The sequence below is a fragment of the Saccharopolyspora sp. NPDC002376 genome, assembly GCF_053593195.1.
This window is the reverse complement of the sequence record NZ_JBSFBZ010000016.1, coordinates 56,864-109,436: the sequence shown is the minus strand read 5'-3', so window position 1 is coordinate 109,436 and position 52,573 is coordinate 56,864. Positions and strand designations below refer to the sequence as shown.

Below are 52,573 nucleotides of genomic sequence, written 5' to 3'. Positions count from 1 at the left end.
CGTCGCGCACGCGATCGGCCCCGACGACGCCGACGGCGCCACCCGATCCATCATCGGCACCGTGAACCGCTTGTGCGGCTGGGTGCATTCCGAGCTGCGGAGGCTCGACGCCGACCACCATGCGCCGCCCCGGGAATTGACGATCACCAGGGGCACCGGGTGGCTGCGCGGATACATCGACTGGTGCACCCGGCAGGTTTGGGCCGATGACCTCGCCGATGACGTCCGCGAGCTGCACGCCCAGGTGCAACGGCTCGCCGGAAACTCGACCCGGCCGCTCGCCCCGTGCTGGGACTGCGGCGGCCCGCTGTGGCCGGTCGGCGATACCGACACGCTCGCAGTGCGCTGCGGAGACTGCGGCAACTCCTACGATGGGCTCGACCTGTTGAACATCGGGCAGCGGCTCGCGTTCGAGATGATGGGGGCAGCGTGACCACGGACCAGCAGCGCGCGCAATACCGCGCCGAGCAGAACCTCATCACCAAGGCCGCCGAGGAGCTCCGCCAGCAATCCCGCCAGCAGCAGGCCGAAAGCCAGGTCGGCCGAGCCCCCGTCGTACCCGCCGATCGGTACGTGTTCGTTGGGCTGCTCGACGAGCTCGCGCTCGCCGCCGGCCGCGGTCAACTCCCCGACGGAGTCCGCCGGGCCAGCCTGGAGCTCTGCGAGGTCATGCTCGCCGACGCCGCCACGTTCGCCGATCGCATGGCCGCCAGCATGGAAGCGGCGAAGGAAACCGAAGCCCGGTTCTGGCAGCGCATGACCGAGCTCGGCATCCCCGAGGCGCAGGCATGGCAGGCCGTTCGCGCTGTACTCACCGAGATCCAGGACGGCGCGGGCCACACCGACCCGTGGACGGTCGCAGCCGACCGCCTCGCCGCCAAGCATCCTGACAACCGCTAGGAACGGACGTCATGACCGACCACGGGGAAACCGAATGAGCCGGTACGCGCCGATCGTCCATTACACCGACCGCAGCGCCCTGGTCGACCGTGCCACCCTTGCGCGGCTACTCGGCCGCTCCGTGCACACCATCCGCGCCGCCTGCACAGTGGCTGACCGCAGCAAGGACGGTCGGCCGCTGTACGACGCAAAGGCGTGCGCCGAACAGCTCGCGAGGGTCGCCACGCGGAACCGTCAACCCAAGTTGACCATCGTCGGCTGAGCGTGCTTAAATCACCCTGCAGCGGGGAGAAGTGTGTCCAGATCCGCCAGTTTGGCCGATGATCCGGTTATCTCGGCGACGCTTCCTCACTGGTTCCCCGGCTGGAGCCCCTGATCGGCGGGGAGATGCGCGGTTCGAATCCCGCACAGATGACCACAATGGACAGAGCGGGCGCACGACGTTTCACCACGTCAAAACAGCCTAACTAGTCAAGCCGCCTATCGCGGTAAACATGGAACCGAGTACAGTACCTCGGTGAGGCGGGGTCGGGGATAACTTAACTCTGAACGATTCCGCCAGCCGCGACGGCCAAGCCGAGGCGCTGGTAACGCCTTGGGCCGACTTGGCCGCCGCGTGGGAGGGGCTGTCAGGCCAGCGGCAACATGCCCTGGCCTGCCAGCATCAACCCGTGCGCCAGCGTCGCGATCGTCACGATCAGCAAACGCATCGTGCGGTGCCATTCGGCACAGCAGCAGGGTTGTTGCTTCACACGTCCCACCCCCTTTCTTTCCGATCGGGAGCAGTGCGAGCAGGCTACCGGAAGACGATCAGGCCGCGACGAGCGGCACCCGTTTGACCTGCTGTTACATGACATCGGGAAAACCATTCCGAGTTTCCAGGATCGGACTCGGACGTTGAAGATGTCGGGGAGGTGACCACGTGGCCGCCTCCCCTATCACAGACGCGGACCGAGAGCGCGTGCGCGAACTGCACACGCAGGGCAAGACCCGCAACCACATCGCATCCGAGATCGGTCGATCGCCCTCGACCGTGTCCAAGATCGCCCGCGAGCTCGGGCTGTCCTTCGACCGCTCACACCCAAGAAGTGCCGATGGCCCCGGTCGAAACCGGGGCCATTGTCGTAGCTCGCTACTTCGCCAATGCGGTTAGCGCTTCTTCGAGCTTCGCTCGCTGATCTTCCGGCGTGCGCGCCGCGGCGTACTGCAACACCACTGCACCACGTCGGAACGCATCCTCGCCGAACTGGTCCGCGATCTTGGTAGCCGCAGCCTCATCCGGGAACGACATGACGGTGACCGCATCCGTCGTGACCATCTGGGCGCAGCCGAGCCGCTCGCAGTTCCCGCTCGTGTTGTCCCGTGGGTTCGGCACCGCCAGGCCGTCACGCTGGAACGCCTCGACCACCTGTTGCGCCGTCGGCGCCTCGCTCGCCGAGCCGCCACCGCACGCCGACACACCTGCCAGGCACGCGCCCACCAGAGCAGCGGACCACCACCGCATCATCGATTCCTCTCGGTCATTCGGGGTAGCAGAGCGCTACCCCCTCGACCCGTACATCGTCGACCGGACCCGATCGGGCATCCGGCAAACGGGTGAACCCATGCCAACAGCACCACCCACCAGATGCAGCGCGGCCGGATGCACCGAGCTCACCACCACCGGCCGATGCGACGAGCACAAGCGCAAGCCGTGGCAGCGGCGCAGCCGACACCAGCCCCGCGGCCGACTCGCTCGCCGCGATATCGCGTTCAAGGCCGAGCACTTGCGCCGCGAACCGAACTGCCGCAGTTGCGGCCGGCCAGCCGAACAGGTCGACCACATCCGACCCCTGAGTCAGGGCGGCGCGATGTTCGACCACGCCAACGCGCAATCGCTGTGCGCCACGTGCCACGACCATAAGACCCGAGCGGAGAATGCCGCACGGCAACGCAGGAATGACTAGGCTCTTCCCATGAGCGAGCGGGCGTACTTCGAGGGCGGCCCCTACGACGGCCAGTGCCGAGACTTGGCGGAGTTGCCGCCCAGGCTGCGCATCGCGGCCGAAGGCGGCCAGATCCACCAGTACGAACGAGCACGACTCACCGATCCCACCGCCGCGTTCCAGCAAGGCATCACCGCCGCGTACCACTTCCACGCCACCGAGCCCGGGCCCTACCAGGGGTAGGGGAGTTCAGATCACGGCGTCTGCCAGGCAGGCAGGGCGCCGCCGGAGGCTTCCTTTTCGCGTCTCAGAATCCGCAACCGGGGGGGGTAACGGCGAAGCCTGCTTTTCGATATGCGGGTGGCCGGGCGACACGGGAGGCGAACGATGGTCACTGTACGGTGGCGACTCGACGAGGACTTGCGCAAAGTTGAAGCGCTGTTCGTCGAGGCGGGATGGGACGCCAGGAGCGCGCGTTCCAAATACCCATGTCTCGTTGCCGAAGGAGTCGACGGCGGTATCGACGGTTTCGTACAGGGATTGCTTGACGGATATCCACCGGACGGCCGGATCTTCAACGAGTACTTCGGACCGTTCGAGCAGGTCGACCCGCCACACTGCAAGATCGATTGGATCTGCGTATCCAAGCGGGCTCGCCGAACGGGCGTTGGTCGCAGTCTGCTGCATCGGTTCGCAATGGAGGCGTCCGAGCGTGGATGTTCGCACGTCGCATTGAGAGCGGATGAATCCTCGGATGCTGGTGGGCGCTTGGCGTTCTTCGAGAAGTTCGGGTTTTACCCCTTGGACCCACAACAGCCGGAGCATCTCCAAGGCGTCGATTTGGCGACCCTGATCAAGCTCACCGCGTAGCCGGTAACCGGCGGGAGCAGGAGGTGATCCGATGCCCAGGGTCGCCCAGCCCGCAGCGTTGAAGCTGCTGCACGGTCGCGGGAACGGCACGGACTCAGGCGGCCGGAAGGTCGCTACGGGCCCCGGTTTCCGCCGGATCGCTCCCGAGGCCCCCGAGTGGTTGTCGGCCGAGGCCGCCGCGGAGTGGGGGCGGGTGGTGCCGGGGTTGCAGCGGCTCGACATCCTCAAGGAAGAGGATCGGGCGGTGCTGGCTGCGTACTGCGAGACGTGGGCGCGGTTCGTGGAGGCGACCCGGGACGTGCAGATCAACGGGTTGACGATCGTGAACCGGTCGACTCGCAAGGACGGCACCGAATCCGAATGGACCACCACGAACCCGGCGGTGGGGATCGCGAAAGCGGCTGGGACGGAACTGCGTGCGTTCGCGGCGCACTTCGGGCTGACACCGTCGACCGAGGCCGCCCTGTCCAAGGGGGGTTCGGGTGGCGACGAAGAGGACGACAACCCGTTCTGACCCGCAGCTGCCCGACGACGCCGAGCTGGAACGCCTGAAGCTCTCGCCCGAGGTCGCGTGGTACCTGGCCGAACGCGGCATCCCGTTGCCTGACTGCCCGCCGCTGGTCAAGACCCCCGAGCCTCGCGATGTGCCGGGCGCAGTGTTCGACCCCGAGCGCGTCGACCGCGTGCTGCACTCGTTCTCGTTGTTGCGGCACACGCAAGGCCAGTGGGCGGGACGCTCGCTGCGGCCGGATCCGTGGCAGATCGCCTACGTCCTGGCGCCGGTGTTCGGGTGGGTGCGCCACGATGACGCGGCCGGCGGGTACGTGCGGATCATCAACAACCTGTATGTCGACGTGCCGCGTAAGAACGGCAAGTCGACGCTCTCGGGTGGGATCGCGATCTACCTGGCGTGCGCGGACGGGGAGCCCGGCGCCCAGGTGGTGACCGCGGCGAGCTCGGAACGGCAGGCTGGTTTCGTGTTCGGCCCGATCAAGACCCTGGCCGAGAAGTCCCCGGCGCTCAAGGGCCGAGTGCGGGCGCACCAGAAGCGGGTCGTGCACCCGAAGTCCGGCAGCTACATCGAGGTCGTCAGCAGCGCGGCGGACGCCCAGCACGGCGCGAACCTGCACTGCGGGATCGTCGACGAGCTGCACGTGCACAAGACGCCGGACTTGGTCGAGACGATCGAGACCGGGACCGGATCGCGCACGCAACCGTTGATCGTCATCATCACCACCGCGGACTCAGGACGCCGCGGCACGATCTACGACCGCAAGCGCCGCCGGATCGAGCAGCTGGCCGCCAGGGTGCTCACCGACCCGACCACCTACGGCGTGGTGTGGGCCGCCGAGCCCACCGACGACCCGTTCACCGAATCCACGTGGCGCAAGGCCAACCCCGGATTCGGGGTGAGCCCGACGCGCGCGTACCTGGCTCGCGCCGCGGCTGAGGCGCAGCAATCCTCCGCCGACCTGGCGAAATTCCTGCGCCTACACTGCGGTCTCCGCACGAAGCAGGAAACCCGGTTCCTCACGCTCGACAGCTGGGACCGCAACGCCTCGATCGTCGACGAGACCCGGTTGGCCGGCCGCGAAGCGTATGGCGGGCTCGACCTCGCCTCGACGAGCGACCTGTGCGCGCTGGTGTGGCTGTTCCCCGATGACGTCCGGGGCGGCTACGACGCGCTGCTGCGGCTGTGGACGCCCGAGGCGAACATGTCTGCCCTCGACAAGCGCACCGCCGGTGAGGCGAGCGTGTGGGCCCGGCAAGGGCTGTTGATGGTGACGCCGGGCAACGTGGCCGACTACGACTGGATCAAGTTGCAGATCGAGCGCGACATGGACGCCTTCGACGTCCGGTCGATCGGGTTCGACCCGTGGAACGCCACCCAGCTCACCAACGACTTGACCGAGCAGGGCGCGCCGCTGGTGAAGGTCCGGCAGGGATTCGTGACCTTGTCGCCGCCGCTGAAGGACCTACAGCGGTTGTTGTTGGCTGGCACCGAGGAACGCCCGTTGCTGCGGCATGGCGGAAATCCGGCGTGGCGGTGGCAGGTCGACAACCTCGCCGTGACGACCGATCCGGCCGGGAACGTGAAGCCGGACAAGGCCAACAGCGGCGACAAGATCGACGGCGTGGCCGCTCTGGTCAACGCCCTGTCCGAGGCCATGACCCGCAAGCCGGTGGCGCGCTCCGCCTACGAGGACGACGACGCCGAGCTGATCATCATCTGAACAGGAGGCCGTGATGCGCGAGTACCGACGGCACCTCGGCCGCCGCGTGCTGCTGCACCTGGACGGCGCGACCCTCGATGGTGTCCTGGTGCGCGCCGACCGCGACACCGTGGCACTGCGCGAAGCCCGCATGCTGTCCGCGTTGGAGCCGTCCGATATGGACGGCGAGCTCATCGTGGAACGCGTCGCGCTGGTGTGGATGCAGGTGGTGTGACGTGGCCGTGTTCTCCTCCGGCGGCGTACTCGCCGGAACTGTGTTCCCGTCGCTGTCCACGCCGTGGCAGGTCGACGGCACTGTGATCGTCCCCGATCCCGGTACCCCCTTGGTGGAGGCTGCCAGTGACGCCCCCGGTGTGTGGCGTACGCAGCCGTCGGTGCGGAAGGTCGTTGACTTCATCGCGCGCAACGTGGCGAGCGTGCCGTTGCACGTGTTCGAGCGGCGCGATGACAACGACCGGCCCCGCGTCACTGACCACCCGTTGGCCCGGCTGTTGGCCGAGCCCGCACCCGGCGTCACACCGTTCCGGTTCTGGCACGGCATCGTCGTTGACTTCCTGCTGCATGACCGGTGGTGCGCCCAGCTGCTCCCGAACGCCGACACTCTCTCGGGGTACGAGCTGCGGCGCATCCCCGCGTCACGCATGCGGTTGCTCGACGACGGGTGGGGCCGCGTGGCCGCGGTGCACATCGTCGACCCCGACGGCCAGGCCACCGAGCACGATCCCGCCGGGTTCGTGTTCGACCACGGCTGGGGCGGCGCCAATGGGGTGCCGCCGATCGAGACGCTGTCGGCGATTCTCGCCGAGTCCGCCGAGGCCGTGGCCTACCGGCGCGGAGTCTGGCGCAACGGCGCGCGGGTGCCGATGGTGATCGAGCGCCCGGTCGATGCCCCGGCGTGGTCGGAGTCGAGCCGGAACCGGTTCGTGGAGATGTGGCGCCGGTTCACCCGCGGCGGCGGCCAGGAGGGCGGAACGCCGCTGCTGGAAGACGGCATGACCGTCAAGGAAATCAACGCGTTCACCCCGAAGGACACCCAGGACATCGAGGGCCGGCGCCTCACCGACGCCGAAGTGGCATCCGCCTACCACATCGCGCCCGAGCTGGTGGGCGCCCGCGAGGGCACCTACTCGAACATCGAGGCATACCGCCAGATGCTCTACCGAGACAACCTCGGGCCCTGGTTGACGCAGATCGAGCAGACGTGCAACGCGCTGCTCGCCTCGCAGCTCGACCGCGCCGGCGGGCTCTATGTCGAGGCCAACGTGGAAGCGAAGTTGCGCGGGTCGTTCGAGGAACAGGCCCGCATCTTGCAGGCGTCGACCGGTGCCCCGTGGTTGACCCGCAACGAAGCCCGAGCACGGGCGAACCTGCCCGCGATCGAAGGCGGCGACGAGCTGATCACGCCGCTGAACGTCACCGAGGGCGGATTGGCGTCCCCACAGGACACCGCGCCGGATCCGGAAGGGGCGTGACGTGCTCGACCCTGGCATCGCAGAACGGTTTTGGGAAAAGGTTGCTCAAGTCGGCGATTGCTGGCAATGGACGGCTGCGCGTACAGGTGGATACGGCGTGTTCAACATCGGTGCAGGTGTCACACGCCGTGCCCATCGCTTGGCCTACGAAGAAATGATCGGCGAGATACCAGAGGGTTTGGACCTCGACCACCTGTGCCGAAACAGAGCGTGCGTCAACCCAAACCACCTGGAACCTGTCACTAGGCGAGTGAATCTCTTGCGTGGCAAGACAATCGTCGCCCGAGAGGCGACCAAGACTCACTGCGTCGCTGGCCATGAATTCAACAATGCCAACACCTACGTGACGTCGACTGGTTGGCGGAAATGCAGGCCCTGCGATCGCCGACGCCAACGCGACTTTCGCGCCCGGAAAGGAGCGGCCACGTGAACGTGAAGTCTGCCATGTGCAAGGTCAAGGCGGCTGGTGAAGCGGATGGCCTGGAACCTGGCCAGTACCGGGCCCTGGTTTCCGTGTTCGGCAACACCGACTCGGTCGGCGACGTCGTCATGCCCGGCGCATTCACCGACACACTCGCGGAATGGGAGGCCAAGGGCGACCCGATCCCCGTGGTGTGGTCGCACGACTGGTCCGATCCGTTCTCGCACATCGGCCACGTGGTCAAAGCGGAGGAAACCGCCGACGGTTTGGTGATCACTGGGCAGCTCGACTTGGACAACCCCAAGGCCGAGCAGGTTTACCGGCTACTGAAGGGCCGTCGAGTTACGCAGCACTCGTTCGCCTACGACATCGTCGACGGCGCCCCCGCCGAACGGGACGGGGAGCACGTCTACGAGCTGCGCAAGCTGCGCGTGCACGAAGTCGGGCCGTGCCTGATCGGCGCGAACCAGGAAACCCAGTTGCTCGCGGCCAAGGCCCGCCACCTCGTCGACGGCGCGAAGGCCGGGCGGGTGCTCTCGGCGAAGAACTACGAGTCGTTGCGCGCCGCGTACGAGCAGATCGGCGAAGTCCTCACCGCTGCCGACCAGGTGCCCGACGAGGGCACCGAGAAGACCGCCGCACCGACCGGTGTGGACATCCCCGAGCAGGACGCCGGCCAGTCCGAGCCCGCCGCCGCCAGCGACCCGACCAGGTCGCCCGCGAAGTCGGCCAGCCCGAGGCCCGCCCAGGTGGCCGCTTGGTCGCAACTCCATTCGCTACTGACGGGAGACCGTAATGCCGACGCTGCGTGAGCAGTACCAGGCGACCCTGTCGCGGGCGGCCGAGCTGGCCAAGACCGCGACCGACGAGGGCCGCGACTTCACCGACGACGAGATCACCGAGATCACCGACCTGAAGACCAAGGCCGACGAACTCGGCGCCAAGGTCAAGGCCGCCGACGACGCACAGGCCGCCGCCGCTGAGCTGGCGGGCAAGTCCGCTGCCCCGGTCGCATTCACCTCGACCCGCGACCGTGCCGAGGACGCCGACGCCGAGACGTTCGGCGATGCGTTCGTGAAGTCCGCTGCCTACCAGGCTTTCCGCAAGGAACACCCCGCCGGCGTGGGCCAGGGGACTCCGGTCAACATCGGGCGGGTCAAGGTCGGATCTCTGCCGGAGTGGTTCGCTCGCCGCAAGGCAACCTTGGACACCTCGGTCGGCCGCATTCAGCCGGTGCGGATGCCGACCGTGGACATGGTCGACCGGGACCGGCTGACGCTGCTCGACTTGGTCTCGCGGGGTCGCACCGATGGCAACTTCGAGTACGTGCAGATCACCGGCGTCACCCGCAACGCGGCGATCGTCGCGGAGGGCGGCCTCAAGCCGACCAGCGACATGAGCACCGATATCGCTGACGCCAAGGTCTACACCTACGCCGACGGCTACGACGTCACCAACCAGCTGCTCGCCGACGCTCCGGCGTTCGCCAGCTACATGAACAACGAGCTGTCCTACTCGCTGGACAACGTCGTGGAAGAGAAGCTGCTCAACGGCACCGGCACCAACGGTGAGCCGCGGGGCCTGCTGAACACCACCGGCGTGCAGCAGCAGGCCTACACCGCCGGCGCCGACCCGATCGCCACGGCCAAGGCTCTCATCCCGGCAATCCGCAAGGCGATCACCAAGGTCACCCGCCTACCCGGCGGACAGGTAACCGCGGTACTGATGTCCCCGGAGGACGACGAGGCGTTCGACCTGCTCCAGGACGCCAACGAGCGGTACTACTCCGGTGGCCCGTTCAGCACCGGCCCGGCAACGATCTGGGGACGCCCCCGGGCGACCTCCGAGCGCATCGCGCCCGGAACGATCATCCTTGGTGACTTCCGGCAGATCGCGCTGCTGGACCGCGAGGGCTTGAGCGTGTTGGCGTTCAACCAGCACAAGGACTACGCGCAGCGGAACATGACCTACGTCCGGGCGGAACTCCGTGCGGCGCAGGTCATTTGGAAGCCCAACCGCTTGGTCGTGGTCAAGGCCGGCACCGGCGCCTGATGGACGCTGAGCACCGCATGGTGACCGTGAACGGCATCCGCTACCGGATCGACGACGCCCAGCGTCTCGGCCTGGTGGCGGATGTCGCGCCCGCCGACACGGACACCGCGGAGACCCAGGTGGACACCAGCGGAACCAAGTCCGAGAAGCCCGTGCGCCACAAGGCGCGCCGACCGGCTAGGGGTGCGCATGGCGGAAACGACGACGCCACTGGCTGACCCCGCCGCCCTCGCCCGCCTCACCGGGCTGCCCGTCGATGACCTCGACCTGCTCGACGCCCTACGGCGGGCGTCGGATCGGTTCCGCGGCGCCGTCGGGCACCCGGTGACGCTCGTCGAGCGCGACGCGATCGTGTTGGACGGGGACGGCACTCGGTCGCTCCTGCTGCCGGCCGTGCCCGTCGTCGCCGTGCACCAGGTCGACGTCGACGGGCAGCCGGTCGCCGAGTTTCAGTGGTCCCGCAACGGGATTCTTCGCTCGGCCACCGGCTGGCCGGACCAGCTCGGCGTGGTGCACATTGTCTACGACCACGGCTACCCGGCCGATGCGATCCCCGGCGACATCGCCGATGTCGTGTTGGAGCAGGCGCAGATGATGCTGGACCAGGCGCCCGGGGTGGCGTCGATGTCCACCGGCGGGGTGTCGGTGTCGTTCTCCCGCACCGGGATTACTGAGGCGTGGTCGACCGCTGTGGAGCGCTACCGGATCGGGCGGGGTGATGCGGCGTGATCTACGACGACACCATCACCATCCTGCGCGCACCGGTCACGACCGACCGGTACGGCAATGAGGTCCGCGACTGGGCCAACGCCACCCGAACCCGCGTCGAGGGCGTGTCGGTGCAGCCGCGGTCGGCAACCGAGTCCGGGTCGGACGAGGCACGGGAGATGGTCACCACCGGATGGCGCATTTACACCCGAGCCGGCGTCGACGTCGACGTGGAACCGACCGACCGGATCGAGTGGGCCGGGCGAACCCTGGAAGTCATCGGCGAAATCGCGCGGTGGCCGCACCCGATCCGGCGCGGCGCCGTGCACCACGTCGAGATCGACGTGCAGCGCTGGAGTGGGTAGTGGCCAGAGCACAGATCCACATCACCGACAAGGAATGGCGCCGGATCGTCGCACTGCCCAGCGTGCGCGCCGCACTGCGGGCACGGGCGCAGGCCATCGCGGGCCGGGCCCGTGGAATCGCCGCTACCGAGACCCCCGACGCCTCGATCGGAGCCGAGGAAGGTACCCGGCCGCAGGGCCGCACCTACGCCCGCGTCACCTCCGACGACCCCGATGGCGAATTCGGCACCGAGAAGAAAGCGCGCCGCCGTGTCCTCGGCCGCGCCGCCAATACCAAGGAGTAGAACCGATGACGCGCGTTGTGATCGCGTTCGACGCCGACCTGTCCCGCATCGGCAAGACCATCGAGGTCGACGACGACCAGGCCGCCACGATGATCCGTGAGGGCCGCGCCCGCCCGGCGCAGTCGAGCCGGTCGACCAAGTCCGAGCCGAAGCCCAGCGGCAAGTCAACGAGCGAGACGTGATGGATCCCGAGGCGCTGGCCGTCGACTGGCTCACCAGCCAGCTGCCCGGCGTCCGGGTCGTGGTCGACCTGCCCGCCTGCTTCGACGAGTCGCTGCCCGTTGCGCGGGTGAGCTGCATCGGCGGCGCCGGCCAATGGCAGCCCTGGAACCCCGGCGCCACGCCGCTCGCTCGGGAAGCGCGGATCGACGTCGACGTGTTCGCCGCACGACGGGAGCAGGCCGCCGACCTAGCCGTGCAGGTGTCCAACCTGCTGTTCGCGATCCGTGGCCACGCCAGCCAGTGGGGCCGTGTCTCCGCGATCCGGCAGGAGTCCGGGCCCGCCTGGCGGCCCGACTACAACCCGAGCGTTCGCCGCTTCGGGCTCACGAGCGTGCTCACCATCCGGCCCGCCTAGGCCACGCACACCATCCACCGCGAAACCCCCGCCCAGTGCGGGTTTTTCGCATGTCCGCAAGGAGTTTTCGCATGACTCTCAACGCTGAGCTTGCGCGTCTGGGCGTGACCGGCGCGCTGCTCACCGGCCCGGTGGGCACCGCCGCCCCGACCGACCTGGCCACGTGGGCGTCCGGCATGGTCGATCTCGGCTATATCTCCGACGACGGGATCACCGAATCCCGTGACGAGAACAGCGAGTCGTTCACGCCGTGGCAGTCCAACGCCCCGATTCGCGTGGAAACCACCAGCTCGGTCGTCACTTTCGGTGCCACCCTGTGGGAATCGAACTTCGACACCGTGTCGCTGTACTACCGGGTCGGGCTGGAGGACATGACCCAAACCGGCACCGGCGACGACGCGGTCGTGTCCTTCGCCGAGAAGGGTAAGCCGAAGCGCGACCTGCGCGCCTTCGGCATCGACGTGATCGACGGCACCTACCACCGGCGGATCTTCCTGCCCTACGCCGAGGTCACCGAGCGCGGCGAGATCACCTACCGGTCCAACACGCTGATCGGCTACCAGGTCACCATCACCGCCTACCCCGGTTCTGACGGCACATCGGTGCTGCGGCTGTTCAAGGAGGGATGGACCCTCCCGACGCCGCCCGCTGGCTGACCCGGCCCCTGTGACGGGGGCCGCCGCGGCGACCTGGTGAGCACGCCCGGCGGCCCCTTTCTTGCTCACCACCAGCTCACCAGAAACGAGGAACACCACCGTGTCCGACATCGATATGGATGCCCTGCTCGCCCAGCGCGAGGAAGCCACCGGCTCGGCTGACACGTTCGCGTTCACCTTCGCCGGACAGCGCTGGTTCGCCAAGGACCCGATCATGGGCGACGACGAGTGGAAAGACGAGCTCGCCGAGCTGATGACCGATGTCGATGTGGCGGAGCACTACCTCGGCGCCGAGCAATACGAGAAGTTCGTGGCCGCCGGTGGGCGCGCCGGCATCGTCCACCTGGCGATTCGCGAGTACGTGAAGACCCAGCAGGCCGAAGACAGCCAGGGCCGCCCTACACGGCGGTCGGTCTCCTCGGCCAAGCGCCGGAAGCGATAGAGGCCGACCTCATCGCCACCTACGGGCGGGACGTCATCGCGGAGTACTGGCGCGGCGAGATCACGTTGCGCCAACTCCGCGTCCTCGTCGAACAGCTCCCGCCCACCGGCGCGTTCGCCCGCGCCCGCGGCGACGGGTGGACCGACCTTGAGCACCTGGTGGCCAACGTCGTCGACGCCGTGCAGGGCTCCGCGTACTCCGTGGTCGGCGCGCTCGGCGGCAAACCCAAGCGCCCGAAGCCGCAACAGCGGCCCGGCGACAAGGACAAGAGTCGTCTCGGTGATCGCGGCAGTCGGTCCACAGAGGACGTCTTGGCCTATCTCGACTCCCTGAAACCCGCAGCAGCGTGAACTCATCAGGATCGCCAGCGTCGAGGGCCTCACAGGTCCGCCGCAAATGCCCCCGGCGACGGCAGCGCCGAAGCCGCAACCGCTGGCGCTTAGGTAGTCGACCTGCGGTCCCAGCGGTTGCGGATGGAGTTCTTCGACATCGGCGCAGTCGTCTACTTCCTGCGCAAGGTGATTTGGACCACCCCGAGTTTCACCGTCGAGGCATACCGCGCCCAACTCCGCGACCTGCACGAATGGATCCGGCGGGAAGGCGTGTCCGTGGCGCATTCGACGAGATTTCCCGTCGAATCCCGCAAACCGCGGACACCAGATCGTCGCACGACGTGAGCCCGGCGGGCGAACAGGATCAGTTGATAGCCGTCAGCTGACCTTTTTCTTCAACCGGGTGATTCTCGTTTCCGAATCTCCGGAATTCGACGAGATGAGAAGCGCGTCGGAGTCGGTGCCCTCTGACGGAAGTCGGCGAATCGTGAAGGTGGTCGTGTGACCGGCGTCCTCATCGCGAAGGATGTGCTGCTTGAAGCCGGCCGTTTCGGCGTGGTTCAGCATCAGCTCCACGGCCATCGCGACCGCTTCACCTGCCGCCGCGTACGCTCGCTTCTTCGCGTCGGAGGAGGGATTCTGCGCCGCCTTGTGAAACGCTTTCTCCAGCTTGGGAAGGATGTCTCCGAGGCCCTTCTCAAGGAAGTCGAACACGTCGCGGAAATTCTGGGGGTCGCTGATGTAGACCCCGCCTTCCTCGTCCACGATCGTGAGCTGCCACCAGTCCCGGCCGGTGGTGAGCGTGCCCGTGTGGTAGTTGACGACCATGTCGGCGGCCGTCGTCTCGCCCGGGTTCACTTCGGTCCATGTGTGGTCGTTTTTGTAGTTGTCGCTGTACTTGTGGACTATCGCGACTTTGGCAAGGATCTTTCCAGTCTCGTTCTGTACGGCGACATTCGCCGTCCGCTCGTAAACGTCCCAGAACGCCAACGCTTCCTCCTCGTTCGTGTGATATTAGCGCGCCGAAAGCGCCTTGCCGGAAACACTACGATCCCGGCGACATGTAGCAGAGCCGCCATTCGAGCGAATCGCATGGATTGCTGCATCTCATCCGATCAGCGCAATATCGCTGATCGATTATTTTGGAACGAGCTCCTAAAGGGGGTTGCGTCGTGCCCGAAGGTTCTGTCGTCTGGATCGACGTCCTACCGTCGATGCGGAATTTCGGTGCCAGCCTCGCGAAGGAAGCGGCCGGGGCCGGAACCCGCGCCGGGCGGCAGGTCGGCGCCGAGCTCGACAAGGCTGCGGGCGACGCGGGGCGCCGGGCGGGGGAGTCGATGGGCTCGGGGTTGGAGGTCGCCAAGGCGCGCGCCGACAAGCTCGGGGAAGCCCTCAAGACCGCCCGCGACAAGGAAGCCGACGCAGCCGGGCGCGTGCGGGTCGCCGAGCAGCGGTTGGCCGAGGTCCGGGCGAACGGCAACGCCAAGGCGTCCCAGGTCGCCGCCGCCGAGGAACGTCTTGAAACGGCGAAACGTGGCCTGTCGACGGCCTCGGACCGTGCTGCGGCCACGCAGAAGAAGTTCGAGCGGGCGCAGGCCGATTCCCAGGACGCGACCGATTCGGTGTCGCTGTCGATGGGCAGGGCCGAACGCTCGGCGGGCGGGTTCGGGTCGTCGCTGGGAAGCGCTGCCCGGACCGCCGGCGCATTCGCGGCCGGGGTGCTCGCCATCGGCGGGGCTGCCGACACCGCCGCCCGCGCGTTGGAGGCTGCGCAGCTCGGCGACAAGCTCGCCGCGCAGATCGGCGCGACCCCCGAGATGTCCGCGGACTTCGGCCGGATCGCCGGATCGCTCTACAGCCAGGCGTACGGGGAATCGCTCGGGCAGGTCAACGACGCGATCCGCGGCGTGTGGCAATCCGGGCTCGTCATGGAGGACGCGACCAACGCGCAAATCGAGTCCGTCACGGCCAAGGTGCTCAACCTCGCGTCGGCGTTCGAGCTCGATCTCGGCGAAGCGACGCAGGCCGTCGGTCAGCTGCTCAAGACCGGGTTGGCGCCGGACGCCGAGACGGCGTTGGACATCGTCACCCGCGGTTTCCAGCAGGGCGCCGACCGGTCCAAGGACTTCCTCGACACGCTGACCGAGTACAGCGTGCAGTTCGCCAAGTTCGGGCTCGACGCGCAGAGCGCGACCGGGCTGCTGGTGCAGGGCATGCAGGCCGGTGCCCGGAACTCGGACTTGGTCGCCGATGCGATCAAGGAATTTGCGATCCGGGCCGTTGACGGCAGCAAGACCACGGCGGACGGATTCGCCGCCATCGGCCTGTCCGCCGGCGACATGGCCGCCCGCATCGCCCGCGGCGGGCCCGAGGCTAGTTCGGCGCTCGACCTGGTGTTGGACCGCCTACGCGGCATGACGGACCCCGTGGCACAAGCTCAGGCCGCGGTGAACCTATTCGGCACGCAGGCCGAGGATCTCCAATCCGCTCTGTACGCCCTCGACCCGTCGCAGGCTGTCGGCGCGCTCGGCCAGATCGGCGGCGTTGCCGACGCGGTGGGCGTCACGCTGCGGGACAACGCGCAGACCCGGCTGACGGAGTTCGGGCGGGCCCTGCAAACCGGGCTCGTCGACATTCTCGGCGGCCAGGTCATCCCCGCCATCGAGGGATTCGTTGGCTGGATCCGGGACAACTCCGCCTGGCTAACGCCATTGGTGATCGGGGTCGGTACGTTCGCCGGGACGATCGCATTGGTCAACGGCGCAATGACGCTGTGGGCTGCTCGCACCGCGATCGTCACCGGTGCACAGTGGGCACTCAACGCCGCCATGTCCGCCAACCCGGTCGGCTTGATCATCGCCGGGATCGTCGCGCTCGGCGCCGTGCTCGTCTACGCCTGGAACAACTCCGAGACCTTTCGGTCCATTGTGGTCGGTGCTTGGGATGCGATCTCGGCGGCGGCCTTGTGGGCGTGGGAGAACGTGCTGCGGCCGGTGATTGACGCGATCGCCGCCGCCGCGACCTGGCTGTGGTCGACCGTGCTGCAGCCGGTGTTCGGCTTCATCGGATGGGCGTGGGAGACCAACCTGCGCGCGATGCAGCTCATGTGGGACACCATCCTCCGGCCAGCTTGGGACGCCGTCGCTGCGGCGGCGAGCTGGCTGTGGACCAACGCGCTGTGCCCGGTGTTCGATTTCATCGGGTGGGCGTGGGAGACGAACCTGCGCGCGATGCAGCTGATGTGGGTGACCATCCTCAAACCGGCGTGGGACGCCGTGGCCGCGGCCGCGTCCTGGCTGTGGACGAACGCGCTGCGGCCGGTGTTCGACGCCATCGGTGTCGGGTGGCGGGTTCTCCTGGACGGCATCAACTGGGTGTGGCTGCACATCCTCAAGCCCGCGTTCGACGCGATCGGCTGGGCGGTTGATCTTGTCGGCCAGGCGTTTGATCGGACGGCGATCTGGATCCGGGACGCTTGGTCGCAGATCCAGGAGTACGCGAAGGCGCCGATCCAGTTCGTTGTGGACGTCGTCTACAACCGCGGGATTTTGCCGGTGTGGAACGGGATCGCGTCGGTGTTCGGGCTCGGCAAGCTCGACGAGGTCCGCCTTGCCGGCGGTGGCGTGCTGCCCGGCTACGCGCCGGGTTTCGACTCGGTGCCCGCGATGCTCTCGCCCGGCGAGGCCGTGCTCACCCCCGAGGCCACCCGGTTCCTCGGCCCGGCCACCATCCTCGCCCTGAACCGGGAGCTGTCCGGCCGCCCGCCAGGCTCCACCGGTGGCCACAGCGTCGGGCACTTCGCCGGCGGCGGCATCGTCGACGGGCTCGCCACGATCGCCGGGTGGATCCCCGGAATCGGCGGCGCGATCACCACGCTGCGCGACTTCCTCAACGGCGACGCGGCCGGCGCGAGCGGCATGTGGCGTGACCTGGTCACCGGCATCCCCCGAAAGGCCGTCGAGGCGATCACCGAGTGGTTCAAGTCGGATTCCGGCGGGTACGGGGCTGTTCCGGTGGCCAACGTCGGCGCCGGGGTGCAGCGGTGGGCACCGCTGGTGTTGCAGGCGCTCGCGATGCTCGGGCAGCCCGCCGACTACTTGGGCATCACGCTCCGCCGAATGCAACAGGAAAGCGGCGGCAACCCGAACGCGATCAACCGGTGGGACATCAACGCCCAGCGCGGTACACCGTCGATCGGGTTGATGCAGACGATCGGCCCGACGTTCGCGGCCTACCGCGATCCCCGGGCGGCGAACAACATCTACGACCCGCTCGCGAACATTCTCGCGTCGATGCGCTACGCACTCGCCCGCTACGGCAGCCTGCCCGCCGCGTACAACCGCCCCGGCGGCTACGACTCGGGCGGCTACCTGCCACCGGGTGACTCGCTGGTCTGGAACCGCACCGGCCGCCCCGAACCGGTGCTCACTGCCGATCAGTGGGACACCGTCCGCCGCTACCTGCCCACCGACGGCGCTGGTGGGGCGCGGCCGATCGAAATCAAGGTCTACCCGCGCACCGACCAGTCCGAAGCATCGATCGCCACCGCAGTCCGCCGCGAGCTGGCCCTCAACCTGCGGATGGGGTGATCAGGCGTGGTGTTGGGGCGGATGCTCAACCAGCAGTTCCCGCAACCGGTCCGGTGGATGCTCGACGGCCTGGTGCTCGGCGACGTCGACCCGGAGGGCCGCGAATGGCTGGTCACCGGCGACACCGGGTGGTTCGACGGGCCCGCGCCCCGGACCGAGCGCACCGCGCGCAGTGGCGACGGCTCGTTCCGCGGCCGGGCCCACCGGGACGAGCGGGTCATCACGTTGGAAGGGGTCTGCGCGTGCCCGTCGCCAGAGTCGCGGCGGGCCGCGCAACGCCTCATCACCGGCATCTGCCCGGACGGCGACAGGCTGTACGAGTTGGCCGGTATCGAGGACGGGCACCGCCTGGGCGCCGACGTCGAGTTGGACGCCGCGCCGAGCGCGGCGCCGATCAGCGACACCGTGTTCCGCTGGTCCCTCCAGCTTGCCGCCCCGGACCCGCGGCTGTACGCGCCGTGGGAATCCACCTCCACCGGCATGCCGCTGCCCGGCGCCGGCGGGGTCGATGCCACCGATCCCGGGGTGGACGCCACCGAGCCGGGCGTGGACGCGGGCGAACCGGCCAACACCGGCATCGCCCGGGTCTACAACGGCGGCAACGCCCCCACCTCGCCGCTGCTGACCATCCGGGGCCCGATCTCACGCCCAGTCGTACGGGCCGTGGACTCGGGCACGACGTTGTCCTACTCCGGCGAGCTCGGGCCCGCTGATTTCCTGATCATCAACACCGGCGCGTTCACCGCCCAGGGCTACCCCGGATATCAACCGCTGCTCGGCGGCACCGCCAACCGCCGCTCGCTGCTGACCCGCGACGGCCCATGGCCCGAAATCTCGCCCGGCGGCACCGAGGGATTCGCTCTGTCCGCCGACGCCATCAACACCGATGCGCTGCTGATCGTCGAGCACCGTCAAGCCTGGTACTGAAGGAGAAACGGACATGCCTGCTGTCCTCGAAGGACTGTCACCGTGGTTCGTCAACAAGCGCCTCGACCCCCGCGACATGCGCGCCGGCCTCGCCGCGGCGTTCGCCGGTGGCAACGACACCGCGCCGGGCAACCTCACCCGCGAAGGCGGCGTGCTCCCCGGTGGCGGGGGTTCCAACGGGCAGCTCGGCGTCGTCGCCCTCGACCAGCCCGGCATGGGGGTCAAGGTCATCGCCGGGCAGTGCGTGATCCCGGTGGCCGGGGAGCTGGGCTACATCGGCACCCTGCCAACCTCTGGGACGCTGGACATCGCGTCGGCCGACCAGACCAACCCCCGCATCGATCTCGTCATTGCCCGCGTCGTCGACTCGGCCGAGGACACCGGGACCCGGACCTTCACCGTCGAGGTCGTCCGGGGGGTGGCGGCGGCGACCCCGTCCGAGCCGTCGGTGTCCGGCCTGAACTGTGTGGTGGTGTCCGCGGTGCGCGTCAAGGCCTCCGCTACGTCGATCACGCTGGCCGACATCACCGATCGGCGCCTGTTCACCCGCGCCCCTGGTGGCATTCGCTTGTCCTACAACGACAACGACCGTCCCGGCGGTGGTGCGGGGGATTTCCGCTACGACCTCACCACCCGCGAACTCGGGGTGTGGACCGGAACCGAATGGTCTGTCGCTGCCTCGGCTGCGGGCTGGAAATCGTGGAACGCCGTGCTGAAATCCGAGTCCGACGGCAGCACTGTCAACCTCGGTACCGGCGGCAGCGTGAACGCCAAGTACCAGGTCATCGGCAAGATGCTCACGGTCCGCATGTTGTTCCGGTGGGGCAGCGGCAGCTACTACGCCGCCCCGGGCAACATCTACACCGAACTCCCGCCCGGGTTCACCAACGGCGCCGTGCACCAGAAAATCAGCTGTTCCCTGTGGGTGCCGGGCGGCCCGGCGAACAACCGCGGCGACTACATCGGACAGTGCCTCGTCTGGGAGAACAGCAGGCGGCTGTCGCCGATGTTCCCCGCCTCGCCGTCGGACTGCCGCCAGAACTACTACCGCATCACCGCGGCGATGGGTTCTCCCGGTTCCGGCGTCCCGACGATCCCCAGCGGCTATCCCGAGGGCGGCAACGTCGCGATCTGGGGCGTCATCGAACTGCCGTAGGAGGCGATCGTGGCCGACTACCGGCAGCGCGGCACCGCGCCGCGGTTCGAGGTGCTGGTGTTCCACACCCGGACCGGGAACGTGCTGGCCGAGCTGGACTACTCCGCGCTGTCGTTCGACGAGCAGCTGAACGCCGGCGGCACCGCGTCGATCGCGTGCCCGCTGGATGCCGCGACCGGCCGCGACACCTGGGACGATCGATCCCCGGCGTACGTGCTGCGCGGCATCATCAGCGGTCCGTGGCGGTTCAGCCTCGCGATCGTGTGGGGCAACACGGTGGCATGGGCCGGGCCACTGGTCTCCCCGGTCCCCGCCATATCCGGTGTGGAACTGAAGTGCTCGACGCTGTGGGCGCTGTTCGGGCGCCGCAGGTTGATGACCTACGCCGCCGTCGACCCAGCCTCGCCGAGCGCCACCGTGTCGTTCACCGGCCGCTCGCTGGCGGGGATCGCGCAGGGCATCGTCGAGCACGCCACCGCCGAATACGGCCGGGAACTCCCGCTGGACTATCTGCCGGTCACCGTTGATGGCGACCACGAACGCACCTATCACGGCTACGACTACAAGCCCGTCGACGAGGCCCTGCAGCAGCTGTCCGAGGTCATCAACGGCCCGGATGTGGACTTCCGCCCGATCCTCGTGCGCACCGCCACCGGCGAGCAAATCCGCTGGAAAGTCCGCATCGGACAACCCGAGCTCGGCGACCCGGCGGCGCCGCTGGTGTGGGACTACGGCACCGGGCTGGTTAACCTCGAATTCGACATCGACGCTTCGCAGATGTGCTCGTACGTCGCGGTCCCTGGTGACGGGCAGGAGAACGCCAAGGTGTTCGGCACCGCGTTCAGCAACGAGTTGGTCGACGCCGGGTGGCCCGCGCTGGAAGACGCCAACAGCGACCACAGCTCGTCGACCAACCGGGCCGAGCTCAACGACTACGCCGCCGCGCACCTGGCCGCCTACAAACGCCCCCTGGTAGCGCGCAGCGCCATCGTGGACCCGTCGGTGTATCCGGGGATCGACGTGTGGAGGCTCGGCGACTGGGCGAAATTCGACCTGCACGGGCACCCGTTCGCCGCCGACGGCGAACACCTCGCCCGCATCACCGGATCGTCCTATTCGGACGGCCGGATCAAGCTGGAACTCACCGGCACCCTCGCGGAGGTGTGAACGTGCCGACGATCCCCCGCCCCGGCGGCGACCCCCTCGACGAAATCCGCAAGCTGCAGCAGCGGGTCGCCGAGCTGGAACGCCGCTCCAACACCCAGCTCATCACCAAGGACGCAGGCGGGGCCACGCTGGTCGCGCCGGACAAGCTCACCGGCCGCGGCCTGGCCCGCCCCTACATCCCCACACCCATGATCCCAACGGATGTCCCGGAGTGGCCCGGCACGCAGCAGACCACGTTCACGGGCAAGTGGGTGCAATCGATCTACCACCAGCACCCCAAGATCACGCTCGTGGTGTACGCCGCCGCCGACACCGCCGGCACCACCGGGGAAATCCGGGTACTCATCGGCGGCGCGGTGTTCTCCGACGCCGCCCAGGTGACCGCCGTCGGCAACACCATCTACCAGGCCAACGCCTTCCTGTTCGGGCCCGGACTGTGGCCCGGCAACCACATGGCACCGGTCACCGTCGAAATCCAGGCCCGCCGCACCGCCGGAACCGGCTGGGTCCGGCTATGGCCGGCCCTCTGGGGAGTGGAGGCGTGATGTCCGAAGTCGTCCTTCTGACAACCATGGCCCTGGACTGGTTCGGCGGACTGCCGGTACCGCCCGGGGTCGGCGACAACACCGGATGGGCTCCGCCCGCGGTGTGGGACACCGAAACCGGCGGCCTGGTCGACGAAACCGGTGCCCCCGTGATCCCAACCGATCCGCCGCCCTCGGCGTATCCACCCGAGGTCGTCGTCATCCAACCGCCCATCGTCGACGAACCCGCACCCACCGACCCCGAAACGGGCGCCTGACCCAACATGCCCTGGGGGTGATCTGTGGAGGCCATCACCGGCGCCCTGTTCCAGTCGCTACCGCAGTTCGGCAGCGCCGGGGCACTCCTCGCGCTGCTGGCCTTCGTCATGCGGCACGCCGCCAGCGACCGCGGCGACTACCGGGCCGCGCTCGGCGACGCCGAAACACGCCACGCCGCCGAACTCGCGCGCATCGCCGAGGCGCACGACGCCGAACTGCGCGAGCTCCGCGACGACATCGCCGCACTGCGCAAGCAACTCGACGAACTGCACCTAGCGCTCGACGTCGAACGATCCGAGCGCCGCCGCGCCGAGGACCAGGCCGCCGAGCTGGCGCGCCGCGCAGGAGGGAATGCGCCATGACGCGACGGCTCAACCGGACCCGATTACTACTGCTCGCCGTGGCCGTGGCGCTGCTGGCCTACCTCGTCGGCGCCCAGGTACTCACGCAGGTACGCGCCAACGAACAGGCCGACCAACGTGCACAGGCCCAGCAGCAGGCAGCCGAGTCGGCACAGGACGCGCGGGCCGTCGCCGACCCGCTCGCAGAGCTCTGCCGCACCGATCCGAGCGTGGCGGCCCGGGTCGGCGACGCCTGCCGCATCGCCGCCGAGGTCCGCCAGGAGCCCGAACCGCCGGCGGTGTCGCGCGCGGACATCGCCGCCGCAGTGGCCGACTACCTGCGCCACAACCCGCCCCCGGCCGGACGCTCGGCGACGCTCGACCAGATCACCACCGCCGTCGCCGAGTACCTGACCGCCCACCCACCGCAGCCCGGACGCCCACCTACCGCCGGCGAGATCTCGGCAGCGGTCGCGGGCTACCTCGCGGACAACCCGCCGCCCGCCGGGAGCGACGGCGCCGACGGCGAACCCGGACGACCGCCCACCGCCGACGAGATCGACGCGGCAGTGGCCCGCTACTTCGCCGACAACCCGCCGCCCGCGGGCCCGCCCGGACCTCAAGGCGAACAAGGCGAACCGGGTCCGACATGCCCGCCTGGCTACGAGCTGCGGCCTGTGCTGCTGCTCGCGCCCAACGGCGGCACCTACGACGGCATCGGATGCGTCGACGGCCCAGCCACCCCCGGCACACCGTCCACAGAGGACGGCAAGCCCACAACACTCCCAACGAGGTGATCCCCTTGGCCCTCCCCCTGGTCTGGCTCGCCGACGTGCTGCGCGCCGCCGGGCTCCGCGTCGTCGAAACACCCGGCTGGCGCGAACGAACCGCCACGGGCGGCCCGCAACCGACTCGACCGGTCGGCGTGCTCGAACACCACACCGCCACCCCCGCGTCCTACGCCCGCCCCGCGCCCACCGTGCAGATGTGCATCACCGGCCGCCCCGACCTCGACGGCCCGCTGTGCCATGCGGTCATCGGCTACGACGGCACGGTGCATGTGATCGCCGCGGGCCGCGCCAACCACGCCGGAAAAGCTCGAGCATCCGGCCCGAACCCCGCCGGCGACGGCAACACCCTCTACGTCGGGTTCGAGTGGGATTACCACGGCGTCAACCAGTCGCCCAGTCCCGAGCAGTACACCGCCGCGGTGCGGGCGACGCGGGCGGTGCTGGCCAAGCTCGGCCGCCCGGCCGACGCCGCGCGCGGCCACCGCGAAACCTCCGTGACCGGGAAGATCGACCCCGGCCGCGTGGACCTCGACAAGTTCCGCCGCGACGTCGCCGCGGCCAACCCCCAGGAGGACAGCGACTTGACCCCCGAACAGGCAGCCCAGCTCAGCCGCATCGAAAACGAGCTGCTCGGCCCTCGCGGCGACCGTGGCCAGATTCAGGGCTGGGGCACCGCCACCGGTCCGCGCACCGTGGTCGCGATGCTGGTGGACCTGCACAACGCACTGCTCGCCCCACAACTCAGCCGCTACCCCGACCCCAACAGCAAGATCAAGCTCTCCGCGGTCGACGCGATCCGCGACAACAACGGCGTGATCTACCAGCTCCCGGCGATGATCAGCGCCGCCGGGCAGGCGGATCCGGCGAAGGTCGCCGCTGCGCTGCGTCCGATGCTGGCCGAGGTCGTCGGCCCGGTCGTGGCCGAGTCCGTACGCGCCGCGCTCGGCGCAGACAACACCGACCAGGCCGATGCGATCGTCACCGAGTTGGCGCAGCGTCTCGCCGGGCGGGAGGCTGCAGCATGAGCGACCAGCTCACCGCGTGGCTGCGCACAATCGTTCCCGCCGCCTGGTCCGCCCTGGTCGCGTGGCTGATCACCGCCGGCGCCCCCGACTGGCTCACTGATCCGCTCGGCGACGCCGGGCCCACGCTCGTCGTGCCGTTCGTGCTCGCCACGGTCTACGCGCTGCTCCGGTGGGCCGAGCCGTACCTTCCGTTGCCAGTCGCTCGGGTGTTGCTCGGCTCCGCCCGGCAACCCATCTACACTCCGCCGGACTCGGCGGACAACGCAGCAAGCCCCACACCCCCGCGTGGATGAGAACGTGCCCCGCACCTGTCCGGAGTTCCGGACAGGTGCGGGGCACGCTTGCTTTTCAGGTCACCGCAGTTCGGCAGGCGGCTGATCGCTCCAGCTGCGGAACAGTACGTGAGGCGCCTCGGCAGCGGCCAAACGGTTCAAAGCCTCGGCACGTTCGCAGCGCAGAGGTGCTCCGTACTCGATGCACCACATGATCGTTTGCTCGAATGTGACTCGTCCGGTCGGCAGGTGCTCGTTGTAGGTGGGCGGCAGATGGATGTGGGGGCCTTTGGCCGGGCTGTTGCCGACTGGATGCCAGTGGATTCGCCACGCGTCCGTACCGTCTGGCTTGCGGTATGCGTAGGCGTAACTACGGGTGGTTACCCGTAGTGGCTCCTCGTGTTTGGCAGGGTCAGCGTCGATGATCCTGAAGTGCATTTGCGCCCGGAAGCTGCCCCAGCTGCCGAGATGCATGCCGTCCTGCCCATTCAAGGACCATGCATAGTCGACATTCTTGTGGTAGGCGCCCCGCTTAGGGATCAAGAACATCGCGTGGCCGTCAAGCACACTCAGGGCTTCACGGAGTGGTTCGAGAAACGCTTTAACTGCTTCTTGTGGAGTCCGACCGGGCACGAGCGCTCACCGAACGAACGGCACATACATCCACACGTTGACCAAACCTGGCACGTCGTCAAAGTCCTGGTCACGCCACTCGCCGTCGTCCCACCGGCGTAGGAACTCCTCGCCGCTGATGCCCATCTCCTCGCGGGTGACCTGGTCAAACATCTCAGCGGCCTGCTCTGCGGAAAGATCAACAACCTCTGCGTCACATACCACGTATGACATGGTCACTCCCCCACTCTCACACACGCATCACAGACCAGCCTCGACAGTAAACCGTACCGCCGACAGTCTTGGTACCTCTTCGAGGAGCAGTGCTCATCATCACCCAGTAGAACCAACACCGCACCTCAACGCCGGGCCGCCGGGGCACGCTGTGGTGGCGCGTACCTTTGGGAGCCGACAGTGAACTGGCCACGGCGATTCATACGGATCGGTTCCACGGAGACGGTGCCGCCGGAAACTTCGACCAGCGCGAACCCCTGTTGCCAGCGCTGTTCCGTGCTCGCCTGGCGGTGCTTTTCCGCTAGCGGGTCCGACAGATGCCCAACTTCAACACCCGTCACCGTAGAGTTGATCTCGCCGTCGTAGCCGACGCTGTATGAGCCTTTGCCCAGGCGGCCGGTACTTCCCATCACGACCGACGCCCCGAGACGCTTGGCAAGCTTCAGCGCCGAAGCGCCCGGAAGCCCGCTGTAGATGTCGTGCTTCTCCACCTCCTGATGCGCGAACATCGTCCACCCTGGTGCGAACGTCGTGATTCCCGGTCCCCACTCAACGCCCGGTAGGTCGGGGCATTGGTCGCCCAACAGCACTACGCGCCTATCCATGCAGCGGCGCAACGGATCGACCACGTTCGCGAGAGCTCGTGCCATGACCTCAGCACGATCCGCGTTCGCGGCAGCGTCATCAACCAGGCCGCCTAGGATCACAACCTGGTCTGGCCGGTACGCCGCCAGGAAGCTCAACAGCGAAGCGAGCGCGCGGGAATCCTCGAACGGCACACGAAGGTCAGACAACACGGCGTAGCGATAGTTCACAGTTGGCCCTCCACCATCGATGGCAATGCAGCGATCTTGGATGAGCCCCGCTACTGCCGCGCACTGTGTGACTCGATGGCGTACGCCGCGAACACCGCAGCGCCCCGCTAGAACCCAAGCACCTTGGGTTCTAGCGGGGCGCTTTCGCCGTTTTCGACGTCAGATCACGCCGAGTATCCGGGCACGCCCGATGGTGCTCGGCCCAGGCGCGGGCGGTCGCCGCCATTGTTTGTGCCCAGGGGATCGGGTGATCCCGCTCGATCTCGTTCCACATGTTCCTGTTCGCGCGGGCGAACACGGCGACATGCTCGGGATCGGCGGCAGCGTAGGCGGGAAGCCGTGCGGCGATGGTCTCGGCTTGGGCAATGGTGTGGCCGTGGGCGATGAGTCGCAGCAGCCAGAACGCCAGGTCGGTCCAGGACTGCGCCGGCGTCGCCCACGCCCAGTCGATCAGCCACGCCTGACCGTGCGAGATCAAGACGTTGTCCGGCATCCAGTCCGTGTGCGTGAGTGATTGCCCAGCGAAGACCAGGGCGTCCGCGGGATCGTCGACGTAGGTTCGCAGGCGCGTCTCGATGGGCTTCCACGGGCCGGGACCCGCCGGGATCTCGATGTCGCTCAGGGCGTGCATGAGTTCCACGACCAGATCGATGTCAGGTGAGCCTGGCCCGTAGTGCGCTGACCGGCCGTCAATATGCTCGAAGCCCAGGACGTTCCACCCGCCTTCATCGAACTGCCACAGCAACGCGGGGGAAATCCCCTTGACCAACGGCGCCGCGGCGGCCTCGCGAGCCTGGGTGATGACCATGCGGTGGTCAGACGGCAGTCCTTTGACGAAGACCCTGCCGTCGCGGGTCTCCAGCGCGGCGGCCAGCGGCGAGTTCTTCCCGTCGGTCACGGCGTGGCCCGAGGTGATCGGCCCCGTCCGGGCCGTGATCGACTCGATGAGGGAGCCGGGCAGATCGGCCCACTGGAGACGTTTCGCCAACAGTAAGTCCTTACGAGACAGGGCGGGCGACCCGGCATGATCACCGGGCCGCCCGCAGGTCGGTCACTCGGTCACTGGTACGGGACGTCGCTGGAGGAGCTGCACGCGCACATCACCATGAGACCGTCGGTGTCGGCGACGAGTTCCACGGCGTCGGGGTCCAGAGTGTCAGGCTCCTCCGGCGGACCCGAGAGCAGCTCGATTGCAACAGCGGTCATGATTCACCCCCCTTCGCGCTCGCAGATATCGGGCCACTACTGCCGTGCTGGCAGTAGAGCTCCAGCGGGGCCTTGGCCTGCCGGTAGAGATTCGCCAGCGGCATACACGTTCCGCAGGTCTTTTGGAGGGTGCAGCCCGAGCACCCGCCATGACGGGTGGTGAGCCGGTCTCCGATCACAGCGAGTTTCCGAAGGCCGTCCACGCCCTCGTCGAGCAGGTTGATCTGCTCCTCGCGTCCGATCTTGCAGATGCTGGCCATCCCGTGGGGATCGGAGTGGAAGTGTGTGATCCCCGCGTTGCACCCGGTGTAGGGGTCGTGCTTGCGTAGCACTTCGCGGGCCTGGCTGGGCAGCACCTCGCCGCCGCCACTGAACGTCGGCGTGATGTTGGTGTACTCGAACGAGGGGATGCCGAATCTGTCGGCGATCGCCGTCATCTCGTCGCGCTCGTGGGCGTTGTGCCGCGAGAGCACGCAGTTGATCCGCATGGAGAGCCCGGCCTCGTGCGCCGCCTCCAGCCCGCACATGAACCGCTTGAACGCGCCTCGGCTACGGGTCATCCCGTCGTAGGACTCTTCCGTCGCCCCGTAGAGACTCAGCGTCAGTCGGTACGGCCGGTAGGTTTTCAGGAGGTCCAGCACCTTCGGCCGGTACAGCGTCGATCCGTTGGACGAGATCTGGATCATCATCCCCAGCCCACTTGCGTAGGCGAGCGTTTCCGCGAACAGCGGATCTACGAGGGGCTCGCCCCCGGTGAGCTGAAGCCACAGGACCCCGGCTTCGGCCATGACGTCCAGGAGCCGTTGACGGTCAGGCCATTTCAGCCCCGCCCACAGCTTCTCGCCGAGGTAGCAGTGCTCGCAGTCGTAGTTACACCCGAGGTTCAGTTCGTAGGAAGCGCGGGCGTAGCCGTACGGGGTATCCGGGCGGATCCTGATCGTGTCTCCGGCCGCCTTCCCGGTCACGTCCATGCCCCACTGACCGCGGGCGGCAACGGCCAGCCAGTCAGGCACCGCAGCGGTGAACGCGGCGTCCCGAAGCTCGGCGTACTTGTTCACACCGAGCTTGATCCCTCCTTCCCGGCCAGGACTGACGACCAGGTGACCATCGGGGTAAGGGCTGGCGATGAGCTGGTAAGTCATGGAGACCTCCGTCTCAGGTCAGGCAACGTTGCTTGAAACCGGTGCTGGTTCCGTTCGGGGGTTCGGCACCGGGGCGGTTTCCTCGGGGAGCGCCCCCGGCGTGATCGGGTCGGTTGCGGCGCCGTTGCCGCGCGTCGACCCTGCTGCCGCAGGTCCGGCCTTCCCCAAGCCGGGACCAGCTCGCCATCGACAGTTCGCGCCGGGGGCTGTGGATGGCCGGGTGGCGCCGGACGTCTCGTCGCCTGCCCGGCCATCCGGGTGCCCGGCCACCGCTGGGGGTCGGTGACGGTTGGGCACGTCGTTGCGGTGGGGACGCCGGTCGGGGGAAGGCAGCGACGTCCCCACCGTGATCAGGTACCGAGGTCGCGCAGCGCGTCCAGCAGCCGGCGCACCATCCCCGGATGCCGCTGCATCGCCACGGGGTCGTCAACCGGCAACCCGGACTCGATCACGGGCAGTCGTCGGGTTTCCTCGACGGCGAGCGCGTCGGCCAGGTCGCCGCGCATGACGACCGGCTCGCGCAACCGGTGTCGGCCATGGCCGCGGGTTTCCGCTTCGACTCGTGCAACCAGGTAGGCGACCGTCAACGCACCCTCGCCGCTCCCGGCATGGCGGGCCGGGGCGTAGTAGAACGTCGCCCACAGCGCGAGCCCCGCGGTGCCAAGCAGGCTCGTCGCGACGAACGCGGCGATCACCGGTCAGCCCTCACCGAGTCGATGACAACGCGACTGCTCTCGATCGCCGCACTACCGCGCAGCTGTTCCCCCAGCTTGTCCACGCTCTTCGCCAGGTTCAGCAGTTCGGCAGAGCTCCAGCGGCCTGCCTCGATGTCGTCGACCGCGTACCCAAGCGCCAAGATCGCGCCCCGGATCGTTGTCGCGAGCTTCGTGAACTTCTGGCGTTCCTCCGGGGTCATCGTGCACTCGCCGTCGGCCGCAGCCCGGCGCGTGTCCGCACCGCGGCGTTGCAGTCCGGGCAGGTTCCCCACAGCCACGCGGTCTCGCTGGAATTGGCGGTGAGGCTCTGCCCACACAGCGTCGTGACCTCGGTGCCGTCTGGGTAGATCGACGCGCCCGGCGGGTGCTCGTCAGCGCTCGCGTGCCGCTGACCGTCCGCCGGAACCCAGTGGAACGGGTGAGGCTGGTACGTCGCGCCAATGCTGGTCATAGCGACGACTGTGACGCTCGAAAGAGCAACGAAGCAAGCAATTCGAGAAATTTCAAAGCAACTACGCCCGTTCGGGGTAGCCGCTTTGAGCCTGATGGAGCTGCGACGCGGAAGGGCACCCGGTTGGGCGTTGACGGTTGCTCGTGTTGCTTGCAGGATGCTCGGTGTTTCGACGATCTGGAGGGGCTATGAAGCTCAAGTTCTTGGGGACGACCAGCATCAACGGCTCGTGCCCGAACCTGTACGCCACCGACCGCGGCACCTTCGTCGTGCAGGGCTACAAGATCGACGACCCGGAAGCCCTTGCGGCACTTCACGCCCGAGGGATGCCGGAAACGGAAACCGCGGTCGAGATTCCCGCCGGGCTGCTGCGGTTCGCGCCGAAGGGCACCTGATGACCCGGCTCGTACGCGGCGAGGACTTCGGGCGGCTGTTCGAGACCTTCGCGCGCTCGGCCTGGCGCTGGGAATGCCAGGCCGAGTACCGGGAACCGCACGAGGCCGAGGCGTTTCGGCAGTTCCTCGCGGGCGAAACTCCCGACATGTCGTTCACGACGGAATGGCTGGCCAACGTCCGGCAGGCAACCGCAGCAGGGCGGCGTTTCGAACGGGTGCGGGTGCTTACCGAGCCCCTGACCGACTACCTGCGGTTCGAGATGTTCGCGGCACCAGGCAACGCCGCGGCGGGTGAAGTCATCCGCGTCATGTCGACCACGGCCGCCGCCGAACACAACCTGCCCGATCAAGACTTCTGGTTGTTCGACGACGAGCTCGTGGCGATCATGCACTTCGACAGCCACGGCATGATCGCCGCCGAACTCGTCGACGAGGCCGAGACCGTGGCCAAGCACAGGAGGTGGCGCGAACTTGCCTGGAGTCATGCGGCACCCTTTGAAACGGTCCTGACCTCCTGACCCGACGAGATGAACCTGTGAGCACACCCGAACGGCACAAGCTCGAATTCGGCGATCGACTCCGCGAACTCCGTGAACGCGCCGGCTACACCGGAAGGGAGTTCGCCAGCGCTGCAGGCTGGCAGCCGTCCAAGATTTCCAAGATCGAGAACGGCAAGCAGCTCGCGACCGACGCCGATCTGCTGACCTGGGTGCAGCTCGCCAAGGTTCCGGAACCGACGGCTACCGAACTCCGCGACGAGTTGCGGATAGTCCGGCTGGAGTCCTCCAGCTGGAAACGGCAGCTGCGGACCGGGCACCGGCGACGACAAGAGCGCAGCCGCGATATCGAGGCGGATGCACGCACGATCCGCACGTTCGAACTCGTCGTCGTGCCCGGTCTCGTTCAGACCGCGGACTACGCCCGCCACGTGTTCAGCTCGGCCGCCGCCTTGCAGCAGGTGCCGCACGACACCGACGCCGCTGTGCAGATTCGCCTGGAGCGGCAGCACGCGCTCTACGACTCGGCCAAGCACGTCGAACTGCTCATAGCCGAGTCGGCCCTGCGCTACTTCGCCTGCCCGCCGCAGACGATGGTGGCGCAGATCGATCGGCTGATCGCCCTGTGCGGGCTGGCGACCGTCCGGCTCGGCATCATCCCGCTCAACACTCGCTTGCCGCACATCCCGGCCAGCGGGTTCTGGATCATCGGCGACACCGTGTTCGTCGAGACCGTCAACACCGAGATCAACACCGACGACCCCGACGACGTCGCCCTCTACAACCGGCTCGCCGACAGCCTCTGGCAGGTCGCGGTCGAAGGAGATGACGCTCGACGGCTGCTCGTGCAGATCTCCACGGATATCGCCCGGCTGCCTGATCCACCGACGACGAGGGACTGACCGTGTTCACCAACTGGCGCAAGTCGACCAAGAGCCTGCACAACCCCGAACAGTGCATCGAGGTCGGCACCGCCCCCAACATGACCGGCGTGCGCGACACCAAGGACCGTGACGGCGGTCTGCTCAGCTTCACCAATGAGCGTTGGGCCGACTTCCTCGCCGCGGTGAAGGCGAACAAGTTCAACGCCTGAACCACGTACACAGCGAACAGCCCCCGGCCTTCCTGCTGCCGGGGGCTGTTCCGTCCGATCGCTACTCGGTCAGCGTTCGAGCTCTGGCCGATCCACCCGTGTGGCTCTCGCCCGCACGGGGCGCGCTTGCGGCAACCGCACTTCGAGGTACCTACGAACCCCGAACCCGTTGCGCATCGGGTAGTCCCGATCGCCGCCGGCCAAGTCGAGCACGGTGCCGATTGCGGTCTGGATGGCGGCGGCTTCCTCTGGGCTGTCGGCCATGATCCTGATGCGTGCGGTCATCGCGTTGCCTCCAATCGCGGCCTCTGCCTCGGACCGTCGCAGAATGGGCCCGGGCCGTCCTTCGTTGTGTTGGTCCTAAGCAGTCTTGATGCGAGCTGCTGGCAGCGCTGAACACCGGTCACGACGGGGGCGGAGGCACGCTGCACGCGAATTCTCCGCAGGAAGTCCCGGCCCGGATGGAAGCGCTGGCGGCTTTGGGTGGGCTGTCGCGCACGGCGCTGCACAGCCAGCTCGCCGCGGCCGTGCAGGTGGTGCTGCACGTTCGGCGGAGCGCGCAGCGGGGCCGGTATCTGGCTGGCATTGGCGTGATGCGGCGCGATGGAGAGCGGGTTCAGGTCGTTCCGGCGTGGCAGCGCGATGGCGGTTGGGCATCGGGCCGGGGGGACTTGGCCGCGCTGTTGGCGGCGAGGGGAGGTGCGTTGCCGTGCTGATCCTCGCGCTGCTGGCCGCAGCGGTGCTGTGCTGGCCGGTGGTCCACTCCCGCTACCGGCTCGGGGTTCGAGCGCGGCCGGCGCTCGGGCCGGTGCGCCACACGCGGCTGCTCGCGGTGCTGGTGTCGGCGGTCGCCGGGCTTGTTTCAGGCGGTCCGGCAGGCCTTTTCGCGGGATCGGGGCTGGCGCTGCTCGGCGTGCACTACTGGCAGTCCGTGCGGATGCGGCGAGAGCGGCTCGCTCGAGCCGACGAGCTGACCGCGGGGCTGCGGCTGCTGGTGGCTCAGCTGCGGGCAGGTGCACATCCCGCGTCGGCGGCGGAAGGTGCTGCGGACGAGGCCGGGCCAGCGGTCGCGGGCGTTTTCCGGGACATGGCGGCCACGGTTCGGCTCGGCGGCGATGTGGCGACCGTCCTGCATGGACACGAGCTCGTCGAGCTGCGTGCGCCGCTGGGACGGATCGCCAGGGCGTGGGCGTTGGCGGAACGGCACGGCGTTGCGCTGGCCGACTTGCTCGACGCAGTCCGTCGCGATGTCGAGCGGCGCACGGCGTTCCGCCGCGGTGTCGAGGCGAAGCTGGCCGGTCCGCGCTCGACGGCAGCGGTGCTCACCGGGCTGCCGATCTGCGGCCTGCTGTTCGGTGAAGCCATCGGATCGGCTCCGCTCGAGGTGCTCAACAGCGGACTGGTCGGACAGCTGCTGTTGCTGGTGGGCGTGGCCCTGTTGGCGGCCGGTGCGATCTGGACGTTGCGGCTGACCGAGGCGGTGCAGTCGTGATCGAAGTCGCCCCGGTGCTCGCGGCAGCTGCGGTGCTGATCGCTCCCAGCGCCTCGGGGCGGGAAAGACTGCGGTCGCTGCGCCCGCAGTCCCGGCCGAAGCAGCGTGCATCCGCCGTCGTGTGGCTGCTCCCGCTGGCCGTGGGATCGGTCGCCGTGCAGGTATTCGGCCTGGTCATGGGGGGCCTGATCGGCTTGGCCGCGGCGATCGCCGCGCGCCGGTGGTCGGTGGCCCGAAGGCGTGAGCGCACCGATCAGCTGGTGCTGGCGGCCGGCTGGGACCTGCTCGCCGCCGGGATGCGGGCGGGACTGCCGGTGCCGGTGGTCGTGCAGGCGGTGGCCGACGAACTCGCCGGTGCCGCGCGCCGAACCCTGCGCGAAGTCGCCGATCACCTCGCGCTCGGATCGGACGCGGTGACGAGCTGGGAGCCGGCGCTGTCGAACCCGGACACCGCCGAACTCGCCCGCGCGGCAAGACGAACGGCCCGCACCGGTCAGGGCCTGGCCGAGGTGGCAGCCGAGCTGGCCGAGCACGCCCGCGCCACGGTCACCGAGCAGGCCGAAGCACGTGCCCAACGAGCGACGGTGTGGATCTCCGCGCCGCTGGGTCTGTGCTTCCTGCCCGCATTCCTGTGCCTCGGCGTGGTTCCCGTGGTCATGGGAACTCTGCACCGGCTGACCGTGCCCTGGTAACCAATCAATCCATTGTGGACATTTGGAGGAGAGATGACGAATCTGGACCTTCCCGCTCGACGACTCCGCGTGCTTCTGCACGGTGATGGCGGGATGACGACGGCCGAGTACGCGATGGGGACGGTGGCGGCGGTCGCTTTCGCCTCGCTGCTGTTCGACATCGTCACCGGAGGCACGGTCAAGGACGCGCTCGCCGGGCTCATCGAGCGCAGCCTGGAGGGTGGCGAGGCCTGATGGCCGCACAGGTGGCTCCGGTGCCGCACGGTGCCGGAGCACCCGACCGCGGCGCGGTGACGGTCGAAGCCGCACTGGGCATCTGCTCGGTGATGGCGATGTTCGTGCTGACCCTGATCGGGGCCAACGCGCTGATCGGCCACCTTCGCTGCACGGACGCGGCGGTGGAGGCAGCGCGGCTGGCGGCGCGCGGCGACCAGGCCCGCGTCGAGGAAGCAGTCAGCCGGATGGCACCGGCAGGTGCGGCGCTGGAGATGCAGGTCGACGGCGACGTCGTCCGCACGGAGGTGAGCATGCCGCTGCCCGCCCAGCTGCCCGGCCGCTGGCTGCACGCGCGGGCGGTGGCCGTGCTGGAACCGGGCGTCGAAGGGCAGGTGGTGCGATGAAAGGCGATCGGGGAGCGGCCACGGCGCTGTCCGCGATCCTGGCGCTGGCACTGCTCACGCTGCTCGTGTTCATCGTCCAGCTCGGCGCGGTGACCACCGTCCGGCACCGGGCGGAAGGCGCTGCCGACCTAGCGGCGCTGGCCGCCGCTGCGCACGCGCCGCACGGGCAGGAAGTGGCGTGCGAGCGGGCTGCGGAAGTCGCCGACGGCATGCGCGTCTCGGTCACCGAGTGCCGATTGGAGGGCTGGAACGCCCGCGTGACCGTTCAAGCTGATCTTCCTGCGACTCTGCCGTTCGGAGGAAAGGCCAGCGCACGGGCGCACGCGGGGCCGATCGACGAGTGATCGGGGCAGCCGCGACGAACGGTCGATGAACGGTTGGAGGAGTCCGCGCCGTAGTGCTTCCGAAGCCGTTCATCCAGATGATCTTTCTGCTGACGTGTTCCGCACGAGCGCGTTCGTCGCGGCTGAACGACCGGTCGCCGACGCGGGGTGTACTCGGCGGGGTGGCATGCCGTTGATTAGAGGTGTGAGCGGGACGACTTCACAAGTTCACGACAACGAGGTCGAGAACAGGTGGTTCCCCCGAAGACCACCGGTCAACCGCCCACTGTGGAGCAAGGAGGCGGAACAGATGCAATGGTCGGCGGAGAGGTGGCAAAGCGCCTTCCGCGGCGTCCCGGCCCACCCGGCCGGGTTGACCAGCAGCCGGATCGAACTGCGCGTGCAGGCAATCGGATTCGCTTCGCGCGGTTGGCCGGTGCTTCCCGGAACCTATCCCGATGGAGACCACTGGATCGGCCGGCACGGTCGTCAGGAGCACGGCCCGATGCCGGTGCACCGCGACTGGCAGACCCGGCTGGGCACCAACCCCGACGAGGTGACGGCCTGGTGGGCCGAGCACCCCTACAGCCTGCTGATCGCGACCGGCAGCACGGTCGACGCGCTCGAGGTCGACCCGGTCCTCGGCCGGGCCGGAGCCTCGGTGCTGCGCGCCTTGGGCTTCCCGGTGCCGATCGTGGCGACCCCGAAGGGACGCTGGTACTTCATGATGGCCGGTGGCGGTGAACTCGCCTCCGAACTGGCCGACGTGCCCGGAATCCGCTTGCACGGCAAGGGGAGCTGGGTGCCCATGCCACCCTCCGCCTACCCGGGCGGCGCGGTGCACTGGCGGGTCAAGCCGGAGGTCTGCGCCTGGCGGCTGCCCACCCCGGACTTCGTGCAGGAAGCGCTCTGCACGGGTCGCGAGAACCTCGAGAACGACCCAGACGTGGCAGAACTCCTCGCGGCGAGCAGCTAACCCTGCCGACCGTGCTGGCGCCGAGCATCGGCATCCGCGCCCGGGCCCCGACGCGACCGGACACGCACACATCCGAGCACGCAACGGTTCCTCTGTGCTCAAGACCCGTTGTGGACGGTCGTGCAGCCCAGCCGATCCTCACCCAGCGCCACCCCCGAGCACGGTCGACACCGCGTCGAGAACAGCCACCGCCCCCGCCTTGTCCAGCGGTTCGTTGCCGTTCCCGCACTTGGGCGACTGAACGCAGGACGGGCACCCCGCCGGGCAATCGCAGGAAGCGATCGCTTCCCGCGTCGCGGCCAACCAAGGGACCAATGCGGCAAAACCGCGATCGGCGAATCCGGCCCCTCCCGGATGCCCGTCGTGCACGAACACCGTTGCCTCCCCGGTGTCGACGTGCATCGCGGTGGATACTCCGCCGATGTCCCAACGATCACAGGTCGCGAACAGCGGTAGCAGGCCGATCGCCGCGTGCTCGGCGGCATGCAGCGCACCGGGGATGCGCGCCGGATCCAGCCCGGCGCCCCCCGGTGCGCTGCTCATCAGCAGTTCGGAGCTGACCGTATACCAGACGGCTCGGGTCAGCAGGGTTTGCGCCGGGAGGTCCAGCGCGACCTGGTCCAGCACCTGCCCGGACGGTCGTTTCCGCAGGTAGCCGACGACCTGCGAGGTCACTTCGACTTCGCCCAGGCAGATCGTCACGCCCTGCCCGGTGTCCTGGCGCTCGATGGTCCGCAGCACCGAGATGTCCACGACGTTGCGCGGCGAGGTCGTCCAGTCCGGACTCTCCGGGTGCACCAGCGCGATACCGGTCTCCAGGTCCAGGTCGTCGACCACGAACGATTCGCCGCGGTGCAGGTACACCGCGCCGGGGTGCACAGTGCCGCAGGCGGAATCCGGGTCCACGGTGCCCAGCATCCGGCCGGAATCGCCCTCCACCACGGCGACCGGATGTCCACCGGCACCGCGCAGTTCCACCGTCCGATGTGGACGTTCGCGGGAGGTCCAGAACCAGCCGTGCGGGCGTTTGCGCAGCACGCCGTCCGCGGTGAGGGCCTGCACCGCGAGCTGCGCGGGTTCGCCGCCGAAGATCCCGAACGACGTCTCGTCGAGAGGCAGTTCCGCAGCGGCGCAGGCCAGGTGCGGTTCGAGCACGTACGGGTTGGCCGGGTCGAGCACCGTGGCCTCGACCGGCCGGTCGAGCATCGCGGGTGGGTGGTGCACCAGGTAGGTGTCCAGCGGATCGTCCCTGGCCACGAAAACCACCAGCGCCCCCTCGCCGTCCCGTCCGGCGCGACCGGCCTGCTGCCAGAACGAGGCGAGCGTGCCCGGATAGCCGGCGACCACCACGGCGTCGAGCCCGGAGATGTCGACGCCAAGCTCCAGCGCGTTGGTGGTCGCCACCGCGAGCAGTTCGCCGGTGAGCAGCGAGCGCTCCAGCTCGCGCCGGTCCTCGGGCAGGTATCCGCCGCGGTAGGAGGCGACCTTGGCCGGCAATACGTCGTCCACTTCGGACAGTGCGCGCTGTGCGGCGAGCGCGGCCAACTCGACACCGCGCCGGGATCGGATGAACGCCAGCGTCCGGGCGTCCTCGATGACCAGTTCCGTCATGATTCGCGCCGCCTCGGTGCCCGCGGCCCGGCGCACCGGGGCGCCGTTCTCGCCGAGGATTTCCTCCAGCAGCGGCGGTTCCCAGAGCGCGATGGTCCGTGCTCCGCGCGGTGAGCCGTCGTCGGTGATGGCGCGGCAGGGCACCCCGGTGAGGCGCTCCGCCAGCGCATCCGGGTCGGACACGGTGGCCGATGCGAGCACGAAGACCGGGTCGGCGCCGTAGTGCTGCGCGATCCGGCGCAGTCGGCGCAGCAGCAGTGCGACGTGCGATCCGAACACGCCGCGGTAGGTGTGGCACTCGTCGACCACGATGTGGCTGAGCCGCCGGAAGAACCGGGCCCAGCGGCTGTGGCCAGGCAAGATGCCGTAGTGCAGCATGTCCGGATTGGTGAAGATCCACCGGCCGTGCGCGCGGATCCAGTCCCGCTCGACCTGTGGGGTGTCGCCGTCGAAGGAGGCCGCGCGGACCTCCTTCAGCCCGAGCTCGTCGACGGTGCGCAGCTGGTCGGCGCCCAGCGCTTTCGTGGGGGCCAGGTAGAGCGCGGTCGCGCGGTCGTCTTCGAGCAGCCGGGACAGCACCGGCATCTGGTAGACCAGCGACTTGCCCGATGCCGTGCCGGTGGCGACCACGACGTGCTCGCCGGCCCGGACGGCTTCGGCGCCTTCGACCTGGTGCACCCACGGCTGTTCAGCGCCGCGTTCGCGGAGGGCGTCGACCAGCTGCGGCGGGACCCACTTCGGCCAGTCGGTGGTGCGGGCCGGGCGGTTCGGCAGCTGCGCGACGTGGCGGATCGGTGATTCGCCGGTCGGCACCCCGGCCAGCACGCGGTCGAGCAACCGCTTCCCTGTGTTCTGGTCCGCTGCGCGCACATCAGCGAGCCTCGCACAGCCCGGTGCGGGTGCCGCGCACGAGTTCCCGGTTCTCGCAGTCGTATCGGTATCGCTCGATCGGTTGGTTTTGGCCGTCCGGTCGGGGGCCCGGCTGGCGGCCGTCGAAGCCGGGCGGATCCTGCGGGGGCGCGCTCAATACCTCATGTCACCCGTTCGGTCCAAATCAAGATCGACCTGAACGGGTGATCAAGGTGGCTGCTGAATCGATCAAGCGATAACAAATTCCCACGTCGGAGAGAGGTGCACATCACACCGTGAGGTAAGCCACTTGTGGCCTGAATAGACTTCCGAGCCACGACGTCGCCACGGACGGCCAGAGGACGATTACCGGCCGTGCGGGCGGGGCCGCCTACCGCGCACTGGAGCCGGTCGAGAACGGCGGGAATTCCGGTGCTGAACCGAGCACAACCCAGGAGGACGGATGTCCCTGCTCACCCCGGTCCAGCACGGCTGGGCCCAGGGCGCTGCACCACCGAGCTCGCCAACCCGGATGGACCTCGCCCAACAAGCCTCCGGAATCGAACTCGGCGGCACCGAGTACGCCGTCGTCGGCGTGGTCATGGTGATCGCCGCGGCCGCGCTGGCCTTCGGATACGTCCTGATCAAGGAGGTGCTGGCCGCCGGACAGGGCACGGCCAAGATGCAGGACATCGCCAGAGGCGTGCAGGAAGGCGCCTCGGCCTACCTCAACCGGCAGTTCCGCACCCTGGCGATCTTCGCGGTGGTCGTGTTCCTGCTGCTGTTCGCGCTGCCCGCGGAAACCATCGGTGAGCAGATCGGCCGTTCGGTCTTCTTCCTGTTCGGCGCCGCGTTCTCGGCCACCATCGGCTACCTCGGCATGTGGCTGTCCACCCGCGCGAACGTGCGCGTTGCGGCGGCCGCCCGCGAAGCCGGTGAGGGACGCGAGAAGGCGATGCGCGTCGCGTTCCGCACCGGCGGCGTGGTCGGCATGACCACGGTCGGCCTCGGTCTGTTCGGCGCCGCGCTCGTGGTGCTGGTCTACGCCGGTGGCGCGCCGCGCGTGCTGGAGGGCTTCGGCTTCGGTGCCGCCCTGCTCGCGATGTTCATGCGAGTCGGCGGCGGCATCTTCACCAAGGCCGCCGACGTGGGCGCCGACCTGGTCGGCAAGGTCGAGCAGAACATCCCCGAGGACGACCCGCGCAACGCCGCCACCATCGCCGACAACGTCGGGGACAACGTCGGCGACTGCGCCGGCATGGCGGCCGACCTGTTCGAGTCCTACGCGGTGACCCTGGTGGCCTCGCTGATCCTCGGCACCGCCGCGTTCGGCCTGCACGGCCTGCTGTTCCCGCTGATCGTGCCGGCCATCGGCGTGCTGACCGCCGTGATCGGCGTGTACATCACCAAGGCCCGCAGCGGGGAGAGCGCGCTGGTCGCGATCAACCGGTCGTTCTACATCTCCGCGGGGATCTCGGCGGTGCTGTGCGCCGTCGCCGCGCTGCTGTACCTGCCGAGCTCCTTCGCCGACCTCAACGGCGTGTCCCCGGCGCTGCAGCAGACCAGCGGCAACCCGGCGGTGATCGCGCTGGTCGCGGTGATCATCGGCATCCTGCTCGCGGTGGTCATCCTCAAGATCACCGGCTACTTCACCGCCACCGAGCACCGCCCGGTGCAGGACGTCGGCAAGTCCTCGCTGACCGGTGCGGCCACCGTGATCCTCTCCGGCCTGTCGGTCGGTTTCGAATCCGCCGTCTACACCGCGCTGATCATCGGCGCGGCGGTGTTCGGCGCGTTCCTGCTGTCCGGTTCGCTGCCGGTGGCGCTGTTCGCCATCGCGCTGGCCGGCTGCGGTCTGCTGACCACCGTCGGCGTGATCGTCGCGATGGACACCTTCGGCCCGGTCAGCGACAACGCGCAGGGCATCGCGGAGATGTCCGGCGACGTCGAGGGCGACGGCGCGAAGATCCTCACCGAGCTCGACGCCGTCGGCAACACCACCAAGGCGATCACCAAGGGCATCGCGATCGCCACCGCGGTGCTCGCCGCGACCGCGCTGTTCGGCTCCTACACCGATGCGATCGGCGCGGCGCTGCACGACGTGGCCGGTCACCTCAGCGTCTCGGAGTTCTTCGTCTACGCGCCGAACGTGCTGGTGGGCCTGATCATCGGTGCCGCGGTGGTGTTCCTGTTCTCCGGTCTGGCGATCAACGCTGTCTCGCGCGCTGCGGGCGCGGTGGTCTACGAGGTGCGCCGCCAGTTCCGGGACAAGCCGGGGATCATGGACGGCTCGGAGCGCCCCGAGTACGGCCGGGTCGTCGACATCTGCACCCGCGACTCGCTGCGCGAGCTGGCCACGCCGGGTCTGCTCGCGGTGCTGGCGCCGATCGCGGTCGGCTTCGGCCTCGGCGTCGGTCCGCTGGCCGGCTACCTGGCCGGTGCCATCGCCACCGGCACGCTGATGGCGATCTTCCTGGCCAACTCCGGTGGTGCCTGGGACAACGCGAAGAAGCTGGTCGAGGACGGCTACCACGGCGGCAAGGGTTCCGAGGCGCACTCGGCCACGGTCATCGGTGACACCGTCGGCGACCCGTTCAAGGACACCGCGGGTCCGGCGATCAACCCGCTGCTGAAGGTGATGAACCTGGTGTCGCTGCTGATCGCGCCGGCCGTGGTGGCCTTCACCGTCGGCGACACCGCGAACCCCGCGGTGCGCATCGGCATCTCGGTGGTGGCGGTCGCGGTGATCGTCGCGGCGGTGGTGATCTCCAAGCGGCGCTCGACGTCGATCGCGGAGTCATCCCCCTCCGGCGACTCCGATGACAAGGCGATCAACGGCGCACCTTCATAACGCGCGGAGCGGCTCGCGGAGGGCGTCTTCCCGGTCGGGGAGGCGCCCTCCGTCGTGCGCTGGGGCTTCTGCCGCACGGCGCCCCCGGGTTCCGGGGCGGGATCGGGGGTGAGGGAGAGTCTTGCGGCACGCCGAAGGCAACTCCGATCTGTGCGAGGAGTGCGCATGAAGTTTCGTTCGACGCCCATCGCGGTGCTGGCCGCCGTCCCGTTCGTGCTGGCAGGTTGCGCCGGGGGACCGGTCAACGCCCCGGGGCAGCCGCCCGAGCCGAGCGCGGAGGCGGTCAACTGGACCGGCAGGGTGTGCGGTCTGGTCAGCGGCTTCAGCGAGTCCCAGCAGCGCATGCCCGAGCTGGACCGGAGCAACACCGCCGCGGTGAAGAAGTCGCTGATCGCCCGCATCGACGCCGCCGAGAAGTCCGCCGACGACACGGCGCGCGGCCTGAAGGACCTCGGCGCACCGCCGGTCAAGGGAGCGGAGCAGATCGGCGTCGGCTTCGAGGACGGCTTCACCGAGGTCCGCGACCTCCTGCGCGGCGCGCGAGGCAAGGCCGAGCAGATCGACACCGGCGACAAGCAGCGCTTCGAGCAGGGCATGACCGACCTCCAGCAGGAGCTGGACAAGGGCAGCCACCTGGACCTGAAGCAGAAGCTGGTCCAGCTGGAGCAGAACGCGGAGCTCAACGCGGCGGCCCACCAAGCCCCCGAGTGCCAGACCTTCTTCACCAAGCCCAAAGACAAACAGCCACCCCGCTGACCCCATCAGCCCGATGAGTCCGCAATTTCCATTGAGGTTTTTCCAGGCTCGTTTTGCGTGGCGGTGCGGGTGGCGGAACCTCAGGCGCCGCCTGGCTGCGGGATCCCGTTTTTATGTATGTCCAATACACGGCAAACGGGACTGGCCTCGCCAAGAGCCCAGGTCGGGCGGGCACAGTCTGAGAACCCGCGGCGGTGCCGGTTGCGGGGGTGGGCTATGCGCCTGCGGCGCATGCGACCCGCGACGCGCGGTGTCGGTCGTGCTTCGCGGTCACCAGCCGGACAGGATGAAAAAGGGCTCAATTGGAAATTGCGGATCTTCGCCTGGGCCCGGAGCTGGTAGGACCACAGTTTCAATTGAAACTGTGGTTTCCGTTCGCGCAATCGGGTGGAAGGCATGGCGCAGGTCGAACTGCTGTTCTAGCATGCGGGCCGTGGGCCAGCTGTCCTTCTACTCGGCCGAGGCGAGGCAACCCGTCGTCGCCGACCTGGCGGGCATGCTGTGCGGACCGGGCCAAGCGGTCGGCTTCGGCCGCGGCACCGCCGCCCGGCTGTCGGTCGTGGTCGACGCCGAGTGGCGCGCCCGATCCCTGGTCGAGGCGTGCGCGCAGCGCGGGGTGGACGCCGAGCTCGGCCGCTCCGAAGAAGGGCACCCGCTGATCCGCACCGCGTTCCGCAGCGATCTCACCGGTCTCGCCGCGCACTGGCTGCGAGGCGCGGTGAAGTCCGTCCCGGCCGGTTTCGTCCCGGACGGCGCCACCCTGCGGATCTGGGCGCTGACCGCGGGCTCCGCCGAGCCCGCCGGCTATCGCCTCGGGCTCGACCCGCACGCCCCGGACACGCACGCGCCGCTGGCCGCGGCGCTAGCCCGCTGCGGCCTCCCGGCCAAGCCGGTCGGTCCGCGCGCGGGTGGCCCGGCGCTCCGCGTCACCGGGCGCAAGCATCTGGCCAGGCTCGTCGAGCTGGTCGGGCCGATGCCCGATGGTGCGATCGAGCGAACGTGGCCGTTGGTGTCCTGGGCGGTTTGACGCATATCACGCCAGGTCACGCAACGGAACACTTTCGTCACCCGATACGTTCGTAGGGCGAGACGCCGACGTGCACAGGCGTGTTATGTGCAACCCTGTGCCTTCCCGGGCAGCGCATCTGACTGCGCACGGGGCACACTGAAGAACTTGTCGGGTAGCAAAGGATGCTTCCGGGAGAAGAGAGCAGGTAAGCGTGGCTGGGTCGACACGGACGAAGAAGGCTGGCGGGACCGGCCGGGCTTCGGGGTCCCCCAACAGCGGGGCTGGCTCCGGCGGTCGGCGTCTGGTGATCGTCGAGTCGCCTGCGAAGGCCAAGAAGATCGCCTCCTACCTCGGCTCGAAGTTCATCGTGGAGTCCTCCCGCGGCCACATCCGGGACCTGCCCAAGAACGCCAAGGACGTGCCGGAGAAGTACAAGGGCCAGGCCTGGGCCCGGCTCGGCGTGGACGTCGAGAACGACTTCGAACCGCTGTACCTGGTCTCCTCCGACAAGAAGTCCACGGTCACCGAGCTGAAGGACGCCCTCAAGCAGGTCGACGAGCTCTACCTCGCCACTGACGGTGACCGCGAGGGCGAGGCGATCGCCTGGCACCTGCTGGAGACGCTGAAGCCGAAGGTGCCGGTGCGCCGGATGGTGTTCCACGAGATCACCGAGTCAGCGATCCAGGCGGCCGCTGCGAACCCGCGCGACCTGGACCACGACCTGGTGGACGCGCAGGAGACCCGCCGCATCCTGGACCGGCTGTACGGCTACGAGGTCAGCCCGGTGCTGTGGAAGAAGGTCATGCCGAAGCTGTCGGCGGGCCGCGTGCAGTCGGTGGCGACCCGGATCGTGGTCGAGCGCGAGCGCGAGCGGATCAAGTTCGTCCCGGCCGACTACTGGGACATCTCCGCGCAGATGGACGCCGGTCCGGACGCCTCGCCGCGCCGCTTCGGCGCCCGCCTGGTCTCGGTGGACGCCGCGAAGCTGGCCACCGGCCGCGACTTCGGCCCGGACGGTCAGCTCAAGAACGCCGACACCCGCGTGCTGGGCGAGGACGAGGCCCGCGCGCTCGCCGCGGCGCTGACCGATGTGCAGCTGCACGTCTCCAGCGCCGAGGAGAAGCCATACACGCGCAAGCCGTACGCGCCGTTCATGACCTCCACGCTGCAGCAGGAGGCGAGCCGCAAGCTGCGCTTCTCGGCGGACCGCACGATGCGCACGGCGCAGCGGCTGTACGAGAACGGTTACATCACTTACATGCGTACCGACTCCACGACGCTGTCGGAGACGGCGATCACGGCGGCGCGCAACCAGGCCCGCGACCTCTACGGCGAGCAGTACTTGCCGACGCAGCCGCGCCAGTACAACCGCAAGGTGAAGAACGCGCAGGAGGCGCACGAGGCGATCCGCCCGGCGGGCGAGAGCTTCCGCACCCCCGGCGCGGTCGCCGCCGAGCTGGGCAACGACGTCGACGGCTTCAAGCTGTACGAACTGATCTGGCAGCGCACCATCGCCTCGCAGATGGCCGACGCCAAGGGCACCACCCTGTCGGTGCGCATCACCGGCACCGCGGCCAGCGGCGAGGAGTGCACGTTCGCCGCGTCCGGCCGCACCATCACCTTCGCGGGCTTCCTGAAGGCCTACGTCGAGGCGGTCGACTCGGAGGCCGGTGGCGTCGCCGACGACGCCGAGTCGCGGCTGCCGCAGCTGGTCAAGGACCAGCCGGTCACCGCGCCAGAGCTGTCGCCGGACGGGCACACCACCAACCCGCCGCCGCGCTTCACCGAGGCCAGCCTGGTCAAGACGATGGAAGAGCTGGGCATCGGCCGTCCGTCGACCTACGCCTCGATCATCAGCACCGTGCAGGAGCGCGGCTACGTGTGGAAGAAGGGCTCTGCCCTGGTCCCGTCGTGGATCGCCTTCGCCGTGGTCGGGCTGCTGGAGAAGCACTTCGAGCGGCTGGTGGACTACGACTTCACCGCGACGCTCGAGGACGAGCTGGACCGCATCGCTGAGGGCCGCGAGCAGCGCACCAGCTGGCTGACCGGCTTCTACTTCGGCGGTTCGGTCGGCCCGGAGGGCTCGATCGGCCGTGTCGGCGGGCTGAAGAAGCTGGTCGGTTCGGGCGTCGAGGAGATCGACCCGCGGGAGGTCAACTCGATCCCGATGTTCACCGACGACCAGGACCGCACCATCTACGTGCGTGTCGGCCGCTACGGCCCGTACCTGGAGCGGACCCTGGAGGACGAGTCGTCGCAGCGGGCGAACCTGCCCGACGACCTGCCGCCGGACGAGCTGACCCTGGAGATCGCGGAGAAGCTGTTCGCCACTCCCATGGAGGGCCACAGCCTCGGCAACGACCCGGAGTCGGGTCACGAGGTGGTGGCCAAGGAAGGCCGCTTCGGCCCGTACGTCACCGAGGTCCTGCCCGAGGGCAGCAAGGGCAAGCCGCGCACCGGCAGCCTGTTCAAGTCGATGTCGCTGGACACCGTGACCCTCGACGACGCGCTGAAGCTGCTGTCGCTGCCGCGCGTGGTCGGCAAGGACCCGGAGAGCGACAACGAGATCACCGCGCAGAACGGCCGCTACGGCCCGTACCTGAAGAAGGGCACGGACTCGCGGTCGCTGGAGACCGAGGAGCAGATCTTCTCGATCACCCTCGAAGAAGCGCTGAAGATCTACGAGCAGCCCAAGCAGCGTGGCCGGCGGGCAGCGGCGGCGCCGCTGCGCGAGCTGGGCGAGGCGTCGGACACCGGCAAGCCGCTGGTGATCAAGGACGGCCGCTTCGGCCCGTACGTCACCGACGGCGAGACCAACGCGTCGCTGCGCAAGGGTGACGACGTCGAGTCGCTGACGATGGACCGCGCGATGGAGCTGCTCGCGGAGCGGCGGGCCAAGGCCCCGGCCAAGAAGAAGGCCCCAGCCAAGAAGTCCACCACCGCGAAGAAGTCGACGACGACCGCGGCGAAGAAGACCACCACTGCGGCGAAGAAGACCACGAGCACGACGAAGAAGGCGACCGGCACCACGGCCAAGAGGGCCAGCTCCTCGTCGAAGTCGTCGTAACCCAGCGGGACGCGCTGTCGGGCCAGGACGGCACGCAGGCGCTCTCACTTCTGTACCACTACCCGGATGCGTTGACCGTGGCGCACACGGCGCCGCCGGCCCACAAGTCGGCGGCGCCGTCCGCACGGGCTCCGGAACTGGTCGAAGACCGGCGCAGCAGCAGCCTTCGAAGATGAAGAAGCCGAAGACGAACAAGGCCGGGACGATCGGCTGTTACCTGTTCCTCGTCTTCACGGTCTGATGATCTTGCTCGCCGTGTTCGGCTGAGGCCCCCGTCCGCGGTCGGGGCAGCACCGTAGAGTCGTGAGTGCGAAAACCGCCTCCAACCGGTTTTCCCACTCACGACCCGCGCACTCGACACGGGAGGCGACGCGATGCGGACCGACGCTCCGGAGCAACTGAACACCGGGGTGTGGGCGGAGGTCGTCGGCCAGCCCGATGCGGTGCGGACGCTGTACGCCGCGGCGAACGCGGCTCGCCTCCAGGCTCGCGGCGAACCGGTCCCGCCAGGCGCCATGACGCACGCCTGGCTGTTCACCGGCCCGCCTGGCTCAGGCCGCTCGATCGCGGCTCGCGCCTTCGCCGCAGCGCTGCAGTGCACTGGAGCCGTGGGCTGCGGAGGCTGCACGGCCTGCCGGACGGTGCTGCAGGGCACCCATGCCGACGTGCGCGTGGTGGCGCCGGAAGGCCTGTCGATCTCTGTCGCGGAGATGCGCTCCCTGGTGCAGGCGGCAGCCCGCCGGCCGACCACCGGCCAATGGCGCATCGTGCTCATCGAGGACGCCGACCGTCTCACCGAAGGCGCGGCGAACGCGCTGCTCAAGGCGGTGGAAGAGCCGCCCCCGCGCACGGTGTTCCTGCTCTGCGCGCCCTCTGACCACCCGGAGGACGTGTCCGTCACGATCCGCTCCCGTTGCCGCGTGGTGCAGCTGCGCACGCCGCTGGCCGACGCCATCGCCGAGGTGCTGCACGAGCGCGACGGCGTCGACGCCGAACGCGCGCAGTGGGCGGCGTCGGTGTGCGGCGGCCACATCGGCCGCGCGCGGAGGTTGGCGACCGACGAGGAAGCGCGCGAGAGGCGCGAGTCGGTGCTGCGCATCCCGACGGGCATGCGCAGGTTCTCGGATGTGTTCACCGCGGCGACCGGCCTGGTGAAGCTGGCCGAGACCGAGGCGACCACGGCGAACGAGGACCGCAACGAGGCGGAGAAGGAAGAGCTGAAGACGGCGATGGGCGCGGGCGGCACCGGCAAGGGCACGGCCGCAGCAACCCGAGGAGCCAACGCGGCGCTGAAGGAACTGGAGAAGCGCCAGAAGTCCCGCGCCACCCGCACCCAGCGAGATGCCCTCGACCTGGCCCTGGTCGACCTGGCGGGCTTCTACCGCGACGTCCTGGTGACCCGAGCGGGCGCGCCGGCCCCCCTGAACCACCCGGACTTCGAGCGCTCGATCGCCAAAGCAGCGCAGGAGTGGACCTCCGAGTCGGCTCTCCGCCGCCTGGACGCGGTCCTCGAATGCCGAGTAGCCCTGACCCAGAACGTAAAGCCGATCATCGCGGTAGAAGCGATGCTCGCCACCCTCCACACCGGCTGACCTCCACAGTGGACTAGGTCGTGACCTGCTGTCAGGGCGGACCTCGCCCCAGCCCCAGCGCGGCGTCGGCTCGTCGAGGTTCGGGCGGGCGCCGGGTCGGGAGAGCACAAGTGCCATTCGGCTTCCCCACTCCACGTAGGCCACGAAGGCCGAGCGGAACTCTGGGTCGTCCGGGAGTCCGACCTCGTCGGCGGTGTCGAGGAGCGCACCACTACGGCGAACTCCGCCGGAGAATCCCGGACATCACGGAGAAGATGATCACCCAGCGGCTCCGGGAATTGGAGCGGGAAGGCCTGGCCGACCGCGTTGTCGAGGACGCGGTGCCACCTCGGGTGAGCTACCACCTGAGCGCCGAAGGCCGGAGCCTGGCACCGGTGCTGCAGGCCCTCTACGACTGGGGCGAGCAGCGAGCCGCCAGCCACGACATCCCGATCGAGCGGGTATGACTCGTGCTGATGGTGGTCACGAACGGGACCGGTGGGGGAGGACGGCGATGATGATGGCGCCAATGAGGAGCAGGGCTGTGCCGGTCCAGAACAGCGGGACGACGTAGCCGCTGCTTGTGAGGGCCAGGGGTTCCACCGCTTGTGGGGTGGTGCCCGCTGGGGCCGCGGCGGCTGGTGGCGGCGCGGTCGTGTAGTCCACGCCGCCGTCGGGGGCTCCGGCGCGGGCGATCTGCTCGCCGAAGGACGCCTGCACCAGCGAAGTCGGCAGGCCGACTGCGTGGCCGCGCAGGAGTTGGAGGTCGAAAAGACGTGCTGCGGCGCGGACTTCGGTGCCTACGACGTTCTTCTTGAGCTCGCCGACGCTCAGCCGGATCACGCCGGCGTCGACCACGTGCTGGTCGAGTCCGGGGAGCGGCACGTCCAGGTTCGGGTGCGCGGCGTCGAGCCTTCCGAGCTCCTCTCCGCCGCGCGAAACCCCAGCACCGGCGCTTGGTAGTCCACAGTGGAGGTTGATAGGTTGCCGGTGGCGGTCGCGGTCAGGCGCGATGTGCCGACCACGTCGACCTGGATCTCCTGCGAGTCCTGGCGAAGAGCCGAACGCTCGCCAGCTGCAGGCTGGAGGTGGACTGGACGGCCTTGCGGTCCTGCCCGGGAACGTCGACGAGCTGGATGTTGGAGTGAGCCTCCGTGGCATCAGGCACCCGCAGCAGTGACCCGGTGCCGTCCGCGGTGGGCTTCCCGCCGTTGAGCAGCCCGCCCAGCGACAACCCCTCCGGCAGCGCGTTCACGGCCGATGCGCTGCCCATCGAGTACCGGGCGTCGGCGATCGGCGACACGTACGGCCCGGCCTTCTCGTCCCAGCGGGCATGCACGCTGCCGTTCAACCCATTGAGCTTGACCAGCTGATCGGCCGGCGAACTCGACGGCTGCATGCTCGTACTGATCGGCTGCTCCCGGTCCGGCAGCGCGGCCTGCGCCAACCCGACCGGCGTCTGCGGGGTCTTCCCGAGCACCGACACCCCGAACGGCGACGCCTCGGCGACCGACCGCTCGTGCGCGAAATACGCTGTGGAGTTGGCCTGTGCGATGGCCCACCCTGTCCCGGCCTCGGCGACGGACTGCTTCGGCAGCTTCTCCTCGAAGTCCGGGTCGCCGAGGATCGAGCCGGTCGGCACGGTGTTCGGCAGGATCCGCACGATCCCGATCAGGGTCCCGGCGTCGGCGACGATCGTCCCGGGAGCCGGAGCCGACACGGAAGCCGGAGGCTGCCCGGGATCCGCTGGCGAGGGGATGGGCGTGGTCGGCGGTGAGCTCTGCGCGAAGGCGGCGGGCAGCGAAAGCCCGGCTACGGCCAACGACACGGCAGCGCACACGCCGAACCGGCGAACAGCACGCATCCGACCCCTCCAGGTCGAGTGACGGGCATCACGCCGATCTCAACGATGCTCACCCGGCGAAGTGACGCCCGCCTTCGGCTGAACCGGGGGTCCTGCACGCCCCGTCGAGAGGGCCCGCTACACTTGACCGCGCAATGCCGCCTTAGCTCAGTCGGCCAGAGCGACGCACTCGTAATGCGTAGGTCAAGGGTTCGATTCCCTTAGGCGGCTCGCTGGAAGACCGCAGGATCACTCAGGTGACCTGCGGTTTTTCTTTTGCGCTGGCCGAGGGCTGGTCCCCTGCTTCCATGTCGAGTTCTCGGTTGTCGGGTGAACCGCGCGTAGGCTCTGCGGACGGAAATGGCACGCGGTCGTCGGAGGTGTGCCGCGGTGATCGGGGATGGGCGAGTGCTCGATTACGACGTTGAGGCTCGGGAGTACGACGCTTCTCGGGGTGGCGAGCCCAGGGCGCAGGCGGCGGCTGACGCGCTGGAACGGCTGCTGCCGCAGGGGCCTTCCGTGATCCTGGACATCGCGTGCGGCCCCGGCATCGTGACGAGTCGGCTGCTGCGGCCGGAGCGAACAGTGGTGGGGGTCGACCGCTCGTCCGGGATGCTGAGTCTGGCCGCAGAGCGAGCACCTGGCGGTGTCGTGCGCGGTGAGGCTGGGCGGTTGCCGGTGAAGTCGGGAAGCGTGGACGCGGTCGTGATCGTCTGGTGTTGCATCTGCTGCCCGACTCCGCGCCGGTGCTGGCCGAGGCAGCCAGGGTGTTGCGTCCTGGTGGGGTGCTCATCACCACCGTCGACAAGGACGACGCGTACTTCGTCGAGGACAGCGATATCGCCCGGACCACTGCGGAGCTGCGACGTCAGTACGCGCCCCGAGTGACCGATCGCTGTGCGCGGGTGCTGGCTGAGAGCCGCCTTGAGCTCGTGGGCGAGACGCTGTTCCCCGGGGTCGGCCAGGGCCGCAGCCCGCGCGAGTGGCGAGAAGCGATCGAGTCCGGGCACGTTCCCTGGAGGAGGCATGCCACGCCGGACCAGGTAGCGGACGTGCGCCGACGCCTCGCCGGACTACCTGACCAAGACGTGGCGCGCCCAGACCCGCTCTACCGCCTCGTCGCTTTGAAGAGCCCGGGGAACCGCCGCCCCTGACTGGCTTTCTAGTCGCAGTACTGCGCTGTTGCCCAGTGGGTGCCGGGGATCATGTGGGCGACGTAGCGGGCGTCGGTTGCGGTGAAGGTGAACTCGACGTACGGGTAGGCGGTGGTGTCTTCCGGGAAGTCGTCGTCGGGGCAGTCGTCCCAGAAGCCGTCGGCTTCCCAGAACGCCGGCGTGTTCTGCTCTTCGCTCACTTCGGCGGACTCGATGATCTCGTCGATCCGGTCGATGAAGTACTCGCCCGGGTCCTCCTCGCCGTTGATCTTCTTCTCGAAGGCGTCCCGCAGCACGTGCTCGTCGGCTGTCGCGGCCGCCTGCTCGAAGGAAATGGGCAGCTGGTCGCCCGTGAGCCCGTCGTCGATGTAGAAGGACCCCTTCTTCATCCGGTGCCACACGTCGATCACGAGGTCGAGCGGTACCCGTTGATCTGGCGCTGACCGCGGATCGTGGTGGACTCTGGTGTTGTGAGCACCGCTGACCGGGAGCGATTGCGGGCGACGTTCGGTGCAGACGCCGAGCGGTACCAGCGCTGCCGTCCGGGGTATCCGCCCGCCTTGTTCAGCTGGCCATCGCGTATCGCTGCGCTGCTTGATTCGTCGGTGAGTTCCCGCGTTCTCGAATCGAGGCGTCGCGGACCTTGATATCGACTTAAGTCGAGGTTTTACGTTGATCTCGTGCCGGTCGGGATTTCCGGCGGTATGCAGAGAGTTTCGTAGCAGCGAGGAGATGCGCCATGACGGTTCAGGTCGCCGGGGTCGAGGTTCCACAGGAGGATGTGGATGCCATCGTTGCTCTGGTCTCCGGAGTTGAGCACGCCCAGCAGAACGCGCTTCCGGATGCGTTCATGAGTGCGTTCCGGCAGGACGCCATGTGGACCACCGCGCACGGGAAGCGGCTGACCGGTTTCGACGAGATCAGCGCCTTCACCCACAAGGTGCTGCCCGCAACGATCGAAATGCCCGTGACCGCTACCTACGAGGCCTCGTACATCTTGTTCATCCGTCCGGACATCGCCGCGGTCAAGATCCGGCAGCGTCCCGTCACCCGTGACGGGCAGCCGTTGGACGAGGTGTTCCGCGGGCACGACGATCCGTCCGCGTTGGTGGTGGAACAGCCCGACGCGGTCCCGGGCACGCCGCTGTACGTCCTGGCGAAGGACGACGGCGAATGGCGCGTCGCAGCCGCCCAGAACACAAAGGTCCTCGACCCCGAAACCCTCGCCGCGATCTGACCGCCGCAGGCTGGGCGGGCGCTGGGAAAACCGCAAGGTGGCGTGACCTGCGATTTCCCTTCGGGATCGTGACTGGGGTGTGGGGAGGGCCTAGCCTTCGCTTCGTGGTGAACGTCTTGGCCGGGGTCATCGGGGCGCTGCTGGGGTTCGTCGCCTCGCTCCGGAAGGAGATCGACAGCGCGTAACCCCTGGAACTGGCAACGCGCCCCCGGTGTCGGGGGCGCGTTGCCGTGGGGTCAGTGGATGACGTCGTAGACGAGCTTTTGGATTCCGTTGGAGTAGGCGGTGCTTTCGACGAGCTTGAGGTTCTGCTTGTCCTTGTCGGTGTCGCTGAAGAGCTTCTTGCCCGCTCCGAGGAGGACAGGGAAGAGGAGCAGGTGGTAGCGGTCGATCAGGCCGGCGTCGGCGAGGTTGCGGTTCAGGGTTGCGCTGCCGTTGATGATGATCGGGCCGCCTTCGGTCTCCTTGAGCTTGGCGACGTCGTCCAGCGAGCGCAGGATGGTGATCTCGCCCCAGTTGTCCACCAGGTCCTCGTCCTTGAGGGTGGTGGAGACGACGTACTTCGGCATCGTCTTGTAGCGGGGGAATTCCTCGGTCATCTGCGGCCACACCGGGGAGAACGCCTCGTAGCTGACCCGGCCCATCATCAGGGCGGTGGCTTCTTCCTGCTCGCGCCCCTTGATCTCGAAGACCGCTTCGTCGAACTCGATGTCCTTGAAAGTCCAGCCCGCGTTGCGGTAGCCCGGCTCCCCACCGGGGGCCTCGACGACGCCGTCCAGCGAGACGAAGGCGGTGGCGATCAGGTTGCGCATCTGCTGCTCCTATGTTGTTCCGGCTTGCTCTCATCAACGCATCGAACGGTAGCCGCCGGGATCGACACCTCATGTCGAAAAATTTTTGATGATCTGATCGGTCCAGGTCATGGCGGGTTTCAAGGGCTCTTTCGGTGGTTCGATGGTGGCACCGCCGGGTCGATGCAGCCACCGCTCGGCCCGTGGGCGTTGGACGGGGCCGCGGATTTGTGAGCATGGTCGGGTGGCCGAGGAGCACGC

The 52,573-nt window shown here is 68.6% G+C and carries 71 protein-coding genes, 1 tRNA gene and 2 pseudogenes (2 of these 74 cut by a window edge); 56 read left to right on the top strand and 18 right to left on the bottom strand.

Annotated elements, in window-relative coordinates; all coding sequences use genetic code 11:
- The 3 genes in view from ACWCO2_RS13970 to ACWCO2_RS13960 are tightly spaced (at most 34 nt apart) and all read left to right on the top strand, a layout consistent with a single transcriptional unit that may run on beyond the window.
- On the top strand, positions 1-433 hold the 3' portion of the coding sequence (locus ACWCO2_RS13970; RefSeq protein WP_450128098.1) for a hypothetical protein. It extends 248 nt beyond the left edge of the window; the window shows 433 of its 681 coding nt (coding positions 249-681); its start codon lies beyond the left edge, outside the window; the stop codon is at positions 431-433.
- The gene (locus ACWCO2_RS13965; RefSeq protein ID WP_450128097.1) at positions 430-900 is read left to right on the top strand and encodes a hypothetical protein; all 471 of its coding nucleotides are present in this window, start codon (positions 430-432) and stop codon (positions 898-900) included. The genes ACWCO2_RS13970 and ACWCO2_RS13965 overlap by 4 nt, the downstream gene beginning before the upstream one ends.
- Before the next feature lie 34 nt (positions 901-934).
- Complete coding sequence (locus ACWCO2_RS13960) at positions 935-1,162, top strand: hypothetical protein (protein ID WP_450128096.1); 228 nt, start codon at positions 935-937, stop codon at positions 1,160-1,162.
- Positions 1,163-1,529: 367 nt separating this feature from the next.
- Here the strand turns inward: ACWCO2_RS13960 and ACWCO2_RS13955 are convergent, their stop codons facing one another.
- Positions 1,530-1,652 (bottom strand): hypothetical protein, encoded by a 123-nt coding sequence (locus ACWCO2_RS13955; protein ID WP_450128095.1) that lies wholly within the window; start codon positions 1,650-1,652, stop codon positions 1,530-1,532.
- 170 nt (positions 1,653-1,822) lie between these two features.
- Here ACWCO2_RS13955 and ACWCO2_RS13950 point away from each other — a divergent pair, with 170 nt between their 5' ends.
- Positions 1,823-2,053 (top strand): helix-turn-helix domain-containing protein, encoded by a 231-nt coding sequence (locus ACWCO2_RS13950; RefSeq protein ID WP_450128094.1) that lies wholly within the window; start codon positions 1,823-1,825, stop codon positions 2,051-2,053.
- Here the strand turns inward: ACWCO2_RS13950 and ACWCO2_RS13945 are convergent.
- A complete protein-coding gene (locus tag ACWCO2_RS13945) occupies positions 2,033-2,404 on the bottom strand; it encodes a hypothetical protein (protein WP_450128093.1) in 372 nt (123 codons plus the stop codon). The genes ACWCO2_RS13950 and ACWCO2_RS13945 overlap by 21 nt on opposite strands.
- A gap of 100 nt (positions 2,405-2,504) precedes the next feature.
- Between ACWCO2_RS13945 and ACWCO2_RS13940 the strand changes: the two genes are divergently transcribed.
- The 20 genes from ACWCO2_RS13940 to ACWCO2_RS13845 all read left to right on the top strand — a co-directional run bounded on the left by ACWCO2_RS13940 (position 2,505) and on the right by ACWCO2_RS13845 (position 13,583).
- Positions 2,505-2,846, top strand: a complete 342-nt coding sequence (locus ACWCO2_RS13940) for an HNH endonuclease (RefSeq protein ID WP_450128092.1) — start codon at positions 2,505-2,507, stop codon at positions 2,844-2,846.
- Positions 2,847-2,855: 9 nt separating this feature from the next.
- Positions 2,856-3,068 (top strand): hypothetical protein, encoded by a 213-nt coding sequence (locus ACWCO2_RS13935; protein ID WP_450128091.1) that lies wholly within the window; start codon positions 2,856-2,858, stop codon positions 3,066-3,068.
- A 144-nt stretch (positions 3,069-3,212) separates the two neighbouring features.
- Entirely contained in the window at positions 3,213-3,695 is a 483-nt protein-coding gene (locus tag ACWCO2_RS13930) for a GNAT family N-acetyltransferase (protein ID WP_450128090.1), read from the top strand.
- 31 nt (positions 3,696-3,726) lie between these two features.
- Complete coding sequence (locus ACWCO2_RS13925) at positions 3,727-4,209, top strand: phage terminase small subunit P27 family (RefSeq protein ID WP_450128089.1); 483 nt, start codon at positions 3,727-3,729, stop codon at positions 4,207-4,209.
- Entirely contained in the window at positions 4,178-5,929 is a 1,752-nt protein-coding gene (locus ACWCO2_RS13920; protein WP_450128088.1) for a terminase large subunit, read from the top strand. The genes ACWCO2_RS13925 and ACWCO2_RS13920 overlap by 32 nt, the downstream gene beginning before the upstream one ends.
- A gap of 13 nt (positions 5,930-5,942) precedes the next feature.
- Entirely contained in the window at positions 5,943-6,143 is a 201-nt protein-coding gene (locus ACWCO2_RS13915; RefSeq protein ID WP_177227030.1) for a hypothetical protein, read from the top strand.
- A gap of 1 nt (position 6,144) precedes the next feature.
- Positions 6,145-7,401, top strand: a complete 1,257-nt coding sequence (locus ACWCO2_RS13910) for a phage portal protein (protein WP_177227029.1) — start codon at positions 6,145-6,147, stop codon at positions 7,399-7,401.
- 1 nt (position 7,402) lies between these two features.
- Complete coding sequence (locus tag ACWCO2_RS13905; protein ID WP_218157731.1) at positions 7,403-7,831, top strand: HNH endonuclease signature motif containing protein; 429 nt, start codon at positions 7,403-7,405, stop codon at positions 7,829-7,831.
- Positions 7,828-8,634 carry an HK97 family phage prohead protease gene (locus tag ACWCO2_RS13900; protein ID WP_450128087.1) on the top strand — a complete coding sequence of 269 codons (807 nt, stop codon included), beginning with the start codon at positions 7,828-7,830 and terminating at the stop codon, positions 8,632-8,634. The genes ACWCO2_RS13905 and ACWCO2_RS13900 overlap by 4 nt, the downstream gene beginning before the upstream one ends.
- Positions 8,618-9,874: a phage major capsid protein gene (locus tag ACWCO2_RS13895; protein WP_093278244.1), complete on the top strand. Its 1,257-nt coding sequence runs from the start codon at positions 8,618-8,620 to the stop codon at positions 9,872-9,874. The genes ACWCO2_RS13900 and ACWCO2_RS13895 overlap by 17 nt, the downstream gene beginning before the upstream one ends.
- Entirely contained in the window at positions 9,874-10,092 is a 219-nt protein-coding gene (locus ACWCO2_RS13890; RefSeq protein ID WP_093278242.1) for a hypothetical protein, read from the top strand. The genes ACWCO2_RS13895 and ACWCO2_RS13890 overlap by 1 nt, the downstream gene beginning before the upstream one ends.
- A complete protein-coding gene (locus tag ACWCO2_RS13885) occupies positions 10,064-10,603 on the top strand; it encodes a hypothetical protein (RefSeq protein ID WP_450128086.1) in 540 nt (179 codons plus the stop codon). Before ACWCO2_RS13890 ends, ACWCO2_RS13885 begins: the two co-directional genes overlap by 29 nt.
- Positions 10,600-10,947, top strand: coding sequence for a phage head completion protein (locus ACWCO2_RS13880; protein ID WP_093278238.1), 348 nt, complete (start codon positions 10,600-10,602; stop codon positions 10,945-10,947). The genes ACWCO2_RS13885 and ACWCO2_RS13880 overlap by 4 nt, the downstream gene beginning before the upstream one ends.
- On the top strand, positions 10,947-11,231 hold the full coding sequence (locus ACWCO2_RS13875; protein WP_093278236.1) for a hypothetical protein: 285 nt from the start codon (positions 10,947-10,949) through the stop codon (positions 11,229-11,231). The genes ACWCO2_RS13880 and ACWCO2_RS13875 overlap by 1 nt, the downstream gene beginning before the upstream one ends.
- A gap of 5 nt (positions 11,232-11,236) precedes the next feature.
- Entirely contained in the window at positions 11,237-11,413 is a 177-nt protein-coding gene (locus ACWCO2_RS13870; RefSeq protein WP_177227028.1) for a hypothetical protein, read from the top strand.
- A complete protein-coding gene (locus ACWCO2_RS13865) occupies positions 11,410-11,808 on the top strand; it encodes a hypothetical protein (RefSeq protein WP_143061332.1) in 399 nt (132 codons plus the stop codon). The genes ACWCO2_RS13870 and ACWCO2_RS13865 overlap by 4 nt, the downstream gene beginning before the upstream one ends.
- Before the next feature lie 71 nt (positions 11,809-11,879).
- A complete protein-coding gene (locus tag ACWCO2_RS13860; protein ID WP_093278232.1) occupies positions 11,880-12,464 on the top strand; it encodes a phage tail tube protein in 585 nt (194 codons plus the stop codon).
- 100 nt (positions 12,465-12,564) lie between these two features.
- Positions 12,565-12,906, top strand: coding sequence for a hypothetical protein (locus ACWCO2_RS13855; RefSeq protein ID WP_177227027.1), 342 nt, complete (start codon positions 12,565-12,567; stop codon positions 12,904-12,906).
- A 65-nt stretch (positions 12,907-12,971) separates the two neighbouring features.
- Positions 12,972-13,256, top strand: coding sequence for a DinB family protein (locus ACWCO2_RS13850; RefSeq protein WP_177227026.1), 285 nt, complete (start codon positions 12,972-12,974; stop codon positions 13,254-13,256).
- Positions 13,257-13,379: 123 nt separating this feature from the next.
- The gene (locus tag ACWCO2_RS13845) at positions 13,380-13,583 is read left to right on the top strand and encodes a hypothetical protein (protein ID WP_177227025.1); all 204 of its coding nucleotides are present in this window, start codon (positions 13,380-13,382) and stop codon (positions 13,581-13,583) included.
- A gap of 33 nt (positions 13,584-13,616) precedes the next feature.
- On the opposite strand, the gene ACWCO2_RS13840 is transcribed toward ACWCO2_RS13845, so the two are convergent.
- Complete coding sequence (locus ACWCO2_RS13840; RefSeq protein WP_093278228.1) at positions 13,617-14,228, bottom strand: hypothetical protein; 612 nt, start codon at positions 14,226-14,228, stop codon at positions 13,617-13,619.
- A 182-nt stretch (positions 14,229-14,410) separates the two neighbouring features.
- On the opposite strand from ACWCO2_RS13840, the gene ACWCO2_RS13835 reads away from it, so the two are divergent.
- The 10 genes from ACWCO2_RS13835 to ACWCO2_RS13790 are packed head-to-tail and all read left to right on the top strand — an operon-like array spanning position 14,411 to position 24,330.
- Positions 14,411-17,827: a phage tail tape measure protein gene (locus tag ACWCO2_RS13835; RefSeq protein WP_450128085.1), complete on the top strand. Its 3,417-nt coding sequence runs from the start codon at positions 14,411-14,413 to the stop codon at positions 17,825-17,827.
- 6 nt (positions 17,828-17,833) lie between these two features.
- Positions 17,834-18,754: a phage tail family protein gene (locus ACWCO2_RS13830; protein WP_143061331.1), complete on the top strand. Its 921-nt coding sequence runs from the start codon at positions 17,834-17,836 to the stop codon at positions 18,752-18,754.
- 13 nt (positions 18,755-18,767) lie between these two features.
- Positions 18,768-19,910 (top strand): hypothetical protein, encoded by a 1,143-nt coding sequence (locus tag ACWCO2_RS13825; protein WP_450128084.1) that lies wholly within the window; start codon positions 18,768-18,770, stop codon positions 19,908-19,910.
- A 9-nt stretch (positions 19,911-19,919) separates the two neighbouring features.
- Positions 19,920-21,077, top strand: a complete 1,158-nt coding sequence (locus tag ACWCO2_RS13820) for a hypothetical protein (protein WP_450128083.1) — start codon at positions 19,920-19,922, stop codon at positions 21,075-21,077.
- Positions 21,078-21,079: 2 nt separating this feature from the next.
- Positions 21,080-21,622: a hypothetical protein gene (locus ACWCO2_RS13815; RefSeq protein WP_143061330.1), complete on the top strand. Its 543-nt coding sequence runs from the start codon at positions 21,080-21,082 to the stop codon at positions 21,620-21,622.
- The gene (locus ACWCO2_RS13810) at positions 21,622-21,879 is read left to right on the top strand and encodes a hypothetical protein (RefSeq protein ID WP_450128082.1); all 258 of its coding nucleotides are present in this window, start codon (positions 21,622-21,624) and stop codon (positions 21,877-21,879) included. Before ACWCO2_RS13815 ends, ACWCO2_RS13810 begins: the two co-directional genes overlap by 1 nt.
- A gap of 24 nt (positions 21,880-21,903) precedes the next feature.
- Positions 21,904-22,242: a hypothetical protein gene (locus ACWCO2_RS13805; RefSeq protein WP_450128081.1), complete on the top strand. Its 339-nt coding sequence runs from the start codon at positions 21,904-21,906 to the stop codon at positions 22,240-22,242.
- Positions 22,239-23,018, top strand: coding sequence for a hypothetical protein (locus ACWCO2_RS13800; protein ID WP_450128080.1), 780 nt, complete (start codon positions 22,239-22,241; stop codon positions 23,016-23,018). Before ACWCO2_RS13805 ends, ACWCO2_RS13800 begins: the two co-directional genes overlap by 4 nt.
- A gap of 5 nt (positions 23,019-23,023) precedes the next feature.
- Entirely contained in the window at positions 23,024-24,037 is a 1,014-nt protein-coding gene (locus tag ACWCO2_RS13795) for a peptidoglycan recognition protein family protein (protein WP_450128079.1), read from the top strand.
- Positions 24,034-24,330, top strand: coding sequence for a hypothetical protein (locus ACWCO2_RS13790; protein ID WP_450128078.1), 297 nt, complete (start codon positions 24,034-24,036; stop codon positions 24,328-24,330). The genes ACWCO2_RS13795 and ACWCO2_RS13790 overlap by 4 nt, the downstream gene beginning before the upstream one ends.
- 60 nt (positions 24,331-24,390) lie before the next feature.
- On the opposite strand, the gene ACWCO2_RS13785 is transcribed toward ACWCO2_RS13790, so the two are convergent.
- The 9 genes from ACWCO2_RS13785 to ACWCO2_RS13745 all read right to left on the bottom strand — a co-directional run bounded on the left by ACWCO2_RS13785 (position 24,391) and on the right by ACWCO2_RS13745 (position 29,485).
- Positions 24,391-24,876, bottom strand: a complete 486-nt coding sequence (locus tag ACWCO2_RS13785) for a hypothetical protein (protein ID WP_450128077.1) — start codon at positions 24,874-24,876, stop codon at positions 24,391-24,393.
- A gap of 72 nt (positions 24,877-24,948) precedes the next feature.
- Positions 24,949-25,095 (bottom strand): hypothetical protein, encoded by a 147-nt coding sequence (locus tag ACWCO2_RS13780; RefSeq protein WP_450128076.1) that lies wholly within the window; start codon positions 25,093-25,095, stop codon positions 24,949-24,951.
- Between the two features lie 185 nt (positions 25,096-25,280).
- Positions 25,281-25,970: a hypothetical protein gene (locus ACWCO2_RS13775; RefSeq protein ID WP_450128075.1), complete on the bottom strand. Its 690-nt coding sequence runs from the start codon at positions 25,968-25,970 to the stop codon at positions 25,281-25,283.
- A gap of 130 nt (positions 25,971-26,100) precedes the next feature.
- The gene (locus ACWCO2_RS13770) at positions 26,101-26,958 is read right to left on the bottom strand and encodes a hypothetical protein (RefSeq protein WP_450128074.1); all 858 of its coding nucleotides are present in this window, start codon (positions 26,956-26,958) and stop codon (positions 26,101-26,103) included.
- 71 nt (positions 26,959-27,029) lie between these two features.
- On the bottom strand, positions 27,030-27,176 hold the full coding sequence (locus ACWCO2_RS13765) for a hypothetical protein (RefSeq protein WP_450128073.1): 147 nt from the start codon (positions 27,174-27,176) through the stop codon (positions 27,030-27,032).
- Positions 27,173-28,318, bottom strand: coding sequence for a radical SAM protein (locus ACWCO2_RS13760; protein WP_450128072.1), 1,146 nt, complete (start codon positions 28,316-28,318; stop codon positions 27,173-27,175). Before ACWCO2_RS13760 ends, ACWCO2_RS13765 begins: the two co-directional genes overlap by 4 nt.
- A gap of 350 nt (positions 28,319-28,668) precedes the next feature.
- On the bottom strand, positions 28,669-29,013 hold the full coding sequence (locus ACWCO2_RS13755; protein WP_450128071.1) for a hypothetical protein: 345 nt from the start codon (positions 29,011-29,013) through the stop codon (positions 28,669-28,671).
- On the bottom strand, positions 29,010-29,234 hold the full coding sequence (locus ACWCO2_RS13750; RefSeq protein WP_450128070.1) for a hypothetical protein: 225 nt from the start codon (positions 29,232-29,234) through the stop codon (positions 29,010-29,012). The genes ACWCO2_RS13755 and ACWCO2_RS13750 overlap by 4 nt, the downstream gene beginning before the upstream one ends.
- Positions 29,231-29,485: a zinc finger protein gene (locus ACWCO2_RS13745; protein ID WP_450128069.1), complete on the bottom strand. Its 255-nt coding sequence runs from the start codon at positions 29,483-29,485 to the stop codon at positions 29,231-29,233. The genes ACWCO2_RS13750 and ACWCO2_RS13745 overlap by 4 nt, the downstream gene beginning before the upstream one ends.
- A gap of 188 nt (positions 29,486-29,673) precedes the next feature.
- On the opposite strand from ACWCO2_RS13745, the gene ACWCO2_RS13740 reads away from it, so the two are divergent.
- Genes ACWCO2_RS13740 through ACWCO2_RS13725 form a run of 4 tightly spaced genes read left to right on the top strand, consistent with a single transcriptional unit; the run spans position 29,674 to position 31,470 of the window.
- On the top strand, positions 29,674-29,880 hold the full coding sequence (locus tag ACWCO2_RS13740; protein WP_450128068.1) for a hypothetical protein: 207 nt from the start codon (positions 29,674-29,676) through the stop codon (positions 29,878-29,880).
- Complete coding sequence (locus tag ACWCO2_RS13735) at positions 29,880-30,398, top strand: DUF6879 family protein (protein ID WP_450128067.1); 519 nt, start codon at positions 29,880-29,882, stop codon at positions 30,396-30,398. The genes ACWCO2_RS13740 and ACWCO2_RS13735 overlap by 1 nt, the downstream gene beginning before the upstream one ends.
- 17 nt (positions 30,399-30,415) lie before the next feature.
- Positions 30,416-31,279 carry a helix-turn-helix domain-containing protein gene (locus tag ACWCO2_RS13730; protein ID WP_450128066.1) on the top strand — a complete coding sequence of 288 codons (864 nt, stop codon included), beginning with the start codon at positions 30,416-30,418 and terminating at the stop codon, positions 31,277-31,279.
- Between the two features lie 2 nt (positions 31,280-31,281).
- Positions 31,282-31,470, top strand: a complete 189-nt coding sequence (locus ACWCO2_RS13725; protein ID WP_450128065.1) for a DUF397 domain-containing protein — start codon at positions 31,282-31,284, stop codon at positions 31,468-31,470.
- Between the two features lie 69 nt (positions 31,471-31,539).
- Here ACWCO2_RS13725 and ACWCO2_RS13720 read toward each other — a convergent pair whose 3' ends face one another.
- Positions 31,540-31,755 (bottom strand): hypothetical protein, encoded by a 216-nt coding sequence (locus ACWCO2_RS13720; RefSeq protein ID WP_450128064.1) that lies wholly within the window; start codon positions 31,753-31,755, stop codon positions 31,540-31,542.
- A gap of 89 nt (positions 31,756-31,844) precedes the next feature.
- On the opposite strand from ACWCO2_RS13720, the pseudogene ACWCO2_RS13715 reads away from it, so the two are divergent.
- From ACWCO2_RS13715 to ACWCO2_RS13685, 7 genes and pseudogenes are all read left to right on the top strand, one after another.
- Positions 31,845-32,186: pseudogene (locus tag ACWCO2_RS13715) on the top strand (ATPase, T2SS/T4P/T4SS family); the annotation flags it as partial.
- Positions 32,180-32,962, top strand: coding sequence for a type II secretion system F family protein (locus ACWCO2_RS13710; RefSeq protein ID WP_450128063.1), 783 nt, complete (start codon positions 32,180-32,182; stop codon positions 32,960-32,962). The pseudogene ACWCO2_RS13715 and the gene ACWCO2_RS13710, both read left to right, overlap by 7 nt.
- Positions 32,959-33,654, top strand: coding sequence for a type II secretion system F family protein (locus tag ACWCO2_RS13705; RefSeq protein WP_450128062.1), 696 nt, complete (start codon positions 32,959-32,961; stop codon positions 33,652-33,654). The genes ACWCO2_RS13710 and ACWCO2_RS13705 overlap by 4 nt, the downstream gene beginning before the upstream one ends.
- Before the next feature lie 33 nt (positions 33,655-33,687).
- Positions 33,688-33,888 carry a DUF4244 domain-containing protein gene (locus ACWCO2_RS13700; RefSeq protein ID WP_450128061.1) on the top strand — a complete coding sequence of 67 codons (201 nt, stop codon included), beginning with the start codon at positions 33,688-33,690 and terminating at the stop codon, positions 33,886-33,888.
- Positions 33,888-34,274 (top strand): TadE family type IV pilus minor pilin, encoded by a 387-nt coding sequence (locus ACWCO2_RS13695; protein ID WP_450128060.1) that lies wholly within the window; start codon positions 33,888-33,890, stop codon positions 34,272-34,274. The genes ACWCO2_RS13700 and ACWCO2_RS13695 overlap by 1 nt, the downstream gene beginning before the upstream one ends.
- On the top strand, positions 34,271-34,618 hold the full coding sequence (locus ACWCO2_RS13690) for an Rv3654c family TadE-like protein (protein WP_450128059.1): 348 nt from the start codon (positions 34,271-34,273) through the stop codon (positions 34,616-34,618). The genes ACWCO2_RS13695 and ACWCO2_RS13690 overlap by 4 nt, the downstream gene beginning before the upstream one ends.
- A 289-nt stretch (positions 34,619-34,907) precedes the next feature.
- Entirely contained in the window at positions 34,908-35,573 is a 666-nt protein-coding gene (locus tag ACWCO2_RS13685; protein ID WP_450128058.1) for a bifunctional DNA primase/polymerase, read from the top strand.
- A 138-nt stretch (positions 35,574-35,711) separates the two neighbouring features.
- Here the strand turns inward: ACWCO2_RS13685 and ACWCO2_RS13680 are convergent, their stop codons facing one another.
- Positions 35,712-38,054, bottom strand: coding sequence for a DEAD/DEAH box helicase (locus tag ACWCO2_RS13680; protein ID WP_450128057.1), 2,343 nt, complete (start codon positions 38,052-38,054; stop codon positions 35,712-35,714).
- Positions 38,055-38,565: 511 nt separating this feature from the next.
- Between ACWCO2_RS13680 and ACWCO2_RS13675 the strand changes: the two genes are divergently transcribed.
- The 6 genes from ACWCO2_RS13675 (at position 38,566) to ACWCO2_RS13650 (ending at position 47,754) form a co-directional block, all read left to right on the top strand.
- On the top strand, positions 38,566-40,884 hold the full coding sequence (locus tag ACWCO2_RS13675; RefSeq protein ID WP_450128113.1) for a sodium-translocating pyrophosphatase: 2,319 nt from the start codon (positions 38,566-38,568) through the stop codon (positions 40,882-40,884).
- A 165-nt stretch (positions 40,885-41,049) separates the two neighbouring features.
- Complete coding sequence (locus ACWCO2_RS13670; protein ID WP_450128056.1) at positions 41,050-41,640, top strand: hypothetical protein; 591 nt, start codon at positions 41,050-41,052, stop codon at positions 41,638-41,640.
- Positions 41,641-42,064: 424 nt separating this feature from the next.
- Positions 42,065-42,667 (top strand): hypothetical protein, encoded by a 603-nt coding sequence (locus ACWCO2_RS13665; RefSeq protein ID WP_450128055.1) that lies wholly within the window; start codon positions 42,065-42,067, stop codon positions 42,665-42,667.
- A gap of 193 nt (positions 42,668-42,860) precedes the next feature.
- Positions 42,861-45,716 (top strand): type I DNA topoisomerase, encoded by a 2,856-nt coding sequence (gene topA, locus ACWCO2_RS13660; RefSeq protein ID WP_450128054.1) that lies wholly within the window; start codon positions 42,861-42,863, stop codon positions 45,714-45,716.
- 374 nt (positions 45,717-46,090) lie between these two features.
- On the top strand, positions 46,091-47,308 hold the full coding sequence (locus tag ACWCO2_RS13655; protein ID WP_450128053.1) for a DNA polymerase III subunit delta': 1,218 nt from the start codon (positions 46,091-46,093) through the stop codon (positions 47,306-47,308).
- 254 nt (positions 47,309-47,562) lie between these two features.
- The gene (locus tag ACWCO2_RS13650; protein WP_450128052.1) at positions 47,563-47,754 is read left to right on the top strand and encodes a winged helix-turn-helix transcriptional regulator; all 192 of its coding nucleotides are present in this window, start codon (positions 47,563-47,565) and stop codon (positions 47,752-47,754) included.
- 16 nt (positions 47,755-47,770) lie between these two features.
- Here ACWCO2_RS13650 and ACWCO2_RS13645 read toward each other — a convergent pair whose 3' ends face one another.
- Positions 47,771-48,172 (bottom strand): hypothetical protein, encoded by a 402-nt coding sequence (locus ACWCO2_RS13645; RefSeq protein ID WP_450128051.1) that lies wholly within the window; start codon positions 48,170-48,172, stop codon positions 47,771-47,773.
- 118 nt (positions 48,173-48,290) lie between these two features.
- Positions 48,291-49,151 carry a hypothetical protein gene (locus ACWCO2_RS13640; protein WP_450128050.1) on the bottom strand — a complete coding sequence of 287 codons (861 nt, stop codon included), beginning with the start codon at positions 49,149-49,151 and terminating at the stop codon, positions 48,291-48,293.
- Between the two features lie 136 nt (positions 49,152-49,287).
- Here ACWCO2_RS13640 and ACWCO2_RS13635 point away from each other — a divergent pair.
- The 3 genes and pseudogenes from ACWCO2_RS13635 (at position 49,288) to ACWCO2_RS13625 (ending at position 50,284) form a co-directional block, all read left to right on the top strand.
- Positions 49,288-49,361: transfer RNA gene (locus ACWCO2_RS13635), tRNA-Thr, on the top strand.
- A 129-nt stretch (positions 49,362-49,490) separates the two neighbouring features.
- Positions 49,491-49,820: pseudogene (locus ACWCO2_RS13630) on the top strand (class I SAM-dependent methyltransferase); the annotation flags it as partial.
- 26 nt (positions 49,821-49,846) lie between these two features.
- Complete coding sequence (locus ACWCO2_RS13625) at positions 49,847-50,284, top strand: hypothetical protein (protein WP_450128115.1); 438 nt, start codon at positions 49,847-49,849, stop codon at positions 50,282-50,284.
- 8 nt (positions 50,285-50,292) lie between these two features.
- Here the strand turns inward: ACWCO2_RS13625 and ACWCO2_RS13620 are convergent, their stop codons facing one another.
- Positions 50,293-50,694, bottom strand: a complete 402-nt coding sequence (locus ACWCO2_RS13620; RefSeq protein WP_450128049.1) for a hypothetical protein — start codon at positions 50,692-50,694, stop codon at positions 50,293-50,295.
- Positions 50,695-51,023: 329 nt separating this feature from the next.
- Between ACWCO2_RS13620 and ACWCO2_RS13615 the strand changes: the two genes are divergently transcribed.
- A complete protein-coding gene (locus tag ACWCO2_RS13615; RefSeq protein ID WP_450128048.1) occupies positions 51,024-51,521 on the top strand; it encodes an SgcJ/EcaC family oxidoreductase in 498 nt (165 codons plus the stop codon).
- Positions 51,522-51,757: 236 nt separating this feature from the next.
- Here ACWCO2_RS13615 and ACWCO2_RS13610 read toward each other — a convergent pair whose 3' ends face one another.
- The gene (locus ACWCO2_RS13610) at positions 51,758-52,333 is read right to left on the bottom strand and encodes a dihydrofolate reductase family protein (RefSeq protein ID WP_450128047.1); all 576 of its coding nucleotides are present in this window, start codon (positions 52,331-52,333) and stop codon (positions 51,758-51,760) included.
- A 223-nt stretch (positions 52,334-52,556) separates the two neighbouring features.
- Here ACWCO2_RS13610 and ACWCO2_RS13605 point away from each other — a divergent pair, with 223 nt between their 5' ends.
- On the top strand, positions 52,557-52,573 hold the 5' portion of the coding sequence (locus ACWCO2_RS13605) for a hypothetical protein (protein WP_450128046.1). The gene runs 169 nt beyond the window's last position; the window shows 17 of its 186 coding nt (coding positions 1-17); the start codon lies at positions 52,557-52,559; its stop codon lies off the right edge, out of view.

Bases quoted from the DNA above. Each gene is read 5' to 3' on its own strand.
- ACWCO2_RS13960 (WP_450128096.1), top strand. From the start codon at position 935: ATGAGCCGGTACGCGCCGATCGTCCATTACACCGACCGCAGCGCCCTG.
- ACWCO2_RS13945 (WP_450128093.1), bottom strand. From the start codon at position 2,404: ATGCGGTGGTGGTCCGCTGCTCTGGTGGGCGCGTGCCTGGCAGGTGTG.
- ACWCO2_RS13940 (WP_450128092.1), top strand. From the start codon at position 2,505: ATGCCAACAGCACCACCCACCAGATGCAGCGCGGCCGGATGCACCGAG.
- ACWCO2_RS13935 (WP_450128091.1), top strand. From the start codon at position 2,856: ATGAGCGAGCGGGCGTACTTCGAGGGCGGCCCCTACGACGGCCAGTGC.
- ACWCO2_RS13930 (WP_450128090.1), top strand. From the start codon at position 3,213: ATGGTCACTGTACGGTGGCGACTCGACGAGGACTTGCGCAAAGTTGAA.
- ACWCO2_RS13925 (WP_450128089.1), top strand. From the start codon at position 3,727: ATGCCCAGGGTCGCCCAGCCCGCAGCGTTGAAGCTGCTGCACGGTCGC.
- ACWCO2_RS13915 (WP_177227030.1), top strand. From the start codon at position 5,943: ATGCGCGAGTACCGACGGCACCTCGGCCGCCGCGTGCTGCTGCACCTG.
- ACWCO2_RS13895 (WP_093278244.1), top strand. From the start codon at position 8,618: ATGCCGACGCTGCGTGAGCAGTACCAGGCGACCCTGTCGCGGGCGGCC.
- ACWCO2_RS13890 (WP_093278242.1), top strand. From the start codon at position 9,874: ATGGACGCTGAGCACCGCATGGTGACCGTGAACGGCATCCGCTACCGG.
- ACWCO2_RS13885 (WP_450128086.1), top strand. From the start codon at position 10,064: ATGGCGGAAACGACGACGCCACTGGCTGACCCCGCCGCCCTCGCCCGC.
- ACWCO2_RS13870 (WP_177227028.1), top strand. From the start codon at position 11,237: ATGACGCGCGTTGTGATCGCGTTCGACGCCGACCTGTCCCGCATCGGC.
- ACWCO2_RS13860 (WP_093278232.1), top strand. From the start codon at position 11,880: ATGACTCTCAACGCTGAGCTTGCGCGTCTGGGCGTGACCGGCGCGCTG.
- ACWCO2_RS13845 (WP_177227025.1), top strand. From the start codon at position 13,380: ATGGAGTTCTTCGACATCGGCGCAGTCGTCTACTTCCTGCGCAAGGTG.
- ACWCO2_RS13825 (WP_450128084.1), top strand. From the start codon at position 18,768: ATGCCTGCTGTCCTCGAAGGACTGTCACCGTGGTTCGTCAACAAGCGC.
- ACWCO2_RS13810 (WP_450128082.1), top strand. From the start codon at position 21,622: ATGTCCGAAGTCGTCCTTCTGACAACCATGGCCCTGGACTGGTTCGGC.
- ACWCO2_RS13800 (WP_450128080.1), top strand. From the start codon at position 22,239: ATGACGCGACGGCTCAACCGGACCCGATTACTACTGCTCGCCGTGGCC.
- ACWCO2_RS13790 (WP_450128078.1), top strand. From the start codon at position 24,034: ATGAGCGACCAGCTCACCGCGTGGCTGCGCACAATCGTTCCCGCCGCC.
- ACWCO2_RS13780 (WP_450128076.1), bottom strand. From the start codon at position 25,095: ATGTTTGACCAGGTCACCCGCGAGGAGATGGGCATCAGCGGCGAGGAG.
- ACWCO2_RS13765 (WP_450128073.1), bottom strand. From the start codon at position 27,176: ATGACCGCTGTTGCAATCGAGCTGCTCTCGGGTCCGCCGGAGGAGCCT.
- ACWCO2_RS13760 (WP_450128072.1), bottom strand. From the start codon at position 28,318: ATGACTTACCAGCTCATCGCCAGCCCTTACCCCGATGGTCACCTGGTC.
- ACWCO2_RS13750 (WP_450128070.1), bottom strand. From the start codon at position 29,234: ATGACCCCGGAGGAACGCCAGAAGTTCACGAAGCTCGCGACAACGATC.
- ACWCO2_RS13745 (WP_450128069.1), bottom strand. From the start codon at position 29,485: ATGACCAGCATTGGCGCGACGTACCAGCCTCACCCGTTCCACTGGGTT.
- ACWCO2_RS13740 (WP_450128068.1), top strand. From the start codon at position 29,674: ATGAAGCTCAAGTTCTTGGGGACGACCAGCATCAACGGCTCGTGCCCG.
- ACWCO2_RS13735 (WP_450128067.1), top strand. From the start codon at position 29,880: ATGACCCGGCTCGTACGCGGCGAGGACTTCGGGCGGCTGTTCGAGACC.
- ACWCO2_RS13720 (WP_450128064.1), bottom strand. From the start codon at position 31,755: ATGACCGCACGCATCAGGATCATGGCCGACAGCCCAGAGGAAGCCGCC.
- ACWCO2_RS13700 (WP_450128061.1), top strand. From the start codon at position 33,688: ATGACGAATCTGGACCTTCCCGCTCGACGACTCCGCGTGCTTCTGCAC.
- ACWCO2_RS13695 (WP_450128060.1), top strand. From the start codon at position 33,888: ATGGCCGCACAGGTGGCTCCGGTGCCGCACGGTGCCGGAGCACCCGAC.
- ACWCO2_RS13690 (WP_450128059.1), top strand. From the start codon at position 34,271: ATGAAAGGCGATCGGGGAGCGGCCACGGCGCTGTCCGCGATCCTGGCG.
- ACWCO2_RS13685 (WP_450128058.1), top strand. From the start codon at position 34,908: ATGCAATGGTCGGCGGAGAGGTGGCAAAGCGCCTTCCGCGGCGTCCCG.
- ACWCO2_RS13675 (WP_450128113.1), top strand. From the start codon at position 38,566: ATGGACCTCGCCCAACAAGCCTCCGGAATCGAACTCGGCGGCACCGAG.
- ACWCO2_RS13670 (WP_450128056.1), top strand. From the start codon at position 41,050: ATGAAGTTTCGTTCGACGCCCATCGCGGTGCTGGCCGCCGTCCCGTTC.
- ACWCO2_RS13665 (WP_450128055.1), top strand. From the start codon at position 42,065: ATGCGGGCCGTGGGCCAGCTGTCCTTCTACTCGGCCGAGGCGAGGCAA.
- ACWCO2_RS13655 (WP_450128053.1), top strand. From the start codon at position 46,091: ATGCGGACCGACGCTCCGGAGCAACTGAACACCGGGGTGTGGGCGGAG.
- ACWCO2_RS13650 (WP_450128052.1), top strand. From the start codon at position 47,563: ATGATCACCCAGCGGCTCCGGGAATTGGAGCGGGAAGGCCTGGCCGAC.
- ACWCO2_RS13640 (WP_450128050.1), bottom strand. From the start codon at position 49,151: ATGCGTGCTGTTCGCCGGTTCGGCGTGTGCGCTGCCGTGTCGTTGGCC.
- ACWCO2_RS13615 (WP_450128048.1), top strand. From the start codon at position 51,024: ATGACGGTTCAGGTCGCCGGGGTCGAGGTTCCACAGGAGGATGTGGAT.
- ACWCO2_RS13610 (WP_450128047.1), bottom strand. From the start codon at position 52,333: ATGCGCAACCTGATCGCCACCGCCTTCGTCTCGCTGGACGGCGTCGTC.